This is a genomic window from Brucella anthropi (genome assembly GCF_046630315.1).
GTDB lineage: Bacteria > Pseudomonadota > Alphaproteobacteria > Rhizobiales > Rhizobiaceae > Brucella > Brucella anthropi_A.
Genome location: NZ_LQBD01000024.1, coordinates 55,239 through 110,481, shown reverse-complemented (window position 1 = coordinate 110,481; position 55,243 = coordinate 55,239). Strand labels below are relative to the sequence as shown.

The following is a 55,243-nucleotide window of genomic DNA, read 5'->3' as shown; positions in this document are numbered from 1 at the left end:
CCTTTCTTCGGCTTCCATCTCATCATCGCAATCGTGCTGGCCTATTTCCTTGCCGGCAATATCGCGGCCGCAGCGCTCGGCACCACGCTTGCCAACCCGCTGACGCTGCCTTTCATCTGGGGCAGCACGTTCGAGCTTGGCCGCTTCGTCATGAATGGCAGCATCGATGCCGCGCCGCCGGTCCATCTCGGGCGGGCATTGGAAACCATGCATTTCGATGAAATCTGGACGCCGCTCCTGAAGCCGATGCTGTTCGGCTCGACGATTCTGGGCGCCGCATTCGCGGTGGTGGTTTATTTCGTCACGCGCTTTGCCGTTTCGGCTTTCCGCCGCCGCCGTATCGACCGCCTTGCGGAAAAGCATCGCAAGCATCGCGAACAGGAGCCGCAGAAGGTATGATCGTCGGTATCGGTAGCGACCTCATCGATATCCGCCGCGTCGAAAACACGCTTGAGCGCCATGGCGACCGTTTCCGCAACCGGGTCTTCACCGAGGTCGAGCAGAAAAAATCCGAAGCCCGCAAGCAGCGGGCGGCATCCTATGCCAAGCGCTTCGCAGCCAAGGAAGCCTGCGCGAAGGCGCTTGGAACGGGCATTGCCGAGGGCGTTTTCTGGCGGGATATGGGCGTGGTCAATGCGCCTTCGGGAAAGCCGACCATGCATTTGACGGGGGGGGCTGCGAAACAGTTGCAGAAACTCTTGCCCGCCGGAACGCGCGCCGCCATACATCTGACAATTACCGATGATTTTCCTCTCGCGCAGGCCTTTGTCATCATCGAAGCCCTGCCGGAGACGGAATAATTGTGATTGTGGCAGGCAACTCCTGCTCATAATCATGCGATAAACCGGCGTTCTGCCGGCGGACTGATTGCGTCATGCATTCATAGTCGTTATTAGATCGCCTTATCGGAAGCGGAGATACAATGAGCGTGTCCAGCAAGAGTGAGACAAAAAAATCCGGCGGCCTTGGCGAAACCATCAGCGTTATCGTGCAGGCGCTGCTGCTGGCGCTGGTCATCCGCACCCTGCTTTTCCAGCCTTTCAGCATACCGTCGGGCTCCATGCGTCCGACGCTTCTGGAAGGCGATTATCTGTTCGTTTCGAAATATGCCTATGGCTATTCGCGCTATTCGCTGCCGTTCGGGCTGGACCTGTTTTCAGGCCGCATCTGGAGCGCCGAGCCGAAGCGCGGTGACGTGGTGGTGTTCAAGCTGCCGAGCGATCCTTCCGTCGATTACATCAAACGCGTGATCGGCCTGCCGGGCGACCGCGTGCAGATGCGCGGCGGCGTGCTCTATATCAACGATCAGGCGGTCAAGCGTGAGCGGGTCGGCACGATCGACAATCCCGATGTGACGGAAGTGAACCGTCCCGTCGAGGTCTATCGCGAAACCCTGCCGGATGGCGTGACCTATGACACGCTCGATCTCGCGCCGAATTCCATCGGTGACGACACGCGCGTCTTCGAGGTTCCGGCCGGCCATTACTTCATGATGGGCGACAATCGCGACAATTCGCTCGATAGCCGTTTCGGCGTCGGTTATGTGCCGTTTGAAAATCTGGTCGGTCGCGCGAACATCATCTTCTTCTCCATTGCCGATAAGGCAAGCCCGCTGGAAATATGGAAATGGCCGACCGACGTGCGCTTCAGCCGCCTGTTCACTTCCGTCAATGCCGCGCCGCATACAGCCGTCACCGGGAACTGAAATGGCTTCGGCAAATCAGGCAGCAGCAATTCTGGAAGAGCGCACCGGGCACCGTTTTCTCAATGTGAAACGGCTGGATCGTGCGCTCACCCACTCAAGTGTGCAGGCGCCCTCGCGCGCAAATTATGAACGTCTCGAATTTCTCGGCGATCGCGTTCTGGGACTGACCGTCGCGGAAATGCTGTTCGACGAGTTTCCGGATGCATCCGAAGGGGAACTGTCCGTTCGCCTCAATGCGCTGGTGAATGCCGAAACCTGTGCGGCGATTGCCGATGAGATCGGGCTTGCCGATCTCATTCACACCGGTTCCGATATCAAGTCGCTGAATGACAAGCGCCTCTTGAATGTGCGCGCCGATGTCGTCGAGGCGCTGATCGCCACGATCTATCTCGATGGCGGGCTGGAGGCCGTGCGCCCCTTCGTCAGGCGCTACTGGGAAAAGCGGTCCCTGCAAACGGGCGCCGCCCGCCGCGACGCCAAGACCGAATTGCAGGAATGGGCGCACCAGCAGGGCAATGTCCATCCATCCTATTCCATCATCAGCCGCACCGGCCCGGACCACGATCCGCTGTTCACGGTGGAGGTGACGGTCAAGGGCTTTGCCTCGGAAACGGGCGAGGGGCGTTCGAAACGGATAGCCGAACAGGACGCGGCCGAGGCGATGCTCTATCGTGAAGGCGTCTGGAAGCGTGACAATTCCGCTTGATGCAAGAATTGACGTTTTTCAATCGGGATCAGTTATAATCAGCTTTATACGATATGTCGGTTTCGTCATATCCGGAATGTCGCGCGCAGGGGGGAGGCGGCGTTCTGCAAGGAAATATCGTCTGGAAGGATAAGCAATGAATAATCGGACGACGCCGGCTGACGGCGAAAACGAGGCAGGCCAGACCCGTTCCGGCTTCGTGGCGCTGATCGGGGCGCCGAATGCGGGGAAATCCACGCTGGTCAACCAGCTTGTGGGAACGAAGGTTTCCATCGTCACGCACAAGGTGCAGACGACGCGCGCCCTTGTGCGCGGCATATTCATCGAAGGTCAGGCGCAGATCGTCCTGGTCGACACGCCCGGCATTTTCCGGCCGAAGCGCAGGCTGGACCGCGCCATGGTCACGACGGCCTGGGGCGGCGCGAAGGATGCCGACATCATTCTGGTTCTCCTCGATTCGCAAGGCGGGCTGAACGAGAATGCCGAGGCGCTGCTGGCAAGCATGAAGGATGTGCGCCAGAAGAAGGTTCTGGTGCTCAACAAGGTCGACCGTGTCGATCCGCCTGTCCTGCTGGATCTCGCCCGCAAGGCCAATGAGCTGGTCGCATTCGACCAGACTTTCATGATTTCGGCGCTGAACGGCTCGGGCTGCAAGGATCTCGCGAAATATCTGGCCGAAAACGTGCCGAACGGTCCGTGGTATTATCCGGAAGACCAGATTTCCGACATGCCGATGCGCCAGCTTGCAGCGGAAATCACCCGCGAGAAGCTTTATCTGCGCCTGCATGAGGAACTGCCTTATTCGTCCACGGTCGAAACCGAGCGCTGGGAAGAGCGCAAGGATGGCTCGGTGCGCATCGAACAGGTGATCTATGTCGAGCGTGAAAGCCAGAAGAAGATCGTGCTCGGCCACAAGGGCGAGACGATCAAGGCAATCGGCCAATCCGCGCGCAAGGAAATCTCCGAGATACTGGAACAGACCGTTCATCTCTTCCTTTTCGTGAAGGTGCGCGAGAACTGGGGCAACGACCCGGAACGCTACCGCGAAATGGGCCTTGATTTTCCAACCTAGAGCGCGTTTCGATCTGATGAAATCAGATCGGCGCTCTAACTTTGTACTGGCGCGCATCTTGTCCGAAAACCGTTTCACACTTTTCGGGATGCGCTAATTCATAAAGCTGGCGGCCATGGAATGGCGCGATGAAGGCATAATTCTCGGGACACGACGCCATGGCGAGACAAGCGCCATCGTGGAAGTGATGACCCGTGAGCATGGCCGCCATATGGGTATGGTGCGCGGCGGGCGTTCCCGCCGCATGCAGCCTTTGCTCCAGCCCGGCAATCATGTGGATGTGACATGGTGGGCGCGGCTGGATGAGCATATGGGCAGCTTTACCATCGAACCGCTGGAATTTGCCGCCGCCCGCCTTATCGAAACGCCGGTGGCCTTATACGGCATCCAGCTGGCGGCTTCGCATCTGCGCCTGTTGCCGGAACGCGACCCGCATCGCGGTCTTTATGAGACCTTGCGGCTCATCATCGAGCATTTTGACGATCCGCTGGCCTCCGGCGAACTGTTGCTGCGCTTTGAAGTCATGATGCTGGAAGAACTGGGCTTCGGTCTCGATCTCAAGGAATGCGCGGCAACGGGCGTCAGGGAAGATCTGATCTATGTCTCGCCGAAATCCGGTCGCGCGGTTTGCCGGGATGCGGGCGCGCCCTGGGCCGACAAGCTTCTGCCGCTGCCGGGCTTCGTCAACGATACGGCTGTTCGCGCTGCATCCTATGACGATATCGATCATGCCTTCACGATGACAGGTTATTTCCTGATGCGGCATGTGTGGGAACCGCGTGCCGTCACCCCGCCCGACGCACGCGGCGGGTTTCTGAACGCCCTCGGGCGGGCAATCAGCCCATAGATGCATTTAGGCCTGTCATCAAAGGCAAGCTGAAAACCTCGCCCTCAAAGGCATCCGCTCCGCGCCCGATTGCGCGTATGGCGGCAACCATCCGTCCGTTTCGCCCCAGAATCCCGTCTGCGAGCGTGACAAGCCGGATATTCGGCGTGGCGGATGGCGAGAGGCTGCGAACAAGCCCGGCAAGTTCGCTTGCATCGAGCGTGGGGTTCAAGGCGGATGCGATGATGTAAGCCGCAGCCGTGGAACGGGAAATGCCGGCATAACAGTGGATGAGCAAAGGCGCATCCATGGACCAGCCCTCCGCGAAGTCCAGAAGCGCCCGCACGTGGCCTTCATCGGGCGCAACCAATCCGGCGCGCGGTTCAACGATATCGTGGAATGTGAGCGCCAGACGGACGGCATCAAAGCCGTCGGGCAGCGCTGCCGGATCCTCGCTTCCAAGCGTCACGACATGGCTTGGCCGGTGCAATGCAAGTTGTGTTGCCAGTCGCGACAGGGGCGTCACGACGATCCGGCTCATCGGTTCTGCCGCGCTTTTTCCAGGGCTGCAAAGCGCGCGAGAAAATCCGCCTGCACGTCTTGCGTGGGGCGCGGGGTGATATCCAGTCCTGCCGGATCGAAACCACGCGGACGCCCGAAATATTTGACGGCCTCGGCCTCGGTGAAACCGGCAAGCCGCGTGGCTTCAAAGAAAGCGGCCACCTGATCGGCGCGCTTGATGAGCGTCTTGAGCTTGGCGGGCACGGCGACCGGCAATGAAAAACGCAGGTGGATGGCGTTTTCCAGCCGCGTTTCGATCATCTTGTAACTGCCGCCCATCACCGCCTTGAAGGGCGAGATCATGTCGCCGATCACATATTCCGGCGCATCGTGCAGCAGCGACAATAGCTGCCATTCAATGCTGGCATCGGGCACCAGACGGATGAATATCTGGTCCACCAGCAGCGAATGCTGCGCGACGGAAAATGCGTGTTCGCCCACCGTCTGTCCGTTCCACCGCGCCACACGGGCAAGGCCATGGGCAATGTCCTCGATTTCAACATCGAGCGGCGAGGGGTCGAGCAGGTCGAGACGGCGTCCCGACAACATGCGTTGCCAGGCGCGCGTCTTGCCGGAAGATCGGTCAGCGCTCGCCATCAGGCGTTACCCGCTTCGGGTTCCGGAAATCCGAACCGCACATGCGGCGGCAGGGAAAGGGTTACCGGCGTCTCGCCCGCCAGAATGATGTGCCCGGCATCCATCGCATCCTTGACGCGATCGATGCGTACAAGCGCAATGCCCACCACATCGGCAGAGCTTCCCATCGTGCCGATCTCACGCCCATCGACGGTAATGGATGTGCCCATGGGGGGAAGGCTTTCCCCGGAGCGGGCCACCAGAACGCGCCGTCGTGCCGTGCCGCGATGCTGCATGCGCGACACCACTTCCTGCCCGATGAAGCAGCCTTTCGGGAAAGACACACCGCCGGTCTGGTCGAAATTGACGTCATGCGGAAAGACATCATTATAAGCGAAATCGGCTTCGCCTTCGGCCACGCCATAGTCCGCCCTGAGCTTCGTCCACGCGCTTTCACCGGCTGTGGCTTCCGCTTGCCCATAAATGCGCCGGACATTCAGTTCCGCCGGAAAGCGGCTGTCCCGCTTGATTGAATCATTCTGTGAAGAATGTGATTCCGTTTGCCAGGAAACGCTGACAAGCGATTCTGGCTCTTGCGTTATTTCGGCTTTGGCGCGCAGCCTGTAGAGGGTGATGCGCTTGCAGAAATCGGCGGCGATGCTTGCCGGAAGATCGAAACGCAGGCCGCCATCAATGCGCGAAACGAGAAAGTCGAACAGGATCTTGCCTTGCGGGGCCAGCAATGCTCCCGGTTTCAGGTCGTCCGGTCCAAGCTTGTCGAGATCGGTCGTAATCACGGCTTGCAAAAATTTTTCCGCCTCTTCGCCCGTGATATGAACCAATGCCCTGTTGGAAAGATTTACCGTTTCAGCTGCCGTCGTCATCGCTTCGTCCTTGCCTTTCGCGCCCTCGTTACGTAAGCCCCAATGGAAAGGCTCGCAAGTCCTATCAATCTGGCAGGAGACCACTATGGCCGAAACATTCGATACGATTTTGAAGGGTGCAACCATCGTCAATCACGACGGTACAGGCCAGCGCGACATCGGTATTCGCAATGGCCGCATCGCTGCCATCGGTTCTCTTTCCACCCATGCGGCGGGTGAGGTGATCGACTGCACCGGCCTGCACATCCTGCCCGGCGTGGTGGATAGCCAGGTCCATTTCCGCGAGCCGGGGCTGGAACACAAGGAAGATCTCGAAACCGGCTCGCTTGCCGCCGTGCTGGGCGGCGTGACCTCGGTTTTCGAAATGCCCAACACCAAGCCGCTCACCACATCCGCCGAGACGCTGGAAGACAAGGTGAGACGTGGCCGTCATCGCATGCATTGCGATTTCGCTTTCTGGGTTGGCGGCACGCGCGACAATGCGAAAGATGTTGCCGAACTGGAACGCCTGCCGGGCGCTGCCGGCATCAAGGTTTTCATGGGATCGTCCACCGGCGACCTGCTGGTTGAGGACGATGACGGCGTGCGCTCGATCCTCAAGAACACGCGCCGCCGTGCCGCCTTCCATTCGGAAGACGAGTTCCGGCTGGAGGAGCGCAAGGGCCTGCGCGTAGAGGGCGATCCGTCGAGCCACCCGGTCTGGCGCGATGAAATCGCGGCACTGCAATGCACCGAACGGCTCGTGCGCATCGCGCGCGATACGGGCGCGCGCATTCATGTGCTGCATATTTCCACTGCCGAGGAAATCGATTTCCTGAAAGATCACAAGGATGTCGCGACCTGCGAGGCGACGCCGCATCACCTCACCTTGTCGGCAGACGATTACAAGACGCTCGGCAATCTCATCCAGATGAACCCGCCTGTGCGCGACAAGCGACACCGCGACGGTGTGTGGAAAGGGATCGATCAGGGTATTGTCGACGTGCTCGGTTCCGACCATGCCCCGCACACGCTGGAAGAAAAGCAAAAGCCCTATCCGGCTTCCCCGTCCGGCATGACGGGCGTGCAGACGCTGGTGCCGATCATGCTCGATCACATCAATGCGGGCAGGCTTTCGCTGGAACGCTTTGTCGATCTTTCCAGCCATGGCCCGAACCGCATTTTCGGCATGGCCCGCAAGGGGCGCATCGCAGTCGGCTATGATGCAGACCTCACCATCGTGGATATGAAGCGCCGCGAAACGATCACCCATGAGCAGGCCGGTTCGAAAGCCGGCTGGACGCCCTATCACCGCAAGAGCGTGACCGGATGGCCGATCGGCACTTTTGTGCGCGGCATCAAGGTGATGTGGGAAGCGCAAATCGTGAACGCCCACAAGGGCGAGCCGGTGGAGTTCCTCGAAGCATTGCCGCGCCGCTAGGCAATTTGGCGTAATCTGTCCGCTTCTTGTCCGTAAGATGGCTTTCTGTCCCGGTTGCACGGCGTATTTTCTCCCTATAGTCTTTTGATAGGGAGAACAAAAATGTCCGCTCACGATACGGCTCTGCTGGTAATCGACGCTCAGGAATCATTCCGCCACCGGACTTATTACCGGGATGAAGAGGTTGGCGCCTATATCGAGCGCCAGCAGGCGCTGATCGATGGCGCCAGGCGCGCCGCTATTCCGGTGGTGCAGATTTTTCATGTCGAGAATGAAGGGCCGTTCTCGGAAGCGTCGGGCCTGGTGAAGGCAATCTCGCCGCTGTCGATTGAACCGGATGCGGTGTTCCGCAAGCGCCGCCACAGCGCGCTGATCGGAAGCGGGCTTGATGTGTGGCTGGTCGCCAACGGCATCCGCCGCGTGCTGGTTTCCGGCATTCGCACCGAACAATGCTGCGAAACGACAATACGCCATGCCTCGGATTTCGGATATGATGTCGATTTCGTCAGCGAGGCGACATTGACCTTTCCTATGACCGACGCAAGCGGGCGCGAGTGGAGTGCTGCCGAGATCAAGGCCCGCACGGAGCTTGTCCTGGCCAATCGCTTTGCCCGTATCGTAACCGTGGAACAGGCGCTGGCTGCGCCCCGAGAACGGAAGGCAGCATGAGTGACCATGCGGGCATTGTCCGGGTAGTTCCGGTCTATGTCGTCATCCCGCCGCGCGTGCTTCTGCTCGACGTGGCGGGACCGCTTGAGGTGTTGCGCAAGGCAAATCTCGAACAGGATCAGCTGCGCTTCGATGTTCATTACATCGGGCCTGCCCCAACCGCGCTCAGTTCCATCGGCCTGCCGGTGGCGGGGGTGGAGCCTTTGCCGGGGGCGTTGCCGGATGATGCGCTGGTCATTGTTTCAGGCGCCGCCGATATTCCGCTTGGAAATGCGGAGATAGACCGAACCGCTGATGCGGCGTTGGAAAAGGAGATCGTGCAATGGCTTCGCCGGGCGGTGCGCCCCGGCGTGCGGCTGGTGACGATCTGTTCCGGCGCGCTGCTCGCAGCGCGGGCAGGCCTGCTCGACGGCTATTCCTGCACCACCCATCACCTGACGATCGGTGAACTTCAACACTTGGCCCCCGCAGCGCGTGTCCATGAAAACAGGCTCTTCGTCGAGGATGGCGAGCGGCTGACGAGCGCGGGCATCACCGCAGGCATCGATCTGATGCTGCACATCGTTGCGGGGCTGACCGATCATGTCACGGCGCTGGCCGTCGCGCGCTATCTGGTGGTCTATCTGCGCCGCAGCGGCAACGACCCCCAGCTATCGCCCTGGCTTGAGGGGCGAAACCATATGAACCCGGTCGTGCATCGGGCACAGGATGCCATCGCGCATGATCCGGCGGCGGATTGGTCGGTGGAACGGCTGGCGGAGATCGGTGGGGCAAGCCCGCGCAATTTCTCGCGCCTGTTCAATGAATATGCCGGAATGACGGTGACGGACTATGTGAACCGGCTCAAGGTCGGCCTTGCGCGCGAAATGCTTCTCAATTCCGGGCTGGATATCGAAAATGTCGCGACACAGGCCGGTTTTGCTTCCGCCCGGCAGTTTCGCCGCGTCTGGCAGCGCATCTATAACGAGCCGCCGAGCCGGATGCGCGCTGGAATCTGACTATTCGCCAGCCGTGAAAAAGCGCCAGCTTCCGTCCGGCCCGATGCCGATACTGTAGAAAACATAGCCGCCTGCCTTCTTCATGTCCTCGAAGTCACCGGCGGTGACGATCTGGAAAAGCTCCACGATCTGGGGCGGCGTCAGCCTGTCGAGAGGCATGGCGTAGAAATAGGGCCAGACATAGACTTCGTCATCCTTGCCCGCATTCAGATGCACATAGCCGGTATCCAGAAGATCGATGATGATCGCCAGCACTTCCCGGCCTGCCTCATCGCCCGAGAGCGACTTGAGAAAGTCGATGACATCTTCCTCGTGGTCTTCCAGCGAGAGCTGGGTGGCCCTGTCCTCGACGCCAAGGAGCGGGCGCAGTTTTTCGATGTCGCCGGAGCGCGCCGCTTCCAGCATGCGTTCACGCGTCACCCGCACAGGTTCGGGCAGCTTGTCGAAATCCCGATGGATTTCCGGCATGGGTTTGGATGCCGAAGCCGGGGCATTGTCCGGCGATACATGCGGCACCGCGCGCGGAAGCGCGCCGGGCAGGGGAATGGGGGAAGATCTGCCGCCTTCATCGGCACCCGTGCGGGCGCCGGGGCGCGGCAGGAAATCCGACTGATCGGCCAGCGCGACGTCAAAGGAGTTTGCGGCGGCGGGCAAGGCGATGCCGCAGGCAAGGATGATCCCTGCCAATAAGGTTCGGGGTGAGGCGGAATTCCGGATCGGGAAAGACATCTGGCGCTGGAAGGGGGACGCCGGGGAGGGAACTTCAGCGCCGGTCTGGTCCCGCGACCGGCGCTCTCTTGCTGTTACTGAAGGAGGCGCTGCGGCAGGAAGGTTCCGGCGATGATCTGTTCGCGCATTTTCTCGATCAGGTCCAGCGCGCAGTCGTCGCCCGCTTCGCGGATCAGTTCTGTAAGCGCGGTCGTGAAGGCTGCTTCAGCAAGGATTTCCGGTTCGATACCTTCGGAGATACCGTCTGCCCAGGCCTCGTTATGATATTCGATGGCGACGAGCTTCTTCTCGCGCGCAATCATTTCGTCCAGATCGGCCGGTGCATGTTCCATAGACTTCATCCTGGCTTTCGCCTTTCTGTTGCGCTGTCGGTGTCTCACCGTCTGGCGGGAGCTCAACCACCTTTGCAACGTGACTGCCTTCTTAAGACAGTGTTAACAGATTATCACGGATTTGAACGAACTAATCCTGTCAATCCGCACAAGAGTGAATGATTGGTTAATTTCCATAGCGCGAGACGATCTCGTTCGACAAGCCTTCGCCCTCCTTCATGTAGCGATCTATCGCCGCAAGCGCCGAAGGGGTACAGCGGGTGTAATTGTCGCTGAACACGCGATAGCCATGGTTGAAGCTCGAAATGAGCCGCACCCGTTCGGCTTCGGAAGGCTTTTCCGCGGTCACGATCGCATCCATCCGGTCGCGCCATTCGCTGCCGGCCTCGCCGCACAGATTGCGCAGATAATGCAGCGAGCCCAGAATCTCGGCGAGCCGCAACATCTTGCCTTCATAGGGCGCGTCCTCAGCGACAGCCGGACATGCCGCCCCGACCCATAAAGCGATCGATAAGCAGACAGCCGGTCGAAAAAACGGAATGTTTTTCAATCGAAAACCTCTCACCTGACAATGAGCTATGGCCAAGAATAGGGGCCGCTTCAAGGCAGACCGCTAAACAGGATTAATATCCGAATGTCCGTCTTCCGTCCTCGCCACCATGCGGGCGACATCGAGCGTGCTGTCCGTCACCTTTGCCGATGCCATGTCCTCAATCGTCAGCCAGTGAATGGCTGCGGCATCGTCTCCGGCGATTTCCCGGCCTGAAACTTCGATGGCCCGGAATACGGACAGGTAATAGCTCCTGTCATATGCCTTGCCCTCAAGCGCCAGATCGACGGTGATGACATGCGACAATGCCCGCGCATCGAGCGCCGTTTCTTCCTTCAGTTCGCGGATTGCGGCCTGTTCGGGTGTTTCGCCCGCTTCGATGCTGCCGCCCGGAAAGGCAAGCCAGCCTTTCCACGGTTCCTTTCCGCGCTCGACCAGAAGAAACCGTCCTTCGCGTCGGCAGATCAGCGAAACACCATGAACCTTGGCTGGAATCGGAAAGACGGGAACTGTTTTCATGATGCTAGAACTACACCGGTTGGCAATGGAAAAGCCCCCCTTGACCGCTCGGCAAAAAACTTAAACATGCTCACCATGTGTGGACGTTTTTCATTGACTGCAAGCCGGGAAGAGCTGGAAGCTTTCGTGGCCGCATTGATCGCGGAGGATTTTCCGCCACGATATAATATCGCGCCGACGCAGCCCATTCTGACCATTATCGGCGGGGAAACGCCACCGCCGGGCAGCAACAGGCCGGATCGCGTCGGGTTGCTCGTGCGCTGGGGGTTCGTTCCGTCCTGGGTGAAAGACCCCAACGACTGGCCGCTGATGTTCAACATCCGCTCGGAGACTGCGGCGGAGAAGAATTCGTTTCGCGCAGCGCTCAATCACCGGCGTGCCTTGATCCCGGCATCGGGGTTCTATGAGTGGCGTCGCGAGGGCAAGAACAAGGCGCAGGCCTATTGGGTGCGCCCCCGTAAGGGCGGGATCGTGGCTTTTGGCGGCCTGATCGAGACATGGAGCAGCGCCGACGGATCGCAGATCGACACCGCAGGCATATTGACGACAAGCGCCAACGGCCTGTTGCGACCGATCCATGAGCGGATGCCGGTTGTCGTGCAGCCGGAAGATTTTGCCCGCTGGCTGGACTGCAAGCGTTTTCTGCCGCGCGAAGTGGCGGATATCATGCGCCCGGCGCAGGATGATTTCTTTGAAGCCATCCCCGTGTCGGACAAGGTCAACAAGGTGGCCAACACGACGCCCGACTTGCAGGATCGTGTCGAGGAACAGGCGCCTTCCGGGAAGGCGGGGGCGAAGCGAAAGACCGGGCCCGGATCCGATGACGGAAATGACGGGCAGCTTTCGATGTTCTGACGAGGATCGCCAGTCTTTCCGGACTGGCGCTATTTGTTACGCTTTCACCGACTCCGGGCGCTGAACCGGATAAGCTTTCTCAGCCAGGCTTCTTGACGGCGAGAATGGAACGCCGGCGGTTGTCGTTGCGACCGTCGCTGGTGCGTTGCGTTGCGTTCAGCAATGCTGCAACAAGCACGGCAGGCCCGATTTCGCGGTATTTATCAACCAGTCGGTCTTGGCGGGGTTGCAGTTCACTCTTAGACATTGTTCATTCCTTTCGATAATGCCTGTTCACCATTTTGTGATTGATTGAGACCGAATGAAGGCTGTTTGGAGCCGGTTTTGCGGTTTTCCGGTTGAGGCGGGAAAGGGTGTCTGCCGGTTGCAAAAATACAACATCGGCGGCGATCTCGTTAAACGATCAATCTCTTGGCGAAAGTTCTTGACGGAGACGGTGCTGCCGGGGATAAGTGCAGCCATGAAAATGCCGACCACGATCATTTGTATTTGTGCGATTATTATTGGCTAGCAGCTTGCTGGCCCGGCCGTTTTCGTCTCCCTTTCATAAAAATTGGATGATAACGCCCCGGCCAGTCGGCTGCGGTCAGGTGCGCACTGATTTCAAAGGTCTTTTTGGGGAATAATGACAATGGCTTATGCGCCGCGCTTGCGTCTGTACAACACGCTGACCCGCACGAAGGAGGAGTTTTCTCCCCTCGATGCCGACAATGTGCGCATGTATGTCTGCGGACCGACGGTTTATGACTTCGCGCATATCGGCAATGCCCGTCCGGTGATCGTTTTCGACGTGCTGTTCCGCTTGCTGCGCCATGTCTATGGCGCGGCGCATGTCACTTATGCGCGCAACATCACGGACGTTGATGACAAGATCAACGCCCGCGCCGCCCGCGATTACCCCGACCTGCCGTTCAATGAAGCCATCCGCCGGGTGACGGAAAGCACCAATGCGCAGTTTCAGGCTGACGTGACGGCGCTGGGCAATCTGGCGCCCAACGTTCAGCCGCGAGCGACCGAGCATATGGACGAGATGCGCGCCATGATCGATCGTCTGGTCAGGCTTGGCGTGGCCTATGTGGCCGAGAATCACGTCCTTTTTTCGCCGTCCGCCATGAACGAACGCAAGGGACCGCGCTATGGCGCGCTGGCCCGCCGCTCGCTGGACGAGATGCTGGCGGGCGCCCGCGTGGACGTTGCCTCCTACAAGCGCGACGAAATGGATTTCGTCCTGTGGAAACCGTCGAAGGAGGGGGAGCCCGGCTGGGCCTCGCCTGCGGGGATCGCGGTATTGGGCCGTCCGGGCTGGCATATCGAATGCTCGGCCATGTCGATGGCCAAGCTGCTTGAGCCGTTTGGCGGTGGCCTGAAATGCGACGATCCGCTGAAGAACCAGTTCGACATTCATGGCGGCGGGATCGATCTCGTCTTCCCGCATCACGAGAACGAAATCGCGCAATCATGCTGCGCGTTCGGCACCGAGCGGATGGCCAGCATCTGGATGCATAACGGCTTCCTGCAGGTCGAAGGGCAGAAGATGTCGAAATCGCTCGGCAATTTCATCACCATCCGCGATGTGCTGAACGAGGGCCTGCCGCAACTGGGTGTGTGGGATGACGTCGATGCGCGCGACCGCTGGGTCGGCCTGGCGGCGCGCCTGTCGATGTTGCAGACCCATTATCGCGAGCCGATCAACTGGACGGCGCAGCGTCTGGCGGAATCCGCCGAGGAGCTGCACCGCTGGTATGGCCTGCTGCGCGACAGAAATTTCACCGTGCCGCAAACGCTGACCGCCGTGGGCGAGGTGGTGGATGCCCTGTCCGACGATTTGAACAGCTGGACGGCGATCACGGCTTTGCGCAAGGCTTTCAAGGCGCGCGATGTTGCCGGATTGGGCGAGGGCATGGCGCTGCTCGGCCTGTTCGATCCGCATTTCGTTTCGGCTGGCGACATTCCGGTCTTTGCCAAGGCCGAGGTGGATGGCAATGCCGTCGAAGCCCGGATTGCGGAGCGTCTGCGCTTCATCGCCGAGAAGAACTGGGCCGAGGCCGATCGCATTCGCGATGAGCTGCTTGGTGAGGGCGTTCAGCTGAAAGATGGCAAGGACCCGGCCACCGGCGAGCGCATCACGACCTGGGATGTGGTAGGTTAACAGGCTTGTGGAACCGGGAGGATGACATGACGCTTGATAACAAACCGATCTATACCGGCGGCTGCCAGTGCGGCGCGGTGCGCTTTCGCGTCGATGGCGCGATGGGTTCCGCATCGATCTGTCATTGCCGCATGTGCCAGAAGGCATTCGGCAATTTCTATGCGCCGCTGGTGTCGGTGAGAGAGGCGAAGCTGGAATGGACGCGCAATGAGCCGAAGCGCTTCCGCTCGTCCAACCATGTGCAGCGGGGCTTTTGTCCTCAATGCGGCACGCCGCTGACCTATGAAGCGCCCGACGGGATCGCTCTTGCCATCGGCGCTTTCGATGCGCCGGAGGAGATAGAGCCGACCATCCAATGGGGGATCGAGAAGCAATTGCCTTATGTGGCCGGTCTTGCAAATCTTCCCGGCTATGCAACGGAGCGCGATCCGGCGAGCATCGAATTTGTCAGGACGATGATTTCCTACCAGCATCCCGATTACGACACTGAAAGCTGGCCGCAACAGCAAGGTTGACGGCACCGCATACCCACCGACAGGCAGGCAAGAATGGCACGCGAGCGCATCTACATCTACGACACCACCCTGCGGGATGGGCAGCAAACTCCCGGCATTGACTTCTCTGTGGAAGACAAGAAGTCGATTGTCACGCTGCTGGAAGAACTGGGCGTGGACTATGTGGAAGGCGGCTATCCGGGTGCCAATCCGACCGATACTGCCTTCTTCAAGCAGCGCCAGACCGCGCGCGCAAAGTTTGCGGCTTTCGGCATGACGAAGCGCGCGGGCGTTTCGGCATCCAACGATCCCGGCCTTTCCAGCCTGCTGCAGGCTTCCGCCGATGCTGTCTGCTTCGTTGCCAAAAGCTGGGACTATCATGTCCGTCTGGCGCTTGGCTGCACCAATGAGGAAAATCTGGAATCGATCACGGCTTCCGTCACCGCCGCCCGCATGGCAGGCCGGGAAGCGCTGGTCGATTGCGAACATTTCTTCGATGGCTACAAGGCCAATCCCGAATATGCGCTTGCCTGTGCCAGGGCGGCCTATTCCGCAGGGGCGCGCTGGGTTGTGCTGTGCGACACGAACGGCGGCACGCAGCCCTCGGAAGTGGCCGGGATCATTGCTGCCGTAACGTCTGTGGTTCCGGGCGAGAGCCTTGGCATCCACGCCCATAACGACACCGAGCAGGCGGTTGCCGTCTCGCTTGCCGCCATCGATGCGGGCGTTCGCCATGTGCAGGGAACGCTCAACGGCATCGGCGAGCGCTGCGGCAATGCCAATCTTGTTTCGTTGATCCCGACGCTGGCGCTGAAACCCTATTGGGCAGAACGTTTCGAATTGGCGATCAAGCCTGCGGCGCTGAAGGGGATCACGCGGATTTCGCGCGCTTTCGACGATATCTTGAACCGTCCGCCGACGGAGCAGGCGCCCTATACCGGCACGTCCGCTTTTGCGACCAAGGCCGGCATTCATGCGTCGGCGCTGCTCAAGGAACCGCAGACCTATGAGCATATTCCGCCGGAATCGGTCGGCAACAGCCGCCGTGTCATGGTGTCGGATCAGGGCGGAAAATCCAATTTCATCGCCGAGCTGGAGCGTCGCGGCATCCGCGTTGCAAAGGACGATGTGCGTCTGGATACGCTGATCGCGCTGGTCAAGGAGCGTGAGGCGGAAGGCTATGCCTATGAAGGCGCGGATGCGAGTTTCGAGCTTCTGGCGCGCAACATGCTGACGCCGCAGCCGGAATTCTTCAAGGTCGAATCCTTCCGCTGCCTCGTCGAGCGGCGCTTCGATGCCAATGGCATGTTGAAGACCGTTTCGGAAGCCGTGGTCAAGGTCGAGGTCGATGGCGAGGTGCGCATGTCCGTCGCCGAAGGACACGGCCCGGTCAACGCGCTCGATATCGCATTGCGCAAGGATCTGGGGCGCTTTCAGGCCGAGATCGAGGATCTGGAACTGGTCGATTTCAAGGTGCGTATCCTCAATGGCGGCACGGCGGCAATCACGCGCGTCCTGATCGAATCCGGCGATGCGACCGGTGCCCGCTGGCGCACGGTCGGCGTGTCGGACAATATCATTGATGCGTCCTTCCAGGCGCTGATGGATTCGGTCAATTACAAGCTGATGAAAAACCGTTCGATGGCCGGACGGGCTGCCGCCGAATAAATCCGGTCCATTCACTGAAATTGATGCTTCGATCAGTTTAATTGAATGGATTTTATGGATTGTTGGGCGCATAGCGGTTCCATGCTGATCCGCCCGCAACGGGGGCGGGCGAACCGTTTTTGCCGAGGAGAGAGGCATGACCGACCAGACCATCACCGATACGCGCCTGTCTGACGGGTCGCGCGGGTTTTTGATGGCAATCGGAGCCTATGGGCTCTGGGGTGCCCTGCCATTCTATCTCAAGGCGCTTGGCCACATCCCGGCCATGGAAGTCGTGTCGCATCGCGTGATCTGGTCGGTTCCGGTCGCGCTGCTGCTCCTGCTGGTGCTGGGGCAGTTCAAGGATATTCTCAACGCCGTGCGCCAGCCGCGCATGCTGGCCATGGCTGGCCTGACCGCCGGGCTGATTACCGTCAACTGGTCGATCTATGTCTGGGCCGTTGCCCATGACCAGGTGATGGGCGCCGCACTTGGCTATTACATCAATCCGCTGTTCAATGTCGTCCTTGGCGGTCTGTTCCTTGGGGAAAGGCTGACCAGGGTTCAATATGTCGCCGTCGGATTTGCCTTCGCCGCCGTGCTGCTGCTGACCGTCAATGCGGGCGGTCTGCCATGGGTGTCGCTGGCGCTGCCGTTGACGTTCGGCCTCTATGGCTTCTTCCGCAAGTCACTGCCGATGCCGCCGCTTCAGGGCTTCACGCTCGAAGTGCTGATCCTGTGCATTCCCGCGCTCGGCTACGTTCTGTGGCTGGCGGCAACCGGCCAGGACCATTTCTCGACCGGACCGGCCTTCAACGTGTCGATGCTGCTGCTGGCAGGCCCGTTCACGGCCATTCCGCTGATCCTTTATGCCGGCGGCGCGAAGCTGCTGCGCTACACGACGCTGGGCCTCATGCAATACATGACGCCGACGATGTTGTTCTTCTTTGCGATTTTCATCTTCCACGAGCCGTTCTCCGCTGCACAGCTTGGCGCTTTCGCGCTGATCTGGGCCGGGCTTGCGCTCTATACATGGTCGATGCTGGTCGAACATCGCCGGGGCCGGGCGAAAGCCTGACAGTCACAATTCACGCAATGTGATTCTCTTCCGGTGGATATCCCGTCGGGGGCCTTATTTTGGCCGCTGTCTTTGCCACTCTTCCGTCGGTAATCCAGCGGTGGAGAATGTTCGGTATGGTCTTCTGGTCAGCGCATGCAAACGACAGACAGGTTGCTGCGATGGCGGAACGGGATTTTGCGGCCTTCGGATCGGCCTTGCGAAGCGAGCCGCTTTCCTCTCACAGCCTGAATCCGTTTCGGCTGGCCCGCTTTTCCCGGCACACGCATTTGCGGTTTTTCCTGGCTTTGCTGGTGGCGGCCCTTATCGCTGGAAGCGGGTTTCTATTTGCCACCGGCCGGCTGGTGCGGCATGGGCGCGTGGCGCAGCCCATGATGGTCAATCCCGCCACGCTCGCCCGCCATCGCGCGGCGCTGAAAGAGGCAAGGCTGGTGCCGGACGTGCATGTCGATCCGGCGGGCCGGGTATCGCGGCGCATCGATATTGCCGAGGGCGTCGAAGACGGCGATGCGCGTCTCTACACCTATCAGCATGTTGTTCTCGACCTCACAAGTTCCGGCGGGGCTGCGATGGGTGATATGCTGCGCGGCGGCATATCCCCGCTGAAATCGCAACAGAAACAGCCCGAGGATGCACTTGAGCGCGGCGTTCCGATCAATGTCAGCCTTGCCAGGCCCGCTGTCGGCGCTGGCGCAAAGGTGCATGAGATCATCGTCGCGCCGCAATCCCGCGAGCGGCTGGGCGCATTGCTGCAAGCGGCGGGCATCGCCACCGAGGACAGCCGGCGTCTGGAAGAAGCGCTGGCGCGGACAGAACTGGTGCCGGGCGACAATCTTGAATTGCTGGTCGACAAATCCAGACGGAACCCCGACGGGGCGCAGCATATTGCGCTTGCCCGCTTCGAACATGGCGATATCGACAAGGCCGTCTACGGGCGCGCCGATGACGGCGTTTTCCGCGCCACCGGCAATGAACGGCTTTTTGCGCGCCTGTCACGCGATGCGATGCTGACGGCCTACCACCCGCAGAATGTGGTCGGCAATAGCGGGTCCATCCCGTCGCGGCTGCAACAGGCGGGCGCGCCGGGTGCGATTGTCGACGAGGTTGAGAAGCTTGCCGCGCAGAACGGCATTTCGCTGAAGGGCTCAAAAACGCCGGGCCGGATCGATCTTCTGTTCCGCAAGAGCGCCGATACGAAGCCGGAACTGGTTTTTGTCGAGTTTACCACGGCTGGCAAAAGCCGTCGGCTCTATCGCCACGAAGGCAATAACGGGGCTGATTATTTCAACGAGGACGGCTCCTCCATGACGAAATATCTCATGCAGAAGCCGCTGCCGAATGGCCGTCTCAATGACGGTTTCGGCTGGCGCATCCATCCTGTTCTGCATGTCCGCAAGCACCATAATGGCGTTGATTACGATGCGCCGATCGGCTCGCCCATCGTGGCCGCCGGCGATGGTGTGGTGGAACTGATCTCGTATCAGAAGGGATATGGCAAATATGTCCGCATTCGCCATCAGGGCGGCTACAGCACGACCTATGCGCATCTTTCATCGGCCAGGAAGGGCCTGAAGGTCGGCGAACATGTCAAGCAGGGAGAGGTGATCGCCTATGTCGGTTCGACGGGCTATTCGACCGGCCCGCACCTCTATTACGAACTCAAGGTCGGCGATCAATATGTCGATCCGCTGAAGGCCCGCCTCAACGCCGGCGAAAAGCTGACCGGCTCATCGCTCAGCAGTTTCCGTGAGGAAATCGACCATGTGGGCCAGATCGTCAACGAAATGAAACTGCCCGTCATGCCCACCACACCCGAAACCGGAAAAGTGGCTTCCGGAAAAGACAGCCGGCACTGACTATTTTCCTGGACGATAGGCATTGGCCAGCGCGACGAATTCTTCGACGCTGAGCGTCTCTGCGCGGCGTGTTCCGTCGATGCCGGTTTTTTCCAGAAGTTCGGCTCCGCCCACCGGCTTCAGGCTCTGGCGCAACATCTTGCGGCGCTGCCCGAATGCGGCCTGCGTGATCTGGCCAAGCGCATGCGCATCGCAGGGCAGCGGGTTTTCACGCGGGATGATATGCACGACCGACGACATGACCTTCGGCGGCGGCGTAAATGCCTGCGGCGGCACATCGAAGCTGATTTTCGAAACCGTCCTCCATCCGGCAAGCACACCGAGGCGTCCGTAATGATCGCTGTCGGGCGTGGCCACGATACGTTCGGCGACTTCCCGCTGGAACATCAATGTCATGGACGAATAGAAGGGCGGCCAGGGTTCGACCAGCAACCAGTTGAGCAGAAGCTGCGTGCCGACATTGTAGGGCAGATTGGCAATGATGCGCGGCTTTTGCCCGTCCGCAAACAGCACCGAAAAATCCTGCTCGAGCGCATCGCCGGAGATGATGCGCAGACGCCCCGGATAATGCGCCTCGATTTCGGCGAGCGCGGCCAGGCATCGTTCGTCACGCTCGATTGCCGTGACATAAGCGCCTTGCGCCAGAAGCGCGCGGGTCAGGCCGCCGGGCCCCGGCCCGACTTCAATGACGGGCTGGTCGTGCAAAGTGCCTGCCTGGCGGGCGATTTTCGACGTCAGATTGAGATCGAACAGAAAGTTCTGGCCGAGCGATTTCTTCGGCATCAGGTCGTGCCGTTCGATCACATCGCGCAGGGGAGGAAGTTTATCGATGCTCATGCGCTTGCGTTCGCTGCATTGTCGGCCAGTTCCCGCGCAAGACGAATGGCCGCGACAAGGCTGTCCGGGCGCGCAATCCCCTTGCCTGCAATATCGAAGGCCGTGCCATGGTCCGGCGATGTGCGAATGAAGGGCAGCCCAAGCGTCACATTCACCGTTTCATCGAAAGCAAGCGCCTTGGCGGGAATAAGCGCCTGATCATGATACATGCAGATCGCGGCATCGTAGGTCGCGCGGGCCGAAGGATGAAACATCGTATCGGCGGGAAGGGGGCCGCGCGCATCGATGCCCGCGCTTTGCAGCGCCTCGATTGCGGGGAGGATGATGGTATCATCCTCCTTGCCCATGGCTCCGCCTTCGCCCGCATGCGGGTTCAACCCGGATATGGCAAGACGCGGTGCACGGATGCCGAACCGTTCCCGCAATTCGGTGGCGGTGATCTGCGCAACCTCGATAATGTCGGCTGTGGTGAGACGAACAGGCACTTGCGAAAGCGGAATATGGATCGTGACCGGAACGGCGCGAAGCTGCGGCCCTGCCAGCATCATGACCGGCGTGACAGGCTTGCCCCGGTGATGGCTTGCCAGTTCGGCCAGAAATTCGGTGTGGCCGGGATGCTTAAACCCTGCCTCATAGAGCGGCTTCTTTGAAATCGGGCAGGTGACAACGGCCGAAGCCTCGCCCTTGAGGGTCAGGTCCACCGCGCGCTCAATGGCTTCGATGACGCCCGCGGCATTTTCCGGCAAGGCTTTGCCGACGCTTTCCGTCAATTTGTTCTTGAGCGGAAGCACCGGCAGGGCATGCGCAAACGCATGGTTTGCCGCAGAAATCGCGGAAACAACCTCGATTGCGATATCAAGCCCGAGATGCCGCGCACGGGCGGCAAGCTGTTCCGGGTCGGCCAGCAAGGCAAAAGGCGGCAGCGACAAGGCATTGCGCTGGAGCCAGGCCACAAGCGCAATATCGGGGCCGATGCCGGAGGGATCGCCAATGCTGACGGCGAGAGGAGGAAGGGGCGCTGCCGTCATGGCGTCAATGTTCCAGTGAATGCAGATGAATCCATCAGGTCGGTCTAAAGCGGTTCCTGTTTTAACGGAAGCCTCGGAACCGCTCTAACTATTTGTTTTGTCGCATTTGCCTCACGCATCGAAGCGGGATCGGAAATCAGTCCATTGGACTGATTTCCCTGCATAGGCGCTTCGCACTTTTGGCTCGAAATGCTCTAGCGATTAACGATGGTCGCCTTGTCGCGCAGTTCCTTCAGATATTTTTCGCTAAGCTGTTCAGCCTTCTTCTCCTGGCCTCCAGGAGAATCCGCGCCTTCCATGGAGAAGACGAGCTGGGCCACGCGATCATCCGATACCTGCCGGGTGGAACAGACGGCCAGAAATTCCACGCCCTTTTCGGTTTCCTGCGGCGCGGTCGTGCGACCGACCGGGGTTGCCTTGACGGCCTTTGCCCATTCGCCCGGCAATTGCTGTTCAATGATGCGGCCGAGATCGCGCACGGTCACATCGAGAATGCCCTTGGCCTGCTGGCGGGTGGCATCACAATTCTGGAAACGGGAGCGGAACGCATTCGCTTCCTGCTTGCGCTTGGAAAGCAGGGCTGGAGACCGCTTGGAGGCGGGCACCACGAAAATGACCTGCTGGAGGCGATATTCGGTTGCGACAGGCTTCTTGCCGCCGTCCTTCAGCATGCGCTGCACGGCTTCCTGTTCGCTGACCATGCCGGTTGCGCGGAAGCGGGCGCTGACAAGGCGGCCCCATCCCATCTGAACCATGATGTATTTCTTGAAATGATCCGGCGTCACGCCCGACTGGTTCATCACCTGATTAAGTTGGGCCAGGGTCATCTTGTTGCGGGAGGCAAATCCGGCATAAGCCTCATCAACCTGCTGGTCGGAAATGTTGATGCCGCGCGATTTCATCTCGATGCGCTTCAGCATTTCGTCGGTCAGTTCCTGCCTGGCAATCTGGTTGAGATTGCCGCCCTTGCGCTGCAGCTTCAAAAAAGCCACGCGATGCTGGACATCGCTGTTCGTGATCGCATTGCCGGAAACGATGACCTTGACCTCGGATCCCGCACCGGCGGCAAATGCTGGAACCGCAACCGTTCCAAGCGTCGTCAGGCAGACTGCGGCGCTCAGCATTGAGGCGAAGAGAGGTCTTGCAATCATCATCTTTCTTTCCCGATTCCTTCCGGTCGATGACCGACAATCCTTACCGGACGTATTCCCTTATGGACATTGCCGACGCTCCGCCGATGTGTGCTCATATCAGCGGCTAATCATAAGCTGCCTGTATAGATGAGCCAGTGCGGCGAAACAATGACCCAAAAGCTATTTTGCGGAGCCTGTATCGTCCGAATACTGCTGAAAGAATGCCAAATCAGGCCGCGACGCGCAAATTTCCTTGTCTATTTCAATGAAAAGACCGGAAGCATTGTCAACGCTTCCGGTCCCTCAAGATTAGAAAGTTTGCGATCCGGTGCCTATGTCGCCCAGCGTGCGCAGCGAAATGTTGAAGTTGATACTATGTGACGGCTTGTCATCCGCTCCGTAGCGGGCGGGGTTGCGCGTTTGCACATATGCCATTGAATAGATGAAGCATTCATCGTCATAGGCAAGCCCGGCGGAAGCCCGAACCAGTGTCTCGGACACCAGGTCGTAGGTGCCGGAGCCGAAGACGCTCCAATTGGTGTTGACGCGCGCCGTGGCCGAGCCGGTCACTTCCTGGCGAAGATCGGAATATCCGTAAGCCGGTTGCGGCGCGATATAGGCATATTGTGCCGAAACCGTCAGCTTCTGCCAGCTTTGCTGTGCTTCCACTTCGCCGCGCTTGACGTCGAAGCTTTTCTTGTCGAAGCGGCCGCGGGCAGCAAGGGCCAGGCCGGTCGAGTTGGAGGTTCCGATCATGGCGACATAGTCGGACCGTGCATCCTGCAAGCCGGAATCCGCGCCGACATTCACAAAATCGCTGGTGCCGTAAGAATTGACGCCGCCAAGCTGGAAGGACTGGCCCGCAAGACCGTAGAGCGCCCAGTCGCTATTGTTGAAATTGCCCGAATAACGCAGGCCCAGATTGGCGCGCGTGCCGCCTTCCACCCGGTCATAGCCGGAGAACTTGTCGCGCGAGAAGAGGTTGGTTGCATCGAAGACGAAGCTCTGTGCATCTTCATTCGGCAACTCGCCCGCATAGCGCTCGTTGTTGCGGACGAAAATCTGCGCGACCGGTTCCAGAATATGGGTCGAACTGGTGCTCGAGAACAGGATCGGCCAGCGCAGTTCAAGCCCGGCCGTCGCCATGGCGCGAAGCGCTTCCGAGCGCACAACAGCATCCGTATAGCCGGCATCTGCCGGATTGAAGTTCGTATTCACGCCGATCGCATCGCCGCGCAAGGCCAGCAACGGCGTGATGACCAGCCCGGCCGGGGTGATGAAGGTGCGTCTCCATTCCGCTTCCGTGGTCAGGCGGACATTCGTGCCGCTGAAGCCTGGAATGCGGGGATATGGATTAGGTTTCTGGACCCATTCACCATTCTCCAGAACGCTGACAGTCGGATTGGTATAGTCCGCATTCTGTCGATACAACGCCTGCAGATTGGTGGTGAAATTCAGTTCACCGCCATAGACCGGCTCCGGCATCGTGTAGGAATAATCGAGACTGGGCAAAACCCAGGGCTGCTTCGAATGCATCTCGTTGGGATCACCCGGCAGAAGGGATTCCTGCACATTGAAGCGATAGAAATTGAGGTCGAAGTAATTGCGGTTGTTGATGCCCGTCAGATATATCTTCGAAACCTGGGTTCCGGCATTATAGCCTTCGATATCATAGGTGCGGCTGAAATTCCGGTCGCTCTGCGCCATCACATCCCAGCCGAAACGCCAGCGCGAATTGAGGTCGAAATCGCCTTTCGAGGCCACCATGCCGCGATTTTCGACGTCGCGGTCGATCGTGTTGGCGTCGAATTCCTCCGGCTTGTTCTGGTGAATGCCGGCGATGCGAAGATTATAGGTGCCGTTTTCAAGGCGATGACGCCATTCGGCTTCGGTCAGGAAGCCCTGCTTGGTGTAGGCGGTCGTGGACAGCGTCACGTCATAATTCGGCGCAAGCGCCCAGAAATATGAGTTCTTGATGCCGAAACCGAGGTCATCCTTGTACGAGAAACCCGGAAACAGGAAGCCGCTTTTGCGCTTCACCGTCGGATCGGCCATTTCGAATGCCGGGAACCAGGCAAGCGGCATGCCGAGGAACTCAAAGCGGCCCTGTTCGAAACGGACTGTCTTGGTCGTGCTGTTCCAGATGATCTTGCGCGCCTTGATCTGCCACAGGACCGGCTTGTCCGGATTCTTGGCGCAAGGCTCGCAGGCCGTATAGACGCCGTTGTTGAACGTCGTGATCTCGCCGTTGCTGCGTTCCGCACTTTCGGCGGCAAAGCGGGTGTTGTCCGTCGTCTCGACGCGCAGGCCGTTGACAAAGCCGTCGCGGAAACTGTCGGTGACATCCATATGGTCGGAATAGATCTTGTTGCCGTCGCGCTCGACGATTTCAACATTGCCCGTCGCAGTCATGCGCCGTGTCTGCTGATTATACGTCACCTTGTCCGCAACGAGGCGATTGCCGTCATATTCGATGCGCACCTTGCCTTGCGCGGTGACGGTATTCACATCGCGATCATAGACGAGTTCGTCGGCTTGCAGGAGCATGCGGGCATTCGGATCGCTCTGGTAATTGGCACCAATAGCGTCCTGTGCCGATGCGGGCAGGGCTGCGACAGAAACGAAAGGCAAAGCAAGGACGCACGCCAGGGCAGTCCCGCGCGCAAGACGCGAGAGCGAATGGGGCAATACCATGCGGGCGTTACTCAAACCCACTAACCATCCTCCTTATGCAACAAAAAGGAGACACCAAAGAATGTCGCGATAACAACCGGAACCCAGGCAGCCACGAATGGCGGGACGAATCCCGCATTCCCGAATGCCTTCACCAGCACCGAAACGACATAAAGCATGAAGCCTGCGATAACGCCACCCAGAATCATCGCTCCCGACTGACCAAAGCGCACAAATTTCAACGACACTGTTGCAGCAATGAGGGTCATCGCCATCAGCAATGCCGGCAATGCCAGAAGTGACTGGTATTGCATGTCAAATGCGTTCGCCGAATAGCCGAAGGAACGCGCGACCTCGATCTTGTGGCGCAGCTCGGTGAAGGGAATCGTATCCGGCGTGGCGAGCTTCTCTTCCACATATTCGGGGCGAAGCTGCGTCTCGATCTGGAAGCTCGCCATTTTCCGGGGCTCTTCGCCGCGCGCGAATCGCGTCACGTCGGTAAGCTCCCAGTAACCGTCCGCGAGCTTGGCGGTCCGGGCGTCGTAGCGTTCCTTGATATTCTTCTTGTCATCGAACTGGATGAATGTCGCGTCGGCCAGCGTCGCGCCCTGATCCAGAATGCTTTTCGCGCCGATGATGGTTTCGCCCTCATCGGTCTTCTGGCGCAGCCACGGATCGCGCAGGGCGGAAACATCCGTCACCTTGCCGTTTTTCCATGTCGATGCGATTTCATCGGCCTTGGCAAAGCCGTAGGCGGCGAACGGATTGAGGATGAAGATGGTGGCAAGGCCGAACAGGAAAGCGCCGAAACAGGCGGGCAGAAGAAACTGCCAGGCCGACACGCCGACGGAGCGCGCGACGACAAGCTCATATTTGCGGTTGAGCGAGATCAGCGTCGCCATTGCGGAGAACAAAGCGACGAAGGGGATCATCTGCTGCATGATGAAGGGCACGCGCATGGCGGAAAGGCCAAGTGCTGCCCAAACCGAATAATCCGGCAGATTGGAAAGTTTGCTGGCATTCTCGGTAAAGTCGAGAAGCAGCGACAGCGCAAAGATGCCGAGCAGAAAATAGAATGTGATCTGCACGTAGCGGATGAAGAAATAGCGCCCAAGCGTCCAGCCGATCATGCCTTTCCTCCGGCATTGTTGCGGGGACGCCCGGTGAAACGGGCATAGAGTTCCGAAGTGCGCTTTCTCAACGTGTCGAAACCGTCGAGAATGCGGTCGTTCCATTTGTCGGGCAGGCCGATGCGCCGCCCGGTGGCGAGCGCAAAGCCCGTCACGAGGATGACGGCAAGCGGGACGAGATACATCACGACGATATAGCCCGCATCCTTGTCGGCGCGGTCAGAGGCGAAATAGCCGGCCCAATAGACGAGAAGGGCGGTGCTGATTGCCGAGAAGGACGCGGAGACGCGCGCCTCGCGATGCGAACGGGAATCGCCTGCAAAAGCCAGTGCAATCATCGCAAAGACAACCGGATAGAGCCATTGTGTCAGGCGTCGGTGCAATTCGGCCTTGTAGCGCAGCGGTCGGGTTTGCAGGATCGGATCGTTCGGGTCGGGGTTCAGCAGATAGGACAGCGGACGATCCTTCGCATAGATGACGAAATCATCGCCAGCCGAGGCGAACTGGCTGAGATCGAATGCATAGGAATTGAACTTGATGATCGAAACCGTGCCATCGGACACGTCGCGGCGCTGCACTTCGCCATTCTGCATCAACAGCATGTCGCCGGTGGGCGTCGAGGCAATCGCGCCGTCAGCCGCATAATAGATGAGGTCGAGCGATGGATCGCGGGAATCGGCGATGAAAAGCCCGCCAATGCTGCCATCGGCGCGCCGCTCCGCGACCTGAATATAGAGATTGTCCGCCAGCTTGCGGAAATTGCCTTCCTGAACGATGACATTCATGAGGTCCGCGCTGGCATTGGCGATCATGGCGCGCATGTTCATGCGCGCATAGGGGTCGACATAATTGGCGACGAGAAACGAGACGACGGAAATAACGGCGGCGAGAATCAGGATGGGCCGCATGACGGCGCTGCGCGGCGCGCCCGATGCATTGATGACGACGAGCTCGGAATCCTGGTTCATGGTGGAAAGTGTCTGCGTGATGGCAATAATCAGCGCAAACGGCATCACGAGCGGAATGGCCGAGGGTATCAACAGCGAGCTGAACTGAACGATGGTCTGGAATGTCTGGCCGCTTGTGGTCAGGAAGTCGATGCGCTGGAGCACCTGCACGGTCCAGGTAATGCCGACGGCCGCGCCCAATACTGCGAGGAACATGACCGCCACCCGGCGCAAGATGTACAACTCGATCAATCGCATAGGTGGAGTTTACATCCCGGTTCCGTTGAATGGCGCGCATCCGAAAATGGCCGCAGCGCTTGTTATAATCACTAAACTTAATGACGTTTGGCTAAGATTGGCCCAATAAACGCGGTTAACAGATTACTAAAAGCATTGTGAAGATGCCAGTTCTGTCATTTCCGTTCATGGACCCTGTTAATGAGCGATGCGCGGGCTCAAGGCAACCGGTTTTTGCAGGGCGCGGATGCGACGGGTTTGCAATTGTGTCTTGCACGGTTTTCCTCGGGCTAAAACTGGAACAATCTCGGTTCCGCTCTTGCTGTTTCGCCATATTCGTCTCACATGAGTAGGGAAAAGTCGCGACACAATCGTGTCATTCTCAAATCGACACCAAGTTTGGAGTTGTCATGTCTAAACGTCCTTCGATCTCTTTCAGCGATTTTGCAGCACCGGAAAAAGGCGTGTCCATCGTCCTCGTCGCCAAGGGCGGCGGTTTTGCGGACGAGGCGGCCGAGGCCGTCGGCGGTGCGGAAAAGATCAGGCGCATTGCTGAAATTTCCGGCTTTACCGGCGCCTTGGGCAAGACGGCGGAAGCGATCGAGACGGCTTCCAGCGGGATCGACAAGATCGTGCTGGTTGGCGTGGGCGAACCCGGCAAGCTTGGCAATGACGACTGGCTGAAGATCGGCGGGGCAGCATTTTCCCGAATCGGCAAGGCCGAACGCGCAACCGTGACGCTCGCCTTGCCGGAGACCACCATCGCCGGTGACGAGGCGGCCGATCTGGCGCTTGGCATGATCCTGCGCTCCTACAAGTTCGAACGCTACAAGACGCGCAAGAACAAGGAGGACAATGGCGGCGATCCGAAACATGCAGCCAAGATCAGCATCTGCGTCGCGGACCAGCATACGGCAAAGCGCGCTTTTGAGGTCGCCGAAGCGGTCGCGGACGGTGTGATCCAGGCGCGCAATCTCGTCAATGAGCCTGCGAATATTCTGGGGCCGGTCGAGTTTGCGCAGGAGGCCGAAAAGCTCGGAAAACTGGGCGTGAAGGTCGAGGTGCTGGGCGAGAAGGAAATGAAGAAGCTCGGCATGGGCGCGCTTCTGGGCGTGGCGCAGGGCTCGGTTCGTCCGCCGCGGCTGGTCGTCATGGAATGGCAGGGCGCGAAGAGCAAGGAAAAGCCGGTTGCCTTCGTCGGCAAGGGCGTGGTGTTCGATACGGGCGGCATCTCCATCAAGCCTGCCGCCGGCATGGAAGACATGAAGGGCGACATGGGCGGCGCGGCAGCCGTCACCGGCCTGATGCGCGCGCTGGCCGGGCGCAAGGCAAAGGTCAATGCCATCGGCGTGATCGGCCTTGTCGAAAACATGCCCGATGGCAATGCGCAGCGTCCGGGCGACATCGTAACATCCATGTCCGGCCAGACGATCGAAGTCATCAACACCGATGCCGAGGGCCGTCTCGTCCTCGCCGATGCGCTGCACTATACGAATGACCGTTTCAAGCCGCGCTTCATCATCAATCTGGCCACGCTCACGGGCGCGGTCATGGTCGCGCTTGGCCAGTATCATGCGGGCCTGTTCTCCAATGACGACGAGCTTGCGGACCAGCTTTACGATGCGGGCCAGTCGACCGGCGAAAAGCTGTGGCGCCTGCCGCTCGGCACCGAATATGACAAGATGATCGATTCGAAGTTTGCCGATATGAAGAACAGCGCCGGCCGCTATGGCGGATCGATCACGGCGGCGCAGTTCCTCAAGCGCTTTGTCGGCGAGACGCCGTGGGCACATCTCGATGTGGCCGGTACGGCCATGGGGTCGCCTGCCAGCGAATATAGCCAGACATGGGCTTCCGGCTATGGCGTGCGCCTGCTGGATCGCCTTGTCCGGGATCATTTCGAAAGCTAAAACAACAGGATGGGTGGAGAAGCGGAATCAGTTTCTCCACCTGTTCGCAAAACGGATAGCGCATGGCGGAAATTCTCTTCTACCATCTGACGGAATCGACCCTCGACGAGGCCTTGCCCGGCCTGGTCGAACGCTCGCTCGGGCGCGGCTGGCGCGTGACGATCCAGACCGTCAGCGAGGAAAGACGCGATGCGCTGGACGGCTTGCTCTGGACCTTCTCCGACACCTCTTTCGTGGCGCATGGCACCGACAAGGAGCCTCACCCCGAACACCAGCCGGTCCTGCTCACCACCAGTGAAGCCAATCCGAATGGCGCGACGGTGCGCTTTCTGGTCGAGGGGGCAGGGCTGGAACAGGCGGATGCCTATGAGCGGCTTGTCGTCATGTTCGACGGGCATGATCAGGAACAGCTTGATATTGCCCGGACACAATGGAAGAGCTTCAAGGCAGGGAGCCACGATTTGACCTATTGGCAGCAAACGCCGGATCGCCGCTGGGAGCGCAAAGCGTGATGCGGGCGCTATTCATTGTGATGATCGTCGCCGGTTTTGGCCTTGGCATCGGCTATCCATGGTATATGCGCCATTTCACGGGCAGCGAAATCGGTCGCTGGACCATGCTCGAAAACCGCCAGAGCAGCTTCAAGATACAGGAAGTCAGGCTGTCGGCGGATGATGGGCCGGTGCGCGTGTTCATCGATGCGACGCCCTTGCCGGGCTATGTCCCAGCCGAACGGCGTTCGGCGGTGACGCTTGCCGTCAGCCGCGACGGGATGCCGGTTCTCTCGCAGGGGCTTGATTTTGCCTCGACCAGCGGTTCCATCAATACGGACCGCCCGCAGGACGGCAGCGTTCTGCGCCAGAGCGCGGGCGACATCGATCCCGTCATTCCGGGGCTTTATGCGTTTCGTCTGGTGCAGGGAAACACGGACGGGCTGCAACTTTCAAAAGCCGATCTGGTGCTGCGCCGGGGCGCGGAAACACCCGATGAGGTCTATACGACGATCGGTCTGATCCTCGGTGCAACCGGCCTTTATGCCTTGATGCGCACGCGCCTGCGTCCCCAGAGCTGATTGATAACGATGTTTGGCCGGATTTCCGATAGATTGCTGCTGTTGCTGCTTTCGGCTCTGGCCGCGCTTCTCGTGCTGATACCGTTCGAAAGGTTGGGCCTCTTCGGCTCATCCTTTGAAGGGCAAAGTGGTTACGCCGCCCTTTATTTCGGTTTTCCCGTTCTTACCGTCTTTCTCGCGCTTCTGGCGGTGCGGTTCATGCCGCGTCCGCTGCCGGTTGCGATGCGCATCATCGGCTGGGCCGTGCTCGCAATCGTGGCCTTGTTGATACTTGCCTGAAGCATTTCCAGACAGAATAGCCCTCAATCACGCCACTTTGGTCGACGGCGTCATCACCATGTCAACGTGGATATTGCCAAACGGGCAATAAAGCGCGCCGCGCTCATCTTTTTCTATCAGGCCCAATTCGACCAGGGCTGCGGCGTCTTCGTGGACGCGCTTGACGTCGCGGCCCAATCGGCGGGCAAGTTCCCGCACACCCACCGTGCCGCTTCCCAAAAGCTCATTGAGCAAGAGCCAACGCCGTTCGGTAAGGTGGGAAAAGAACGCGCCCGGCGTTTCGAAATTCAGCGTTTCGCCCTGATATTCACCAGACGTCAGGCCAGCCTTGGCCCGTTGTCCGGCCGCGCGCAATGCCGATTTCCAGTTCGGATTCGTCGTGATCGTCAATGTTCTCATGACCGCCTCCGTTTTTCCACTTCGACTAAAAAGTCCTCGATAAGTTGTTCCAGGGTCGTGAACGGATACGGATATTCTTTCCCGTCCAGATGCTTATGGTCACCTTTTCCACGTTCATTATCGAAGCCGACGACACGTTCTCCGTTTTGGATGTAGACCATCCGATATTTGAATCCGTGGGACGCAGGCGGCACCGGCGTCGGAACCTGCCAGACAACGAACTGGATAATGCTTCCGTCCGTCTCGACGCTTTTGTACTCGGTGAGCTTCCGCGCTTTCATGTTGTCAATTATGCCAACAGATGATGGTGTTGTCAAGTTTGACAACACGCTGGCGGGACCGTGGGCTTTTGCGCAAGGAATGTTTGCCCCGGCGCCCTTGATCGTCACTCCGCCATCGCGTCTTCATATTCGGTGGAAAGTTCCAGCCATCTGTCTTCCGCTTCCGCAAGGGCAGAGCGGGCATCGCTCATGTCCTTGTTGATCCGGATCGCCTTCTGCGGTTCCTTCTCGTAAAGGGCAGGGTCTTCAAGCTGCGCGGTGAAGCCTTGAATCTGTTTCTGCAATTTTTGAATCAAGGCTTCGGTTTCCTTGATCTTTTTCTGCAAGGGGGCCATGGCCTCGCGCTTCTGGGCGGCAAGTTTTCGCTGTTCTGCCTTGTTGACCCTGGCGCCGTCGTCGCGGTCGGCAGCCGGTTCTCCCTTGGCGTCGGCCAGAACGATCTGCCGATATTCGTCGAGATCGCCTTCAAATGCCTTCACGCCGCCCTCGCGCACCAGCCAGAGCCGTTCCATCGTGGCTTCGATCAGATGGCGGTCATGGGCAATCAGGATCACCGCGCCGTTGAAAGCGTTGAGCGCGTGGACCAGCTCTTCGCGGCTGTCGATGTCCAGATGGTTGGTCGGTTCGTCGAGGATCAGCACGTTCGGCCCATGGAAGGTCGCAAGCCCCATCAAAAGGCGCGCCTTTTCACCGCCCGATAAATCCCTGGCCGGGGTCAGCATCTTTTCCGTCGAAAGTCCCATCTGCGCAACGCGGGCGCGCACCTTCGCCTCCGGCTCCGTCGGCATCAGCTTGCGCACATGCTCGATGGCGTTGTCTTCCGGTATGAGGTCATCCAGCTGATGCTGCGCGAAGAAGGCAACCTTCAGGTTGGGCGAAACCGTCAGCGTGCCTTTTTCAGGCGTCAGGCGACCGGCAATCAGCTTGGCCAGTGTCGATTTGCCGTTGCCGTTCGAGCCGAGGAGGGCGATGCGGTCGTCATTGTCGATGCGCAGCGTCACATTGCGCAGCACCGGCTTGCCCGGCACATAGCCCACATCCGCGCCGTCAAGCGCGATGATGGGGGAGGCTGCCTTCTTCTCCGCATCCGGAAAACGGAAGGGCTGCACATGGCTTTCGACATAAAGCTCGATGGGTTTGAGCTTTTGCAGTGCCTTCAGGCGAGATTGCGCCTGCCGCGCCTTGGTGGCCTTGGCGCGGAACCGCTCCACGAAGCTTTCCATATGTTTGCGGTGGGCTTCCTGCTTGGCATGGGCCTTTTGCTGCAATTCCAGCATTTCGTGTCGCTGCCGCTCGAACTGGTCGTAATTGCCGCGCCAGAAGCTGATCTTCTTCTGGTCGAGATGCATGATCGATGATGTGGCCGAGTTCAGGAGATCGCGGTCGTGGCTGATGATGATGACCGTGTGCGGATAGCGCTTCACATAGTCGACCAGCCACAGCACACCTTCAAGGTCGAGATAGTTGGTCGGTTCGTCGAGCAGCAGCAGGTCTGGTTCGGCGAAGAGAACGGCGGCGAGCGCGACGCGCATGCGCCAGCCGCCGGAAAAGGCGGAAGCGGGCTGGCGTTGCGCTTCGGCGCTGAAACCGAGGCCGGAAAGGATGGCGCCCGCACGGGCTTCCGCCGAATGCGCGTCGATATCGGCAAGGCGGGTATGGATTTCCGCGATGCGATGCGGGTCGGTGGCGGTCGCAGCTTCCTCCAGAAGGGCGGCGCGTTCCTTGTCCGCCTTCATGACGATGTCGATCAGCGGCTCTTCGGTGCCCGGCGCTTCCTGCGCGACCTGGCCGATGCGCGTGTTCTTCGGAAGCGAGATGCTGCCGGTTTCCGGCGCAAGATCGCCCGTAATGACGCGAAACAGGGTCGATTTGCCGGTGCCGTTGCGGCCCACGAAACCCGTCTTCGATCCCGCAGGCAGCGTCACGCTGGCGTGGTCGATCAGGAGGCGTCCGGCGATGCGTACGGAAATGTCGTCAAGGATAAGCATGGTGAAAGCGCTTTTGCACGGCTTGAAGCGTTTCCGCAAGTATCAACAACAATCAGGCGAAGCGCCGCCCGCCTTCTGTCCGCAGGAATTGAAAGAGATCGAGCGAGGGCGCTTCTATCCCCAGCCTTGTGAAGGCGGCGTGGATCTGCCCGCGATGATGCGTCTGATGATTGAACATATGAGCAAGCGAGGGCGCGAGCCGCTGGCTTATCGTGCGCATTTCGCGCATCGGCGTATAGGTATAACGCCCGCCGAGCTTTTGCGCATCGAGGCTGTCGACAAAGCGGCAAATGCGGGCGTCTTCCGCCTGGCGCAGATCGCGCAGCATGATGAAATTATCGGAAAGGATGGCGTCAAGCGCGTTGGGATGATCGCCTTCCGTGGTGAAGCGTTTCATCCAGATACGGTCGGCAACCAGCAAATGGTTGAGCGTGCGGTGGATGGAGCCGAAGAACAGGCCGAGGTCGAGCCTGTATTCCTCGTCGCTCAGTTCGGCAGCCGCGGCATAGACCAGTTCGTTCGCCCATCGGTTGTAATAGGCGAACATCTGAAAATACTGTTCCATGAAAGCCCCCTGCTGCTGCCGCTCCCCGCGCGGTTGAATCGGCACGGCACTATCTATGCAATCAATTTTCTGCCGTCTCAAGGCGCAAATCGGTTCGCCTCTTGGCATTTTAGCTCATCGACGGTATAGAGCCTCACTTTTCTCCTTTCATCAAACAAGGTGTCATAATGGCAATCGAACGTACCTTCTCCATGATCAAGCCCGATGCGACCCGCCGCAACCTGACCGGCGCCATCACCGCCAAGCTCGAAGCGGCTGGCCTGCGCGTCGTCGCTTCGAAGCGCGTCTGGATGAGCCTGCGCGAAGCGGAAGGCTTCTATGCTGTTCACAAGGATCGTCCGTTCTTCGGCGAACTGACCGAATTCATGTCTTCCGGCCCGACGATCGTTCAGGTTCTGGAAGGTGAAAACGCCATCGCCAGGAACCGCGAAGTCATGGGCGCAACCAACCCGGCCAATGCGGAAGAAGGCACCATCCGCAAGGAATTCGCCCTGTCGATCGGCGAAAACTCCGTCCACGGTTCGGACGCGCCTGAAACCGCTGCGGAAGAAATCGCATACTGGTTCTCGGGCACCGAAATCGTCGGCTGATCCCATTGAATATGCAAAGAAAAAGCCCGGTTCGACCGGGCTTTTTTGTTGCTTGGGCGATATGCGGAAACAGGTTTCAAAGGCTCTGTGCGAGCCTTGCCATTTCCTTCCCCTCGTTGTCGAAGAGAACGAGCTTGCCCATGTCGATCTTGTAGGACCTCGTTTTGCCGAGCACGTCGAGGAACTTGCGCTCCTGGTTCATGAGGGCGGGCGGGCACTGCACATAGGTCGATCCGATCTCGGCGAAGGCGATGTTTTCGCCGGTGACGGTCGCCTTGCTGAAATAGCGGTTGCAGCCGCCCGAACCGCTGACGGCGCCGTCGGTGGAAACCGTCAGGGTGGTCTGCGCATTGTCGATCACGCCGCCGCCCTGAATATCTTCGGCCAGCCAGTCCTTGCCCTCTATGCCGATGGCGGCGCCTGGGTCGCCGTTCTTGCGAACCATCACGACCTTGATTTCGGCGGGTTCGCCGGGATTTTCCGGATCGATGGCATAGCGCTCGTCATTGACGAACCACAGCGTATCGCCGGCGGAAATCCGCGCCTGCAAGGCGTAGGTGTGGCCGGGCTGGATCTGGCCCGTATCGAAATTGAGCGCGAAGGGGATCGGCGAGCCCTGGACGGATTCGATCCGCGTTTCGCCGATGATCCTGGAGGGGGCATCGGCTAGCGAGACGTCGGAAAGCTGAACGGTGAGGCTCGCTTCCGGCGGCAGCGCGATGCGCTCGCGATACATGACCTTGCCGCTGACCGTTTTTTCCGCCGCCATGCTGCTTGTCGGCATGGATGTGGTCAGGAACAGGGCAGCGCCGCCAAGCGCGCCAACACCGACCACAAGTGCCGCAGCGATTGAAAGGGTTGTCGCCAGTCCATTTCGCATCGTCAAAGCCCGAAACTTCCGTACCCGTACGCGTTGTTGGTTGCAAGACAGATGGCGCTGATGGGGTTTCCAGTCTGTCTGTCATCATCGCCTGTCGGCGGCTGATTCATGATGCCGACCATAGCGAAATATTCATGTGAAAATTGTGGCGGCGCAAGAATGCACCGATCAAATGCGCCAATATTTTAGGGGGTTAAATAGTTAATTCGCGATTAAAATGAAAAACGGCTTCGCGCGGACGGTCCATAATCGCAGGATTATACGTGCTGCCAGCGTTCGCGAATCTTTTCGTCTTCCTCCCTGGACGATACCCAGCCGCCGACCGAACCGTCCGCCAGATGCTCCCGCTTCCAGAATGGCGCGTCGGTTTTCATGTAATCCATCAGGAATGACGCGGCCTCGAAAGCGGCATGGCGATGCGAGGAAGCGGCGGCGACCAGAACGATGTTTTCACCCGGTTTGATGAGCCCGTAACGGTGAATGACCGTCAGTGCGGTTATCGGCCAGCGCGCGATGGCCTGCCGGGCGATGCGGGTGATTTCCGCCTCGGCCATGCCCGGATAATGTTCCAGTTCCAGCGCGGACAGCGTGCCGCTTTCATCGCGGCAAAGGCCGGTAAAGGTGACGATGGCGCCGATATCGGTGCGCCCATGCTCCAGCCTGCGCAGCTCCGCAGCCGTGTCGAAATCGTCGCTTCTTATGCCGACAAAAAGAGGGCATGTGGTTTGCCCGCTCATCTCATCCTCCCGTCATGGGCGGAAAGAGCGCAACCTCATCGCCGTCATGCACGGCTTCGTCATGGTCGGCATGTTCCTGATTGATTGCGGCGCGGATGACCTGTTCATGCTCGAAGGCGGCTTCATATTCATCGCCCCGCGATTTCAGGTGGCTGATGAGATCGCCGACCGTCGTTTCGGGCGAGGGGAGTTCGATGATTTCTTCGCCCTTGCCGATTTTCTCGCGCACCCATGCAAAATAGACGAGTTTTACCGTCACTGAATCAATCCATCACGTGTTTGAGGCCCGCCTTGAAATAATCCCAGCCTGTGTAAAGCGTCAGCAGCGCGGATATCCAAAGCAGGACGATGCCTGTCTCCGTTACATAGGGCATGATTTTGTCACCGGCAGGGCCTGCGAGCAGAAATGCGAGCGCAATCATCTGCGCGGTCGTCTTCCACTTGGCGAGGCGGGAAACCGGAACGCTGACTTTCAGCTCGGCAAGATATTCGCGCAGGCCCGAAACCAGGATTTCGCGGCACAGGATGATGATGGCGGCCCACAGCGTCCAGCCGGCAATGGTGCCGTCGGCGGCCAGCAGCAGCAGGATGGCGGATACCAGAAGCTTGTCGGCGATCGGGTCGAGCATGCGGCCGATGGTCGATGTCTGCTTCCATATGCGGGCGAGATAGCCGTCGAGAAAGTCGGTGATGCTGGCAACGACGAACAATCCCAGCGCGGTCCACCGGGCGAAATCGCTCGATTCCAGTTTTCCCTCGATAAAGAAGCACAATACCACAAGGGGAACGGCAATGATCCGGCCGTAAGTGAGGATATTGGGTAGGGAGAGGGTATGATTCTTCTGCATTGTTCCGCCGCATCGTTCGTTTGCGCACATCATCAGGGATGACACATAAAATCAACACCTGCGAATATGTTCTGCCGGGACGTAATGCCGCTTACACCCCCATCCAGAACAAAATTACGTCATCTGTCGCGAAAATGGTCGTGAATCGTGCGGGCCATGGCTTCGGAAATGCCGTCGATCTGCATGAGGTCCTCCACGGCAGCGCGTGAAACGGCCTTCGCGGTCCCGAAATGGTGCAGAAGCGCGCGCTTGCGCGAGGGGCCGATTCCCGCAATTTCGTCGAGCGGATTCTTGACCATTTCCTTCTTGCGCCGGGCGCGGTGCGTGCCGATGGCAAACCGGTGCGCTTCGTCGCGCAGGCGCTGGATGAAATAGAGCACGGGGTCGCGCGGCGGCAGCGTGAAGGGCTGTCTGCCCTCCACGAAAAAGCGTTCGCGCCCCGCTTCGCGATCGACGCCCTTGGCAATGCCGATGGCATTGACCAGATGGCTGATGCCAAGCTCGCCCAGTATCTGCCTGACGGCGCCGACCTGCCCCTGTCCGCCATCGATCAAAATGACATCGGGCCATGCGGGAAATGCATCGGTTGCTTCCGCGTCGGCTGGTTCTTCCGGCGTGCCATGTTCCTTGACCAGCCGTGAGAAACGCCGCTCGATCACCTCGCGCATCATGCCGAAATCGTCGCCCGGCGTAATGTCGGTCGAGCGGATGTTGAACTTGCGGTACTGGTTTTTGACAAAGCCTTCCGGCCCGGCGACGATCATGCCGCCGACGGCATTGGTGCCCATGATGTGGGAATTGTCGTAGACCTCGATCCGGCGCGGCGGCTGGGCAAGGCCGAAAGTCTCGGCCATGCCCTGCAACAGGCGCGCCTGCGACGAGGTTTCGGCAAGCCGCCGCCCCAGCGCCTCGCGGGCATTGGTGAGCGCGTGGTCGACAAGGTCCTTCTTCTCGCCGCGCTGGGGAACGTTGACCTGCACCTTGTGCCCCGCGCGCGTCGAGAGTGCTTCGGCGATCAGCGCCTGTTCCTCGACCGGCTCGGACAAGAGCACCAGCCGCGGACAAGGCTTGTCGTCGTAGAACTGGGACAGGAAGGCGCCCAGAACCTCCGCAGGCCCAAGCGAACTGTCGGCTTTGGGGAAATAGGCGCGATTGCCCCAGTTCTGGCCGGTGCGGAAGAAGAAGACCTGAATGCAGGTCATGCCGCCTTCCTGATGAATGGCGAAAACATCCGCCTCTTCGACGGTTTGCGGGTTGATGCCCTGATGCGACTGGACATGCGAAAGCGCGGCCAGGCGGTCGCGGTAAACGGCGGCATGTTCAAAGTCGAGATCAGCCGATGCCGCCTGCATCGCCGCCGCCAGATGGTCTTTCACCGACTGGCTCTTGCCGGACAGAAACGCCTTGGCCTCGCTGACCAGTTCGGCATAGTCCGCATCGCTGATTTCATGGGTGCAGGGGCCGGAACAGCGCTTGATCTGATAGAGAAGGCAGGGGCGCGTCCGCGTTTCGAAAACCGAATCGGTGCAGGTTCGCAACAGGAAGGCGCGCTGGAGCGCGTTGATCGTGCGCCCGACAGCCCCGGCAGAGGCAAAGGGGCCGAAATAGTCGCCCTTGCGGGATCGCGCGCCGCGATGCTTGAAGATGCCGGGCGCCCGATGGTCGCCGGTCAGGAGAATGTAGGGAAACGACTTGTCGTCGCGCATCAGCACGTTGAAGCGCGGGCGCAAGCGCTTGATGAGATTGGCTTCGAGCAGCAGGGCTTCGGTTTCCGTGCGCGTGACGACGAATTCCATCATCGCCGTCTCGCGGATCATGCGCACGATGCGATTCGAATGGGCTATGCCGCGCGCATAATTGGCGACGCGCTTCTTCAGATTGCGCGCCTTGCCGACATAAAGCACGTCGCCATCGCTGTTGAACATGCGATAGACGCCCGGATTGTTGGGCAGGCGCTTTACGAAGGCATTGATGATATCCTGACCGCTCAAGCCTTCGATATCCGGCAGGCCATCGGACGAATCCCACTGGATGGAATCGGCAGCCGATGGCGATGCGGGCGCTTCAACACTGTCGTCGCCGTCGTCATCCTCTTCGGTTTCCGCGTCGCCAATGATGATGCCGGCCACATCCTGCTCGTCATCCGACGGCAGGTTCGCGACGGTATCCTCATGGTTCTTGCGGTTTCCGGTCATTCAGTAATTCCTGCAATATCCGGGGTTTCCCATGCCAGATGCTGCCCGCCGTCAAGCGCGATCATCTGGCCGGTGACGGAGCGGCTTTCCCAGAAATAGCGCACGGTACGCCCGAATTCCGACAATTCCGGCGCGCGCTGCAAAAGAAGTTTCCCGACCTGCTGGTCAAAATCGCCGGGCTTCTGCCGCTCGCTCGGCAATGTCGGGCCGGGAGCGATGGCGTTGACCCGGATTTGCGGCGCAAGCGCCTGCGCCATCGTGCGGGTGGCGTTCCACAGCGCCGTTTTTGAAAGCGTATAGGAAAAGAAATTCGGATTGAGCTTCCAGACACGCTGGTCGATCACATTCACCACCAGCCCCTCTTCACCGCCGGGCAGGGCTTTTGCCATTTCCTCCGCCAGCAGGACAGGCGCCTTCAGGTGGATGGCAAAGTGCTTGTCCCACAACGCCATGTCCAGCCGGCCCATGCGGTCATCCTCGAAAAGCGAGGCATTGTTGACCAGAAGCCGGATCGGTCCGATCTGGCGCGACGCATCCTCCACAAGATTGCGAACATCGGATTCGCACGAAAGGTCGGCACGCACCACTGAGGCTTTCCCGCCGCGTTCGTTTATGGCCGCGGCAAGGGCCGCGCCTTCCTCGATGGAGTGGTTGCAATGTATGGCGACCGGGAAACCATGGGCGGCAAGGTCTTCGACAATTGCCTTTCCGATGCGCCGCGCGCCGCCGGTTATCAGGGCCGGACATTTGGCAAGCAGGCAAGGCGCGTGATCGTTCAACACGGTAAACACTTTCTTATCGGGATTCTTTGATCTTTTTCATGCCACTTCGCCGGAAAAATTGCAGCTAAAAACCGAGCGGACAGTGCTGATAACTGACAAATTTGTAGGGATTTCAGCAACTTCGTTTCGCCCTGCCGGGGTTTTCCGTCCCTGTTGTCGGCCTTTATCTGTCATATAGGCAGGCAAAGCCGCCGTTGCGATAATGCAACATCGCATTTTTGCCATGTTCTCGACAGGTTCTCTTCACAAAAGCGGGCATTTCGTGCCGCAATTACCGTCGATATGTCGGTCCTGTCAGCGCGGCATGGACAATTGCTCCCAACATCGTCCGCCCGATAAGGGACCGCGCTAAAGGTAATTTGTGTAAGGAGAATGCTATGCGCACTCTTAAGTCTCTCGTAATCGCCTCGGCTGCGCTGCTGCCGTTCTCTGCGACTGCTTTCGCTGCCGACGCCATTCAGGAACAGCCTCCTGTTCCGGCTCCGGTTGAAATGGCTCCCCAGTACAGCTGGGCTGGCGGCTATACCGGTCTGTATCTCGGCTATGGCTGGAACAAGGCCAAGAACGACACCGTCGGCACCATCAAGCCGAACGACTGGAAGACGGGCGCCTATGCCGGCTGGAACTTCCAGCAGGATCAGTTCGTATACGGTGTTGAAGGCGATGCCGGTTACTCCTGGGCCAAGAAGTCCAAGGACGGTCTGGAAGTCAAGCAGGGCTTCGAAGGCTCGCTGCGTGGCCGTCTCGGCTATGACCTGAACCCGGTCATGCCGTACATCACCGCTGGTATTGCCGGTTCGCAGATCAAGGTCAGCAACGCCATCGACGACGAAAGCAAGTTCCGCGTTGGTTGGACGGCTGGTGCCGGTCTCGAAGCCAAGCTCACGGACAACATCCTGGGCCGCGTCGAATACCGTTACACCCAGTTCGGCAACAAGACCTACGATCTGGACGGCGGTTCGGTTCGCAACAAGCTGGACACGCAGGATATCCGCGTCGGTATCGGCTACAAGTTCTAATCATCGCATGATTGAACACGGAAAACCGGGCAGGCAACTGTCCGGTTTTTTGTTGTCATCTTATGGCTGGAGCTTCGCCGTCTCGATCAGCCAGTCGCGAAACGCCGCCATTGCCTGCGTTTCCGGGCGCGACTGCAGCCTTGTCAGCCAGTAGCTGCCCATCTTCACCGTCGTCCCGAACGGCTGCACGATCGCTTCGGCCAGCAATTGCCGGGAGAACATCAGCGGCGGCGCAAGCGCAACGCCCGCCCCCTGCATGGCCGCCTCCATCATCGCAAGTGACGAATCGAACATGATGCTGCGTGGCAGCGGCATGTCGCCGGTGACGCCTGCGGCCGCAAACCACCGCGTCCATTCATCGGCGCGATAGGAGCGCAGCAGCGTATGCCTCGCAAGATCGGCCGGTGCGCGCAATTCGCGCGCCAGTTCCGGAATGCACAGCGGGGCGAGCGGCGCCTCCAGCAGTCGGATTGCATCGATGTCATGCCAGGCGCCGTTGCCGAAGCGGATGGCGTAATCGAGGCCTTCGGCCGCGATATCCACGCGGTTGTTGTTGGTCGAAAGCCGCAGGTCGATGAACGGATAGCTTTTCTGGAAATCGCGTAGGCGCGGCAAAAGCCAGCCCACCGCCAGGGTTCCGACCGCGCCGACCCGCAATATTTCCTGGTAATGCCCGGCCTCGAAACGCTCAAGCGTTCCCGCAATCCGGTCAAATGCGTCCTTCAATGTGGGAAGCAGCGTTTCGCCTTCGCTCGTCAGCATTAGTCCGCGCGGCAGGCGCTCGAACAGTGTCACGTTCAGCCGGGTTTCAAGGCTCTTCACCTGATGGCTGACGGCTGCCTGCGTGACGCACAGCTCGATGGCGGCCTTCGTGAAGCTCAGGTGACGCGCCGAAGCCTCGAAGGCGCGCAGGGAATTGAGGGGGAGATGCGGTCGGACCATGTTGACCCCAATTTTTCTAATGCCAAATGCTAGATAACGTCGTTTGTCGCCTCCGCGCAAGCGTCGTATATGGGCGGGGCCTTGAAGGCGTATATCCCGTAGAAAACGGGCTTCAATATAACGGACTGCGCAATGCCGCCTATATCTTGAAAAAGATGTAGCGGAACGCATAATCATGAGGTTTATTTGTCTGTCATGAGAAAATATACGACATTGTGGATCGGTTTCCTGGCGACAGCCGCGATAATGCCGAACAGCGGCGCGCTGGCTGCGGGCAATGGCGATCTGCGCCATATCGTCGATGAAACCGTGCGCCCGCTCATGGCCGAGCAGAATATCCCCGGCATGGCCGTCGCCATCACCATTGACGGCAAGAGCCATTTCTTCGGCTATGGCGTGGCGTCGAGGGAAAGCGGCCAGAAGGTCGATGAAGATACGCTTTTCGAGATCGGCTCGGTGAGCAAGGCCTTCACCGCGACGCTTGGCGGCTATGGCCTTGTGACGGGTACATTCTCCTTGTCCGACAAGGCGACAAAATGGGCTCCCGCGCTGGCGGGCAGCAGCTTCGACAAGATCACCATGCTCGACCTTGCGACCTACACGGCGGGCGGGTTGCCGCTGCAATTTCCCGATTCTGTCGCCGACGACAGTTCGATGATTGACTATTTCAGGAACTGGAAGCCGGATTATCCGGCGGGCACGCAGCGCCGGTATTCCAACCCCAGCATCGGCCTGTTCGGCTATCTGGCCGCGCAAAGCATGGGCAAGCCGTTCGATGTCCTGATGGAGCAAAAACTGCTGCCTGCGTTTGGCCTCAAGCACACTTTCCTCAATGTGCCGGAAAGCCAGATGAAGAACTATGCTTACGGTTATTCGAAGGCCGAAAAGCCGGTCCGCGTGTCGCGCGGCGCGCTGGACGCGCAGGCCTATGGCATCAAGACGACGGCGCTCGATCTCATCCGCTTTGTCGAGCTGCATATGGACAGTTCGCCGCTGGACCCCGATTTCCGGAAGGCGGTGGCGACGACACATGAGGGCCATTACCGTGTCGGCGCGACCAATCAGGGGCTTGGCTGGGAGTTCTACAGCTATCCGACGTCGCTCGAAACGCTTCTTGCGGGCAATTCGTCCGACATGGCGCTGGAATCGCATAAGATCGAGAAATTCGATCAGCCCCTGCAACCCTCAGCGGATACGTTCTTCAACAAGACGGGCTCATCCAACGGGTTTGGCGCTTATGCTGCCTTTGTGCCCGCGAAGAAGACCGGGATCGTTCTGCTTGCCAACCGGAATTATCCGATCGATGAGCGTGTGAAGGCGGCCTACCGGATATTGCAGGCGCTCGAAAAGAAGCAGTAAACCGCAAGGAAGCCTGGGAAAACCCGGAGTAATCCGGGTTTCCCGCATTCAAACCGGGTCAGCCGCGCGGCATCAGTTCGGCCAGTTCCGGGTGCAGTTCCTGAAAACGCTTCATCCAGCGCTTGAGCTTGGAGCGGTTGCGCTCCCACTTGCCTTCAAAGCGCAGCGCCAGATAGCCGAGTGCCGCGGCGACGGCGATATGACCGGCATGCAGCTTGCCGGCCAGACGCGGCGGCGCTTCGTTCAGAAGGTCGAGCGCGCGTTCGGCCTTGCGCCATTGCAGGTCGAGCCAGGGCTGGTGGATTTTTTCTTCCGGGCGCATGCGGCGTTCATAGACATGCACCAGAAGCACGTCGCAAAGACCATCGGCAATGGCTTCATAGCGCTCCGCATCGGTGCGCTTTTCGGCATTGCGCGGGAAGAGCTTGTTGCCCGAAACCCGGTTCAGATACTGCGTGATGGCGCGGCTGTCGAAAACGGCTTTGCCGTCATCGGTCACAAGCGTCGGAATTTTTCCGAGCGGATTGGCGTGGATGAGGTTTTCCGGTTCGGCAGCGGTGTTGACGACGACGCTTTCAAACGGAACACCGGCATAGTGCGCGGCCATGCGGACCTTCGCGCTATAGGGCGAAGCGGGTGAATAGAGAATCTGCGTCATCGTAATTTCCTGTTAAATCCGAGATAAATCATTGTGTTGCGGGCATCAAGACGGAGCGGCTTCGACAGGCATTGTCATCGAGCTGGCCGCAGGCGCGGTAGCGCAGGTCCTTTGTCATGCAGATGCGAACTTCCTGAAGATAGTTCCGCTTGCAGCTGATGGAGATGCCGTCGGGCTTCATGCCGGGATTGGCTGCGATAAAGGCTTTTTCGACGAGAAGCGGGTCCACGCGCCGTCCGGTTGCCAGATTGCGCAGGCTGGGCGGAATATTGACCTGATCGAAGGCGTTGCGCAGGGTGGAGAAATAGTCGTCCTGCGACAGGCCCGAGCAACTGCCATGCTTGCGCCATTGATAGGCGACAAGACTGCCGGAGGGCATGATGTCCGACAGGCTGGAGATAATCTGGCGGGGCACATAATTGCCCCGGCTGCGGACATTATCGGGCTGGCAGTTGGCTGGATAACCCCATTCGTTCTGCGGCCACAGACCATGCACGACGAAACCGAAGGGACGGTTGGTCCCACATTGCTGCCTGTTGGCGCGTGGTCCTTCCGATGCGCAATAGCTGGGCGACCAGGAAAGCGCGAGGACATAGAAGTCGAACGCGCCTGGAATATCGTCAGCCCTGCTCGGCGCAACCGCTGAAACGCTCATGACTGCCGCTGCAAGCAATGTCACCGCGCCAAACTTCCGCAGCATATGTCCTCCACTTGATGGTTGCGGCGAGGCTTCAGTGTCTGAATCAAAAAGCGGCAGGCCGTGGCGAAAATGGTGATTTCGAGAACCGGAGCGCAATGTACTTCCAAGCATAGTCCCGAAAAGTTGCAGACTTTTCGGATAAGACTATGCGTCTGACAAAGCTACATGAGCCTAGGTAAGCGCAGAAATTGCCATTTGCAGACCGGCATGACGACTTTTGGAACAGACACACTAAAGCGTGTCGCGTTTTATCGTAGTTATACGACACGCTTTAAGTTTTTGTTTTCATGCATGTCTTTATCCCAAAACCGGTTCCCACTTTTGGGAGACATGCATTAGCGAAGAACGCGGCAGCTCCCGTCATACACATACCAGCGGTCGAAACCGTCGACGCAGAATTCGACATTGCGGCCCATGGAAGCAAAGCCCTGGCCTTCCTCAACCATGTACCAGACGGAACGATACTGGCCATCGGTCAGAACGGCGGTCGCCTTGCAATAGGTGCGCTCGATCTGGGCCGGATTGGTCTTGGGTTCATAGCGGGTCAGCTGAACATCGCTCATGGCCGAAATGCCGACCTGCGGCAGGTTGGGAACATGGCGCACCTGATAGCCGAAATCGGAAACCACCGAGCGCAGAACGCTCTGCTGGCTGCACGCGCCCGCATCGGCAATGCCTGCCGGGGCAGGGGCGAGATAGTCGGCGGCACTGGCCGGAAGGGAGGCGAGCGTCAGGGGAAGGACGGCTGCGGCGAAAGCGGCGGCGCGTGAATAGTGTCCGATGCGTTCCAGGGTTCGTTGCATATTTCTAGTCCTGTCCCAAATTGCGGGCTGGCACCCGTTCAAATCCATGATAGCCGAAGCATTGAGCGCAGTTTCTGTCAGCAATTCACGCGGGTCAAGTGCGATCCGTCTCGCCGCGCACCCACCGGATGCTGAAATTGCTCCCCTTTTCCTCGGCCAGAACTTTGGTAAGGCAGGGAAGCAGGGTTTGCATCTCACTTTCGAGTGTATAGGGCGGGTTGACGACAATCATGCCGGTGCCGTCGAGGCGCGGTTCGGTGGAGGACGCGCGAATCGCAAGCTCGATCTGCATGATCTTGGGAATGCCGGTCTCGCGTAAATGTCGGGCGAAGCGTTCCGTCTCCTTGCGGTCTTTCACCGGATACCACAGCGCATAAATGCCGCCGCCGAAACGCTTGTGCGCCTTGGCCAGCCCTTCGACAAGGCGATCGAACTCGCCTTCCTTTTCAAAAGGCGGATCGACCAGCACCATGCCGCGCTTTTCCTTGGGCGGAAGATGGGCGCCCAGCGCAAGCCAGCCGTCCAGCTCGGTCACGCGAACCTGATAATCCCCGTCGAAGAGTTTTGCCAGCCTGACTGCATCCTGCGGGTGCAGTTCCAGCGCGGACAGGCGGTCCTGCTTGCGCAGCAGATGCCGCACCAGAAGGGGCGAACCCGGATAATGGCGCAGCTTGTCGCCTTCATTGACCGCGCGAACGGCGGCAAGATAGGGTTCCAGCAATTCCAGCGCAGGCTGCTCGATCCGGCCTTTCCGGACGGCGTCCACGATGCGGTCGATGCCGCCCGTCCATTCGCCGGTCTTGCCGGCTTCCACGCCTTTCAGATCGTAAAGCCCGATGCCTGCATGGGTGTCGATGACGCGAAAGGCCTGCTCCTTGCGTTTCAGATATTCGACAAGGCGGGTCAGGATGACGTGCTTGACGACATCCGCAAAATTTCCGGCGTGATAGGCGTGACGATAATTCATGGCTGCGCTTGTTTCACGTCGGCCTGTTTTCGGCAATAGGCAAAGGCATGAAGACCCCGTATCCCTGCTGTCACAAATATGACATACAACGTGGAGCATCCGCTCCTTTTCCTTTTGAGTCGAGTCCCGAAATGTCTGGTGGCGTCCTTCTGATCGTCCTCTTCGGCGCGTTCCTGCACGCAAGCTGGAATGCAATCGTCAAGGGGAGCGGAGACAAGTTCTTCGGTGCGGCCAGCGTCACGGGCGCTGCCGGGCTGATTGCCCTGTTCATCCTGCCTTTTCTGCCGCTGCCCAACCCGGCAAGCTGGGTTTACATGCTCTTGTCCACGGTCACGCAGACTTTCTATATGTCGCTCGTGGCCGCCGCCTATAAGTCCGGCGATATGAGCGAAGCCTATCCGATCATGCGCGGCACGCCGCCCTTGATCGTGGCGCTGGTAAGCGCGCCGCTGGTCGGCGAGGTGATGGGCTGGCAAAGCTGGCTCGGCATCGTGCTGATCTGTTCCGGCGTCCTTGCAATGGCGCTCGATGCGCGGCGCAGAAATCGCGGTGCGTCCAGCCGCACGGCCTTGCTGGCGCTCGCCAATGCCGGCTTCATCGCCAGCTATACGATTATTGACGGCCTCGGTGTGCGTGTCTCCGGCGAGCCATTGTCCTATACGCTGTGGCTATTCCTGATGAATGCCGTGCCGCTTGCCGGTTGGGCATTATACCGCGAGCCGGATCGGTTCATCCACTATCTGCGCAATCGCTGGCGTCCGGCATTGATCGGCGGGGTCGGGACGCTCGGCTCCTATGGTCTGGCGCTATGGGCAATGACCATGGCGCCGATCGCCGTGGTGGCGGCATTGCGGGAAACGGCGATCCTGTTTGGCGTCCTCATTTCCGCATTGGTCCTGAAGGAAAAGGTGGGGCTGCCGCGTTTCATCGCTGCCGGGCTGATCGTCCTGGGGGCGATTTCGCTCCGCCTGTCGTGAAAATTTATTTCGTCACAGTGACAATCTTCCGGCAGAATTTCGTTTCTGCGCGCAGTGGCTTGGGATAAAAAGGCGATATGAACCAGCACGCTCTCCTCTCGAACGTCAAGACAGGCCATTCGGCCTGCCCGCACGATTGCCCGTCAACCTGCGCGCTCGATGTCGAAATTCTCGACGCGCGCACCATCGGGCGCGTGCGTGGCGCGAAGGACAACAGCTACACCGCCGGCGTCATCTGCGCCAAGGTTGCGCGCTATGCCGAGCGCGTCCACCATCCGGACCGCCTGAAGCACCCGCTGGTGCGCACCGGCGCAAAGGGCGAGGGGCAGTGGAAACAGGCGTCTTGGGATGCGGCCCTCGACCTCATCGCCGAGCGTTTCCTGAAAGCTGAACAGGACCATGGCAGCGAAAGCGTCTGGCCTTATTACTATGCGGGCACAATGGGGCTGGTGCAGCGGGATTCGATCAATCGCCTGCGTTTTGCCAAGCGCTATTCCAACCAGTTCGACAGTTTTTGCACCAATATGGCCTGGACCGGCTATTTTGCCGGAACGGGAAGCCTGACCGGTCCCGATCCGCGCGAAATGGCAAAAGCCGATGTGGTGGTGATCTGGGGCACCAATGCCGCCGCCACGCAGGTCAATGTCATGACCCACGCGGTCCGCGCGCGCAAGGAGCGCGGCGCGAAGATCGTCGTCATCGACGTTTATGCCAATGCGACCGTCCGCCAGGCGGATATGGGCATCGTGCTGAAACCGGGCACCGATGGCGCCTTTGCCTGTGCGGTCATGCATGTGCTTTTCCGCGACGGTTTGGCCGACCGGGATTATCTGGAGCGCTATACCGACGATCCGAAGGGGCTGGAGGCGCATCTTCAGACCCGCACGCCGCAATGGGCCGCCGCAATCACCGGCCTGACTGTGGAAGAGATCGAGGCCTTCGCCCATCTCGTCGGCAAGACCAGACGCACCTATTTTCGCCTCGGCTATGGTTTCACCCGTCAGCGCAACGGCGCGGTCAACATGCATGCCGCCGCCTCGATTGCCTGCGTCACCGGCGCTTTCCGCTATGAAGGCGGCGGGGCGTTCCATTCCAATTCCGGCATTTTCAGGATGGACAAGCGCGAGATCGAGGGCCGCGCCATGCAGGATGTCGGTCTGCGCTTTCTCGACCAGTCGAAGATCGGCCGCATCCTGACCGGCGACCGGCAAGCGCTTTATGGCGGACCGCCCGTCATGGCCATGCTGATCCAGAACACCAATCCGATGAATGTGACGCCGGAGCAGCGGCTGGTGCGCAAGGGTTTTGCGCGCGAGGATCTGTTCGTCGCCGTGCACGAGCAGTTCATGACCGATACGGCGAAGATGGCCGATGTCGTCCTGCCCGCCACGACATTCCTCGAGCATGACGATATCTATCGCGGCGGCGGACAGCAGCATGTGGTTCTGGGACCGAAGCTGATCGAGCCTTTGGCAGAGGCGCGTCCCAACATCTTCGTCATCAACGAGCTTGCCAAACGTCTCGGTGTCGGCCATCTGCCCGGCTTCGATCTGGATGAGCGCAGGCTGATCGACAATATGAACGCCAATAGCGACCTGCCGCCATTCGACGAATTGAAGGAAAGGCGCTTTGTCGATCTCCAGCCGCCGTTTGAAGAGGCGCATTATATCAACGGCTTCAAATGGCCGGATGGGAAGTTCCGCTTCCGACCCGACTGGACGGGAAGCCCGTCGCCGAACAGGCCGCCGGAAGTCATGGGGCTTCAGGGAGCCTACCGGTCGATACCGGAATTTCCGGACCATTGGGACGTGATCGAAACGGCGGATGCGGAGCATCCCTTCCGCATGACCACCTCACCGGCGCATAATTTCCTGAATTCCACCTTTGCCGAAACGCCAACCTCGCTTGCCAGGGAAATCCGGCCCGAACTGCTGATCCATCCCGACGATGCGGCGGAGCTTGGCATCGAGGATGGCGAGCGGATCGAGATCGGCAATCATCGTGGCGAACTGGTGCTTCATGCAGTTCTGCGCGCCGGGCAAAAACGCGGGGTCGTCGTATCGGAAGGCATTTTCCCGAACACAGCATTCGAGCGCGGCGAGGGGATCAACATCCTGATCGGCGCCGAACCCGCCGCCCCCTATGGCGGGCTTGCCGTGCACGATACCAAGATCTGGATTCGCAAGATAAACGCATAAATATTTATCCAACAACGCCGCGGCGCATATATAGAATATATATGCGCCGCGGCGTTGTTAATTCGCGCTGCTTGTCAGCCGGCGTAACGCAGTCTGAGCCCCGAAATACCCACAGCAGCATTAAGGCCGCGCTGGCCCTGAAGCGAAATCGGCTGGAGCGAAATCGTCTTCCATGAACCGCCGGTCAGGATGTTGGTGCCGAAGCCGACGCCGATGGCTGCATTGGCGGACGCGCCGACATAGCCGCCTTGAAGGGCACCCTCGGGGCGAACGGTCGGAGCCCATACGGCCCAGACAAGGCGGCCGCCCTTGATGAAGCCGACATCGACCCCAAGCTTGGTAATCGTCCCGGTGTAATGTTCAAGCGGGCCACGGCCATGGGTGGGTTTGAAGATGCAGTCCATCTCCTGCTGGCTGCCGATGATGACGCCGATGGCAGGAGAAATATCGCAGGACAGCATACCGACTTCCGAACGCGGCTGGGTGCGACCCGAAGCGGGAGGAGCTACGAAGTCGGCCGCAATGGCTGGAGCCGTGACCGCAATGCCGGAAATCACGGCCATTGCCGAAAGGAAGGAAGTCGAAAAACGGAGAGACATGTTCTTGTCCTCTTCTGAAACACATATTGAAAGAAACGCTTACACGTCTCCTAACGAGATTTGCCGAAGCAAGTTCCGTTACGAATGGGAATTAGAGCTTTTTGCGGGAAATTAAAGTTTTATTAACAAAAAACTTCGGCTGTGATGAATTGGCCGCAGATGGAACGGTCAGGCGCTGACGACCATGCCGTCAGCCGGTTCTGTCTGTTGACCGGCAAATTTGCGAAGGGCGAGCGCATAGAGTTTATGTTCGGCTTTCAGAACGCGGGCCGCAAGTGTTTGCGCATCATCGCCATCATGCACCGGCACCGCCGCCTGCGCCAGGATCGGGCCTTCATCCATGCCTTCCGTCACCAGATGAACGGTGCAGCCAGCGACTTTCATGCCGGCATCGAGTGCCCGCTGATGGGTATGCAGTCCGGGGAACAGCGGCAGCAGGGAAGGGTGAATATTGAGAATGCGGCCCTCATAGGGGGCAATGAAGCGGCCCGACAGAAGGCGCATGTAACCGGCAAGGCAGATGATATCCGGCTTCAAGGCGGCGAGCGCCTCCAGAATGGCATCTTCATGCGCATCCTTCGAGGCGTAATCCTTGCGCCTGAAAACCTGCGTGGCAATGCCTGCGCCTTGCGCCCTGGCAAGGCCTCCGGCTTCCGCCTTGTCGGAAAAGACCGCCACCACTTCCGCCGGAAAATCGGCGGCTTCAGCGGCGCGGATCAGCGCCTCCATATTGGAGCCGCCGCCCGAAATGAAGATGACGACCCTTTTGCGGCTCATAGCGAAAGCGTGCCCGTGTAGACGACGCCGTCCTTCTCGCGCTTCACCATTCGGCCAAGCGTCACGACCGTTTCGCCTTCGGCGGCAAGGGCGGCCACGACTTCCTCGACCTTTTCAGGCTTGACGACGGCAATCATGCCGATGCCGCAATTGAAGGTGCGCAGCATTTCGTTCGGCTCGACGCCGCCCGTTTTGGCAAGCCAGGAGAAGACCGGCGGAACGGAAATGGACGCAAGGTCGATCTCGGCGGCAAGACCTTCCGGCAGGACGCGCGGAATATTGTCCGGGAAACCGCCGCCGGTGATATGCGCCAGCGCCTTGATGCCGTCCGAAGCGCGGATCGCGGCCAGAAGCGGCTTCACATAAATGCGCGTCGGGGTGAGCAGCGCTTCACCGAGCGTCGCGCCCGGCTGGAACGGTGCATCGGATTTCCAGCCGAGGCCGGAAACTTCGACGATGCGGCGCACCAGCGAAAATCCGTTGGAATGAACACCGGACGAGGCAAGTCCCAGAATGACATCGCCTTCGGCCACATCGCCGCGCGGCAGCAGGCGGTCGCGCTCAGCCGCGCCAACCGCGAAACCGGCAAGATCATAATCGCCGTCGCGGTACATGCCGGGCATTTCAGCGGTTTCGCCGCCGATCAGCGCGCAACCGGCCTGCCTGCATCCTTCGGCAATGCCCGCAACGATATCGACGCCCTGATCCGGCGAAAGCTTTCCGGTGGCGAAATAATCGAGGAAGAAGAGCGGTTCGGCACCCTGCACCACGAGATCGTTGACGCACATGGCAACGAGATCGATGCCCACCGTGTCGTGCTTGTCGGCATCGATGGCGATCTTCAGCTTGGTGCCGACGCCATCATTGGCGGCAACGAGCACCGGGTCCCTGAAGCCTGCGGCCTTGAGATCGAACAGGCCGCCGAAGCCGCCGATTTCGCCATCCGCGCCGGGGCGGCGGGTGGAGCGCACGAGCGGCTTGATCTTTTCAACCATCAGGTTGCCGGCATCGATGTCGACGCCGGCCTGCGCATAGGTCAGGCCATTTTGGGCGATGGGCTTTTCGGCGGGCTTGTTTTCCATGGTCATGGCCTGCTCCTGTGCTTGTCCACGCAGCTGTTTAATACATTTTCGGCAAAAGCGTTATAACGGTTTTGCTTGGGAAAATGCGATAAACAGAGAATGTGCGCGCAATGACACGAGACGGCGCCGCCTGCAAGGGCAGAAAGCCCGAAAAGAGCGAAACCGGACAGGATTCGGCCTGGAATCATGATGGATCGATTGTCTTGCGATAGAAGGTTGCATGCCCGTTTGCTTTTCGCACGGACATTGCAATCCGCGCCGGGCGTTCTAGTTTGTAGTGACGAATGAACTTGTTCCGGACCGCAATAAGACATCTGTAACGCCATCTTGCTATCAGGGCCTGCTATCAGGGCCTGCTAACAGGGCTGGCTCCAACCAACAGGTCTCCGGGTGCGGCGAATCCGAAATTCGCCGCACTCTGGAGCGAGCTTTGTTTACGAATTTCGGATTCAAATCCACCACACCAGAAAACGGATGCCCATGGCCAGGAAACCGACACCCACGCGCACCGCCGCCAGCCGAACGATCCATCCATCGGAGGGGGCGGTTCACAAGGGCGACATTCAGGTCAATGTGGAAGTCGCCGCGCTGACCGGCTCTGCGGTGCGTCGCCAGGCCATGTTCTGGCTGGGAACGGTTGCGGTCTTCATCCTGTTTCTCATTGTCTTCAGTTCGGTCCTGCTGCCCTTCGTCGCCGGCATGGCGCTGGCCTATTTTCTCGATCCTGTCGCCGACAGGCTGGAACGCTTTGGCCTGTCGCGGTTTGCCGCCACGGTCGTCATCCTGCTCATCTTCCTGATGGCGCTGATTCTCGGCCTGATGATCGTGGTGCCGGTCCTCGCAACGCAGCTTGCGGATTTCATCGCCAAGATCCCCGAATATATCACCCAGCTGCAATCGCTGCTGGCGAACAAGGATTCGCAATGGCTGAAGAAATATATCGGCATTGACAATGCCGTCATCCAGCAGAACCTGAGTTCCCTGCTGCAGCAGGGCGCCGGTTTTCTCTCGACACTGCTCCAGTCCCTGTGGAATTCGGGGAAATCGCTGATCGATATTGCGGGTCTTTTCGTCGTTACGCCGGTGGTTGCGTTCTACATGCTGCTGGACTGGGACCGCATGGTTTCCAGCATCGATTCATGGGTGCCGCGCCACCAACTCCATACCGTGCGCCGCATCGCGCGCGAGATGAATGCCGCCGTCGCCGGTTTCATTCGCGGGCAGGGCACGCTCTGCCTCATTCTGGGAACCTATTATGCCATCGGCCTCACCCTGACGGGGCTCAATTTCGGCCTGCTGATCGGCTTTTTCGCCGGTCTCATCAGCTTTATTCCCTATATCGGCTCCTTTGTCGGCCTGGCGCTCGCCCTTGGCGTGGCGCTGGTCCAGTTCTGGCCGGACTGGATCATGATCTGCACTGTCGCGGGTGTGTTTTTCCTTGGCCAGTTCGTGGAGGGAAACATCCTCCAGCCGAAGCTCGTCGGCTCATCCGTGGGGCTGCATCCGGTCTGGCTCATGTTTGCCCTTTTTGCCTTCGGCTCGCTTTTCGGCTTCACCGGAATGCTGGTGGCCGTGCCTGCCGCAGCCGCGGTCGGGGTGCTTGTGCGCTTCGCATTGAATAGCTATCTCCATTCACCGATGTATGATCCTGCCTTCCGTCAGTCCAACCCCGATGCCGGGCCGCTGATCGAGGCAGGCGAGAATGCGGGCACAGAGAAATGAGATTGGGTCGTAACCGGGCAAGATTTGCAGGAGGCCGCGATGCGTGAGGCACCGCGCCAGATTCCGTTGAATCTTGAGCATCAGCCCGGTTATCATCGGGAAGACCTGATCGTGACGGATTCCAACCGGGCCGCCGTCGATCTCATCGATCGCTGGCCGAACTGGCTGTCGCCGGTCACGATCCTGGCCGGGCCGACCGGATCGGGCAAGACGCATCTGGCGGAAATCTGGCGCGCCGGGACGGGCGCGCTTCTGGTCGACCCTGCGAATATCAGCGAGGAAGCCGTCAACGCCGCCGCCGAATATCCGGTGCTGATCGACGATATCGGCGCCGCGCCCTTCGATGAAACCGGGCTTTTCCATCTCATCAACTCTGTCCGGCAGAATGCGGCGCAGGGGCTGGGGCCGTCTCTGCTCATGACCTCCCGCCTGTGGCCCGCCAACTGGAACGTGAAGCTTCCCGATCTTGCCTCGCGCCTCAAGGCCGCGACCGTGGTGGAAATTGCCGAACCGGACGACCGGCTGCTCTCCGGCGTCATCCACAAGCTGTTCGCGGACCGGCAGGTGAGCGTCGAGCCGCATGTCGTCGCCTATCTGGTAAGCCGGATCGAACGCTCGCTTCTGTCCGCGATCCAGATCGTCGACAAGCTCGACCGGGCGGCGCTCGAACAGAAAAGCCGCATCACACGCACGCTTGCCGCGCAGGTTCTGGCGGGCGGCGACCAGCCGGAACGCTGAGCATGAAGATCGCCGTCACCGGGGCGGGTGGCTTTGTCGGCAGCGCCCTCACGACAATGCTGGCCGGGGAGGGGCATGAGGTTCTGCCCCTGTCGCGCAATGAACTGTCCGATCCGGATTTTTCCGGCGTGGAAACGCTTGTCCATTGTGCGGCCCTTGCCCATCGCACCGGCGCGGAACGGCCCGATGCGGCGACATTCGATGCCGTCAACCATCGGCTGGCGGTGGAGCTTGCCGTCAGGGCAAAGGCTGCCGGTGTCAGGCGCTTCGTTTTCGTCTCCACGATCTACACGATTGCCGGCAATCCATCGCCGTTGACCCCGGACATGCCGCTGAAGCCGCGCGACGATTATGGGCGCGCCAAGGCAAGGGCGGAAACTGATCTGCGGGAATTAAGCGGGATCGAGATCGTCATCGCCCGCCCGGTTCTGGTCTATGGTCCCGGAGCGCGGGCGAACCTCAAAGCCTTGATAAAGCTTTGCGACAGCGGATTGCCGCTGCCTTTCGGCCTGGCGCATAACCGGCGCAGTTTCGTGTCGCTGGAAAATGTCGCCCGTGCGCTGGC

General features: G+C 59.6%; 60 protein-coding genes (2 of these 60 only partly in view). 28 read left to right on the top strand and 32 right to left on the bottom strand.

The window, feature by feature from the left end; all coding sequences use genetic code 11:
* The 6 genes from bspA to recO form a co-directional block, all read left to right on the top strand.
* Positions 1-399: the 3' portion of a type IV secretion system effector BspA gene (bspA, locus tag AVM02_RS12950; RefSeq protein ID WP_411507345.1), read on the top strand. The gene continues 177 nt to the left of window position 1, outside the view; 399 of the gene's 576 nt are visible here — the last part of the coding sequence; its start codon lies off the left edge, out of view; its stop codon occupies positions 397-399.
* Positions 396-800, top strand: a complete 405-nt coding sequence (gene acpS, locus AVM02_RS12945) for a holo-ACP synthase (protein ID WP_411507344.1) — start codon at positions 396-398, stop codon at positions 798-800. The genes bspA and acpS overlap by 4 nt, the downstream gene beginning before the upstream one ends.
* 122 nt (positions 801-922) lie before the next feature.
* On the top strand, positions 923-1,705 hold the full coding sequence (lepB, locus tag AVM02_RS12940; protein WP_211693336.1) for a signal peptidase I: 783 nt from the start codon (positions 923-925) through the stop codon (positions 1,703-1,705).
* A gap of 1 nt (position 1,706) precedes the next feature.
* A complete protein-coding gene (gene rnc / locus AVM02_RS12935) occupies positions 1,707-2,411 on the top strand; it encodes a ribonuclease III (protein ID WP_411507343.1) in 705 nt (234 codons plus the stop codon).
* A gap of 136 nt (positions 2,412-2,547) precedes the next feature.
* Positions 2,548-3,483: a GTPase Era gene (gene era / locus AVM02_RS12930; protein ID WP_411507342.1), complete on the top strand. Its 936-nt coding sequence runs from the start codon at positions 2,548-2,550 to the stop codon at positions 3,481-3,483.
* A 115-nt stretch (positions 3,484-3,598) separates the two neighbouring features.
* Positions 3,599-4,330: a DNA repair protein RecO gene (recO, locus tag AVM02_RS12925; protein ID WP_411507341.1), complete on the top strand. Its 732-nt coding sequence runs from the start codon at positions 3,599-3,601 to the stop codon at positions 4,328-4,330.
* Here recO and AVM02_RS12920 read toward each other — a convergent pair.
* From AVM02_RS12920 to AVM02_RS12910, 3 genes are read right to left on the bottom strand one after another with little or no spacing between them, the layout of a single operon-like run.
* Positions 4,320-4,850, bottom strand: a complete 531-nt coding sequence (locus AVM02_RS12920) for a tyrosine phosphatase family protein (RefSeq protein ID WP_411507340.1) — start codon at positions 4,848-4,850, stop codon at positions 4,320-4,322. The genes recO and AVM02_RS12920 overlap by 11 nt on opposite strands.
* Positions 4,847-5,467 (bottom strand): YfbR-like 5'-deoxynucleotidase, encoded by a 621-nt coding sequence (locus tag AVM02_RS12915; protein ID WP_411507339.1) that lies wholly within the window; start codon positions 5,465-5,467, stop codon positions 4,847-4,849. Before AVM02_RS12915 ends, AVM02_RS12920 begins: the two co-directional genes overlap by 4 nt.
* Positions 5,467-6,330, bottom strand: a complete 864-nt coding sequence (locus AVM02_RS12910; RefSeq protein WP_411507338.1) for a YgfZ/GcvT domain-containing protein — start codon at positions 6,328-6,330, stop codon at positions 5,467-5,469. Before AVM02_RS12910 ends, AVM02_RS12915 begins: the two co-directional genes overlap by 1 nt.
* A gap of 85 nt (positions 6,331-6,415) precedes the next feature.
* Between AVM02_RS12910 and AVM02_RS12905 the strand changes: the two genes are divergently transcribed.
* The 3 genes from AVM02_RS12905 to AVM02_RS12895 all read left to right on the top strand — a co-directional run bounded on the left by AVM02_RS12905 (position 6,416) and on the right by AVM02_RS12895 (position 9,417).
* The gene (locus AVM02_RS12905) at positions 6,416-7,750 is read left to right on the top strand and encodes a dihydroorotase (protein WP_411507337.1); all 1,335 of its coding nucleotides are present in this window, start codon (positions 6,416-6,418) and stop codon (positions 7,748-7,750) included.
* A gap of 102 nt (positions 7,751-7,852) precedes the next feature.
* Positions 7,853-8,419, top strand: coding sequence for an isochorismatase family protein (locus AVM02_RS12900; protein ID WP_411507336.1), 567 nt, complete (start codon positions 7,853-7,855; stop codon positions 8,417-8,419).
* On the top strand, positions 8,416-9,417 hold the full coding sequence (locus AVM02_RS12895) for a GlxA family transcriptional regulator (protein ID WP_411507335.1): 1,002 nt from the start codon (positions 8,416-8,418) through the stop codon (positions 9,415-9,417). Before AVM02_RS12900 ends, AVM02_RS12895 begins: the two co-directional genes overlap by 4 nt.
* On the opposite strand, the gene AVM02_RS12890 is transcribed toward AVM02_RS12895, so the two are convergent.
* From AVM02_RS12890 to AVM02_RS12875, 4 genes are all read right to left on the bottom strand, one after another.
* Complete coding sequence (locus tag AVM02_RS12890) at positions 9,418-10,146, bottom strand: hypothetical protein (RefSeq protein WP_411507334.1); 729 nt, start codon at positions 10,144-10,146, stop codon at positions 9,418-9,420.
* A 74-nt stretch (positions 10,147-10,220) separates the two neighbouring features.
* Positions 10,221-10,478 (bottom strand): hypothetical protein, encoded by a 258-nt coding sequence (locus tag AVM02_RS12885; RefSeq protein WP_411507333.1) that lies wholly within the window; start codon positions 10,476-10,478, stop codon positions 10,221-10,223.
* Between the two features lie 166 nt (positions 10,479-10,644).
* Entirely contained in the window at positions 10,645-11,028 is a 384-nt protein-coding gene (locus AVM02_RS12880) for a TIGR02301 family protein (RefSeq protein WP_411507332.1), read from the bottom strand.
* Between the two features lie 63 nt (positions 11,029-11,091).
* Positions 11,092-11,547, bottom strand: a complete 456-nt coding sequence (locus AVM02_RS12875) for an NUDIX hydrolase (protein WP_411507331.1) — start codon at positions 11,545-11,547, stop codon at positions 11,092-11,094.
* A 75-nt stretch (positions 11,548-11,622) separates the two neighbouring features.
* Here AVM02_RS12875 and AVM02_RS12870 point away from each other — a divergent pair, with 75 nt between their 5' ends.
* A complete protein-coding gene (locus tag AVM02_RS12870; RefSeq protein ID WP_411507463.1) occupies positions 11,623-12,402 on the top strand; it encodes an SOS response-associated peptidase in 780 nt (259 codons plus the stop codon).
* A gap of 79 nt (positions 12,403-12,481) precedes the next feature.
* Here the strand turns inward: AVM02_RS12870 and AVM02_RS12865 are convergent, their stop codons facing one another.
* On the bottom strand, positions 12,482-12,649 hold the full coding sequence (locus AVM02_RS12865; RefSeq protein WP_411507330.1) for a hydrolase: 168 nt from the start codon (positions 12,647-12,649) through the stop codon (positions 12,482-12,484).
* A 54-nt stretch (positions 12,650-12,703) separates the two neighbouring features.
* Between AVM02_RS12865 and AVM02_RS12860 the strand changes: the two genes are divergently transcribed.
* The 6 genes from AVM02_RS12860 (at position 12,704) to AVM02_RS12835 (ending at position 19,626) form a co-directional block, all read left to right on the top strand.
* On the top strand, positions 12,704-12,913 hold the full coding sequence (locus tag AVM02_RS12860) for a hypothetical protein (protein WP_411507329.1): 210 nt from the start codon (positions 12,704-12,706) through the stop codon (positions 12,911-12,913).
* Positions 12,914-13,033: 120 nt separating this feature from the next.
* The gene (gene cysS / locus AVM02_RS12855; protein WP_411507328.1) at positions 13,034-14,551 is read left to right on the top strand and encodes a cysteine--tRNA ligase; all 1,518 of its coding nucleotides are present in this window, start codon (positions 13,034-13,036) and stop codon (positions 14,549-14,551) included.
* 26 nt (positions 14,552-14,577) lie between these two features.
* On the top strand, positions 14,578-15,066 hold the full coding sequence (locus AVM02_RS12850) for a GFA family protein (protein ID WP_411507327.1): 489 nt from the start codon (positions 14,578-14,580) through the stop codon (positions 15,064-15,066).
* A 33-nt stretch (positions 15,067-15,099) separates the two neighbouring features.
* A complete protein-coding gene (gene cimA / locus AVM02_RS12845; protein ID WP_411507326.1) occupies positions 15,100-16,713 on the top strand; it encodes a citramalate synthase in 1,614 nt (537 codons plus the stop codon).
* Between the two features lie 136 nt (positions 16,714-16,849).
* Entirely contained in the window at positions 16,850-17,770 is a 921-nt protein-coding gene (rarD, locus tag AVM02_RS12840) for an EamA family transporter RarD (RefSeq protein WP_411507325.1), read from the top strand.
* Positions 17,771-17,886: 116 nt separating this feature from the next.
* A complete protein-coding gene (locus AVM02_RS12835) occupies positions 17,887-19,626 on the top strand; it encodes a M23 family metallopeptidase (RefSeq protein WP_411507324.1) in 1,740 nt (579 codons plus the stop codon).
* On the opposite strand, the gene rsmA is transcribed toward AVM02_RS12835, so the two are convergent.
* From rsmA to lptF, 6 genes are all read right to left on the bottom strand, one after another.
* Positions 19,627-20,463, bottom strand: coding sequence for a 16S rRNA (adenine(1518)-N(6)/adenine(1519)-N(6))-dimethyltransferase RsmA (gene rsmA, locus AVM02_RS12830; RefSeq protein WP_411507323.1), 837 nt, complete (start codon positions 20,461-20,463; stop codon positions 19,627-19,629). It lies immediately after the preceding gene.
* Positions 20,460-21,491 carry a 4-hydroxythreonine-4-phosphate dehydrogenase PdxA gene (gene pdxA, locus AVM02_RS12825; protein ID WP_411507322.1) on the bottom strand — a complete coding sequence of 344 codons (1,032 nt, stop codon included), beginning with the start codon at positions 21,489-21,491 and terminating at the stop codon, positions 20,460-20,462. The genes rsmA and pdxA overlap by 4 nt, the downstream gene beginning before the upstream one ends.
* A 194-nt stretch (positions 21,492-21,685) precedes the next feature.
* Positions 21,686-22,645: a peptidylprolyl isomerase gene (locus AVM02_RS12820; RefSeq protein ID WP_411507321.1), complete on the bottom strand. Its 960-nt coding sequence runs from the start codon at positions 22,643-22,645 to the stop codon at positions 21,686-21,688.
* Positions 22,646-22,933: 288 nt separating this feature from the next.
* Complete coding sequence (locus tag AVM02_RS12815) at positions 22,934-25,318, bottom strand: LPS-assembly protein LptD (protein WP_411507462.1); 2,385 nt, start codon at positions 25,316-25,318, stop codon at positions 22,934-22,936.
* A 20-nt stretch (positions 25,319-25,338) separates the two neighbouring features.
* The gene (gene lptG, locus AVM02_RS12810) at positions 25,339-26,427 is read right to left on the bottom strand and encodes an LPS export ABC transporter permease LptG (protein WP_411507320.1); all 1,089 of its coding nucleotides are present in this window, start codon (positions 26,425-26,427) and stop codon (positions 25,339-25,341) included.
* Positions 26,424-27,632, bottom strand: a complete 1,209-nt coding sequence (lptF, locus tag AVM02_RS12805) for an LPS export ABC transporter permease LptF (RefSeq protein WP_411507319.1) — start codon at positions 27,630-27,632, stop codon at positions 26,424-26,426. Before lptF ends, lptG begins: the two co-directional genes overlap by 4 nt.
* Before the next feature lie 389 nt (positions 27,633-28,021).
* Here lptF and AVM02_RS12800 point away from each other — a divergent pair, with 389 nt between their 5' ends.
* The 4 genes from AVM02_RS12800 to AVM02_RS12785 all read left to right on the top strand — a co-directional run bounded on the left by AVM02_RS12800 (position 28,022) and on the right by AVM02_RS12785 (position 30,872).
* Positions 28,022-29,521 carry a leucyl aminopeptidase gene (locus AVM02_RS12800; RefSeq protein WP_411507318.1) on the top strand — a complete coding sequence of 500 codons (1,500 nt, stop codon included), beginning with the start codon at positions 28,022-28,024 and terminating at the stop codon, positions 29,519-29,521.
* 62 nt (positions 29,522-29,583) lie between these two features.
* Positions 29,584-30,033: a DNA polymerase III subunit chi gene (locus AVM02_RS12795; RefSeq protein WP_411507317.1), complete on the top strand. Its 450-nt coding sequence runs from the start codon at positions 29,584-29,586 to the stop codon at positions 30,031-30,033.
* Positions 30,033-30,593 carry a type IV secretion system effector BspB gene (bspB, locus tag AVM02_RS12790; RefSeq protein ID WP_411507316.1) on the top strand — a complete coding sequence of 187 codons (561 nt, stop codon included), beginning with the start codon at positions 30,033-30,035 and terminating at the stop codon, positions 30,591-30,593. The genes AVM02_RS12795 and bspB overlap by 1 nt, the downstream gene beginning before the upstream one ends.
* A 33-nt stretch (positions 30,594-30,626) precedes the next feature.
* On the top strand, positions 30,627-30,872 hold the full coding sequence (locus AVM02_RS12785; protein ID WP_411507315.1) for a hypothetical protein: 246 nt from the start codon (positions 30,627-30,629) through the stop codon (positions 30,870-30,872).
* A 27-nt stretch (positions 30,873-30,899) separates the two neighbouring features.
* Here the strand turns inward: AVM02_RS12785 and AVM02_RS12780 are convergent, their stop codons facing one another.
* From AVM02_RS12780 to AVM02_RS12765, 4 genes are read right to left on the bottom strand one after another with little or no spacing between them, the layout of a single operon-like run.
* Positions 30,900-31,271, bottom strand: a complete 372-nt coding sequence (locus AVM02_RS12780) for a hypothetical protein (RefSeq protein ID WP_340583752.1) — start codon at positions 31,269-31,271, stop codon at positions 30,900-30,902.
* The gene (locus tag AVM02_RS12775) at positions 31,268-31,660 is read right to left on the bottom strand and encodes a DUF6516 family protein (protein WP_411507314.1); all 393 of its coding nucleotides are present in this window, start codon (positions 31,658-31,660) and stop codon (positions 31,268-31,270) included. The genes AVM02_RS12780 and AVM02_RS12775 overlap by 4 nt, the downstream gene beginning before the upstream one ends.
* The gene (locus AVM02_RS12770; RefSeq protein ID WP_411507313.1) at positions 31,657-33,540 is read right to left on the bottom strand and encodes an ABC-F family ATP-binding cassette domain-containing protein; all 1,884 of its coding nucleotides are present in this window, start codon (positions 33,538-33,540) and stop codon (positions 31,657-31,659) included. Before AVM02_RS12770 ends, AVM02_RS12775 begins: the two co-directional genes overlap by 4 nt.
* 52 nt (positions 33,541-33,592) lie before the next feature.
* Positions 33,593-34,105, bottom strand: a complete 513-nt coding sequence (locus tag AVM02_RS12765; RefSeq protein ID WP_411507312.1) for a DinB family protein — start codon at positions 34,103-34,105, stop codon at positions 33,593-33,595.
* A gap of 167 nt (positions 34,106-34,272) precedes the next feature.
* On the opposite strand from AVM02_RS12765, the gene ndk reads away from it, so the two are divergent.
* On the top strand, positions 34,273-34,695 hold the full coding sequence (gene ndk, locus AVM02_RS12760; protein ID WP_411507311.1) for a nucleoside-diphosphate kinase: 423 nt from the start codon (positions 34,273-34,275) through the stop codon (positions 34,693-34,695).
* 76 nt (positions 34,696-34,771) lie between these two features.
* Here ndk and AVM02_RS12755 read toward each other — a convergent pair whose 3' ends face one another.
* From AVM02_RS12755 to AVM02_RS12730, 6 genes are all read right to left on the bottom strand, one after another.
* Entirely contained in the window at positions 34,772-35,575 is an 804-nt protein-coding gene (locus tag AVM02_RS12755) for a YbaY family lipoprotein (RefSeq protein ID WP_411507461.1), read from the bottom strand.
* 257 nt (positions 35,576-35,832) lie between these two features.
* Positions 35,833-36,312 carry a molybdenum cofactor biosynthesis protein MoaE gene (locus AVM02_RS12750; RefSeq protein WP_411507310.1) on the bottom strand — a complete coding sequence of 160 codons (480 nt, stop codon included), beginning with the start codon at positions 36,310-36,312 and terminating at the stop codon, positions 35,833-35,835.
* 1 nt (position 36,313) lies between these two features.
* Positions 36,314-36,571 carry a molybdopterin converting factor subunit 1 gene (gene moaD, locus AVM02_RS12745; RefSeq protein WP_411507309.1) on the bottom strand — a complete coding sequence of 86 codons (258 nt, stop codon included), beginning with the start codon at positions 36,569-36,571 and terminating at the stop codon, positions 36,314-36,316.
* 4 nt (positions 36,572-36,575) lie between these two features.
* A complete protein-coding gene (gene pgsA / locus AVM02_RS12740) occupies positions 36,576-37,160 on the bottom strand; it encodes a CDP-diacylglycerol--glycerol-3-phosphate 3-phosphatidyltransferase (protein ID WP_411507308.1) in 585 nt (194 codons plus the stop codon).
* 119 nt (positions 37,161-37,279) lie between these two features.
* On the bottom strand, positions 37,280-39,355 hold the full coding sequence (gene uvrC / locus AVM02_RS12735; RefSeq protein ID WP_411507307.1) for an excinuclease ABC subunit UvrC: 2,076 nt from the start codon (positions 39,353-39,355) through the stop codon (positions 37,280-37,282).
* On the bottom strand, positions 39,352-40,113 hold the full coding sequence (locus tag AVM02_RS12730; RefSeq protein WP_411507460.1) for an SDR family oxidoreductase: 762 nt from the start codon (positions 40,111-40,113) through the stop codon (positions 39,352-39,354). Before AVM02_RS12730 ends, uvrC begins: the two co-directional genes overlap by 4 nt.
* A gap of 401 nt (positions 40,114-40,514) precedes the next feature.
* On the opposite strand from AVM02_RS12730, the gene omp25 reads away from it, so the two are divergent.
* Positions 40,515-41,156, top strand: a complete 642-nt coding sequence (gene omp25 / locus AVM02_RS12725) for an outer membrane protein Omp25 (protein ID WP_411507306.1) — start codon at positions 40,515-40,517, stop codon at positions 41,154-41,156.
* A 60-nt stretch (positions 41,157-41,216) separates the two neighbouring features.
* Here the strand turns inward: omp25 and AVM02_RS12720 are convergent, their stop codons facing one another.
* Positions 41,217-42,098: a LysR substrate-binding domain-containing protein gene (locus AVM02_RS12720; protein WP_411507305.1), complete on the bottom strand. Its 882-nt coding sequence runs from the start codon at positions 42,096-42,098 to the stop codon at positions 41,217-41,219.
* A 195-nt stretch (positions 42,099-42,293) separates the two neighbouring features.
* On the opposite strand from AVM02_RS12720, the gene ampC reads away from it, so the two are divergent.
* A complete protein-coding gene (ampC, locus tag AVM02_RS12715) occupies positions 42,294-43,457 on the top strand; it encodes a class C beta-lactamase (protein ID WP_411507304.1) in 1,164 nt (387 codons plus the stop codon).
* A gap of 58 nt (positions 43,458-43,515) precedes the next feature.
* Here ampC and AVM02_RS12710 read toward each other — a convergent pair whose 3' ends face one another.
* The 4 genes from AVM02_RS12710 to AVM02_RS12695 all read right to left on the bottom strand — a co-directional run bounded on the left by AVM02_RS12710 (position 43,516) and on the right by AVM02_RS12695 (position 46,585).
* Entirely contained in the window at positions 43,516-44,115 is a 600-nt protein-coding gene (locus tag AVM02_RS12710; RefSeq protein ID WP_411507303.1) for a glutathione S-transferase, read from the bottom strand.
* 28 nt (positions 44,116-44,143) lie between these two features.
* Positions 44,144-44,815, bottom strand: a complete 672-nt coding sequence (locus AVM02_RS12705) for a ribonuclease T2 family protein (protein ID WP_411507302.1) — start codon at positions 44,813-44,815, stop codon at positions 44,144-44,146.
* A gap of 335 nt (positions 44,816-45,150) precedes the next feature.
* Positions 45,151-45,618, bottom strand: coding sequence for a phage portal protein (locus AVM02_RS12700; protein WP_411507301.1), 468 nt, complete (start codon positions 45,616-45,618; stop codon positions 45,151-45,153).
* A gap of 94 nt (positions 45,619-45,712) precedes the next feature.
* A complete protein-coding gene (locus AVM02_RS12695; protein ID WP_411507300.1) occupies positions 45,713-46,585 on the bottom strand; it encodes a 23S rRNA (adenine(2030)-N(6))-methyltransferase RlmJ in 873 nt (290 codons plus the stop codon).
* 131 nt (positions 46,586-46,716) lie between these two features.
* Between AVM02_RS12695 and AVM02_RS12690 the strand changes: the two genes are divergently transcribed.
* Together AVM02_RS12690 and AVM02_RS12685 are read left to right on the top strand one after the other, a co-directional pair.
* Positions 46,717-47,562, top strand: a complete 846-nt coding sequence (locus AVM02_RS12690; protein WP_411507299.1) for a DMT family transporter — start codon at positions 46,717-46,719, stop codon at positions 47,560-47,562.
* 77 nt (positions 47,563-47,639) lie between these two features.
* Positions 47,640-49,760: a molybdopterin oxidoreductase family protein gene (locus AVM02_RS12685; protein WP_411507298.1), complete on the top strand. Its 2,121-nt coding sequence runs from the start codon at positions 47,640-47,642 to the stop codon at positions 49,758-49,760.
* Between the two features lie 74 nt (positions 49,761-49,834).
* Here AVM02_RS12685 and AVM02_RS12680 read toward each other — a convergent pair whose 3' ends face one another.
* From AVM02_RS12680 to purM, 3 genes are all read right to left on the bottom strand, one after another.
* Positions 49,835-50,359, bottom strand: coding sequence for a DUF992 domain-containing protein (locus tag AVM02_RS12680; RefSeq protein WP_411507297.1), 525 nt, complete (start codon positions 50,357-50,359; stop codon positions 49,835-49,837).
* Positions 50,360-50,527: 168 nt separating this feature from the next.
* Complete coding sequence (gene purN, locus AVM02_RS12675; protein ID WP_411507296.1) at positions 50,528-51,136, bottom strand: phosphoribosylglycinamide formyltransferase; 609 nt, start codon at positions 51,134-51,136, stop codon at positions 50,528-50,530.
* Positions 51,133-52,224 (bottom strand): phosphoribosylformylglycinamidine cyclo-ligase, encoded by a 1,092-nt coding sequence (gene purM / locus AVM02_RS12670; protein ID WP_411507295.1) that lies wholly within the window; start codon positions 52,222-52,224, stop codon positions 51,133-51,135. The genes purN and purM overlap by 4 nt, the downstream gene beginning before the upstream one ends.
* Before the next feature lie 474 nt (positions 52,225-52,698).
* Between purM and AVM02_RS12665 the strand changes: the two genes are divergently transcribed.
* The 3 genes in view from AVM02_RS12665 to AVM02_RS12655 are tightly spaced (at most 39 nt apart) and all read left to right on the top strand, a layout consistent with a single transcriptional unit that may run on beyond the window.
* A complete protein-coding gene (locus tag AVM02_RS12665) occupies positions 52,699-53,940 on the top strand; it encodes an AI-2E family transporter (protein ID WP_411507294.1) in 1,242 nt (413 codons plus the stop codon).
* A gap of 39 nt (positions 53,941-53,979) precedes the next feature.
* On the top strand, positions 53,980-54,678 hold the full coding sequence (gene hdaA / locus AVM02_RS12660) for a DnaA regulatory inactivator HdaA (RefSeq protein ID WP_411507293.1): 699 nt from the start codon (positions 53,980-53,982) through the stop codon (positions 54,676-54,678).
* 2 nt (positions 54,679-54,680) lie between these two features.
* A protein-coding gene (locus AVM02_RS12655) for an NAD-dependent epimerase/dehydratase family protein (RefSeq protein WP_411507292.1) crosses the window boundary here: on the top strand, positions 54,681-55,243 show its 5' portion. Its footprint extends 301 nt past the window's final position; 563 of the gene's 864 nt are visible here — the first part of the coding sequence; its start codon is at positions 54,681-54,683; its stop codon lies off the right edge, out of view.

Bases quoted from the DNA above. Each gene is read 5' to 3' on its own strand.
- acpS (WP_411507344.1), top strand. From the start codon at position 396: ATGATCGTCGGTATCGGTAGCGACCTCATCGATATCCGCCGCGTCGAA.
- lepB (WP_211693336.1), top strand. From the start codon at position 923: ATGAGCGTGTCCAGCAAGAGTGAGACAAAAAAATCCGGCGGCCTTGGC.
- rnc (WP_411507343.1), top strand. From the start codon at position 1,707: ATGGCTTCGGCAAATCAGGCAGCAGCAATTCTGGAAGAGCGCACCGGG.
- era (WP_411507342.1), top strand. From the start codon at position 2,548: ATGAATAATCGGACGACGCCGGCTGACGGCGAAAACGAGGCAGGCCAG.
- recO (WP_411507341.1), top strand. From the start codon at position 3,599: ATGGAATGGCGCGATGAAGGCATAATTCTCGGGACACGACGCCATGGC.
- AVM02_RS12920 (WP_411507340.1), bottom strand. From the start codon at position 4,850: ATGAGCCGGATCGTCGTGACGCCCCTGTCGCGACTGGCAACACAACTT.
- AVM02_RS12915 (WP_411507339.1), bottom strand. From the start codon at position 5,467: ATGGCGAGCGCTGACCGATCTTCCGGCAAGACGCGCGCCTGGCAACGC.
- AVM02_RS12910 (WP_411507338.1), bottom strand. From the start codon at position 6,330: ATGACGACGGCAGCTGAAACGGTAAATCTTTCCAACAGGGCATTGGTT.
- AVM02_RS12905 (WP_411507337.1), top strand. From the start codon at position 6,416: ATGGCCGAAACATTCGATACGATTTTGAAGGGTGCAACCATCGTCAAT.
- AVM02_RS12900 (WP_411507336.1), top strand. From the start codon at position 7,853: ATGTCCGCTCACGATACGGCTCTGCTGGTAATCGACGCTCAGGAATCA.
- AVM02_RS12895 (WP_411507335.1), top strand. From the start codon at position 8,416: ATGAGTGACCATGCGGGCATTGTCCGGGTAGTTCCGGTCTATGTCGTC.
- AVM02_RS12890 (WP_411507334.1), bottom strand. From the start codon at position 10,146: ATGTCTTTCCCGATCCGGAATTCCGCCTCACCCCGAACCTTATTGGCA.
- AVM02_RS12885 (WP_411507333.1), bottom strand. From the start codon at position 10,478: ATGGAACATGCACCGGCCGATCTGGACGAAATGATTGCGCGCGAGAAG.
- AVM02_RS12875 (WP_411507331.1), bottom strand. From the start codon at position 11,547: ATGAAAACAGTTCCCGTCTTTCCGATTCCAGCCAAGGTTCATGGTGTT.
- AVM02_RS12870 (WP_411507463.1), top strand. From the start codon at position 11,623: ATGTGTGGACGTTTTTCATTGACTGCAAGCCGGGAAGAGCTGGAAGCT.
- AVM02_RS12865 (WP_411507330.1), bottom strand. From the start codon at position 12,649: ATGTCTAAGAGTGAACTGCAACCCCGCCAAGACCGACTGGTTGATAAA.
- AVM02_RS12860 (WP_411507329.1), top strand. From the start codon at position 12,704: ATGAAGGCTGTTTGGAGCCGGTTTTGCGGTTTTCCGGTTGAGGCGGGA.
- cysS (WP_411507328.1), top strand. From the start codon at position 13,034: ATGGCTTATGCGCCGCGCTTGCGTCTGTACAACACGCTGACCCGCACG.
- AVM02_RS12850 (WP_411507327.1), top strand. From the start codon at position 14,578: ATGACGCTTGATAACAAACCGATCTATACCGGCGGCTGCCAGTGCGGC.
- cimA (WP_411507326.1), top strand. From the start codon at position 15,100: ATGGCACGCGAGCGCATCTACATCTACGACACCACCCTGCGGGATGGG.
- rarD (WP_411507325.1), top strand. From the start codon at position 16,850: ATGACCGACCAGACCATCACCGATACGCGCCTGTCTGACGGGTCGCGC.
- AVM02_RS12835 (WP_411507324.1), top strand. From the start codon at position 17,887: ATGGTCTTCTGGTCAGCGCATGCAAACGACAGACAGGTTGCTGCGATG.
- rsmA (WP_411507323.1), bottom strand. From the start codon at position 20,463: ATGAGCATCGATAAACTTCCTCCCCTGCGCGATGTGATCGAACGGCAC.
- pdxA (WP_411507322.1), bottom strand. From the start codon at position 21,491: ATGACGGCAGCGCCCCTTCCTCCTCTCGCCGTCAGCATTGGCGATCCC.
- AVM02_RS12820 (WP_411507321.1), bottom strand. From the start codon at position 22,645: ATGATGATTGCAAGACCTCTCTTCGCCTCAATGCTGAGCGCCGCAGTC.
- AVM02_RS12815 (WP_411507462.1), bottom strand. From the start codon at position 25,318: ATGGTATTGCCCCATTCGCTCTCGCGTCTTGCGCGCGGGACTGCCCTG.
- lptG (WP_411507320.1), bottom strand. From the start codon at position 26,427: ATGATCGGCTGGACGCTTGGGCGCTATTTCTTCATCCGCTACGTGCAG.
- lptF (WP_411507319.1), bottom strand. From the start codon at position 27,632: ATGCGATTGATCGAGTTGTACATCTTGCGCCGGGTGGCGGTCATGTTC.
- AVM02_RS12800 (WP_411507318.1), top strand. From the start codon at position 28,022: ATGTCTAAACGTCCTTCGATCTCTTTCAGCGATTTTGCAGCACCGGAA.
- AVM02_RS12795 (WP_411507317.1), top strand. From the start codon at position 29,584: ATGGCGGAAATTCTCTTCTACCATCTGACGGAATCGACCCTCGACGAG.
- bspB (WP_411507316.1), top strand. From the start codon at position 30,033: ATGCGGGCGCTATTCATTGTGATGATCGTCGCCGGTTTTGGCCTTGGC.
- AVM02_RS12780 (WP_340583752.1), bottom strand. From the start codon at position 31,271: ATGAGAACATTGACGATCACGACGAATCCGAACTGGAAATCGGCATTG.
- AVM02_RS12770 (WP_411507313.1), bottom strand. From the start codon at position 33,540: ATGCTTATCCTTGACGACATTTCCGTACGCATCGCCGGACGCCTCCTG.
- AVM02_RS12765 (WP_411507312.1), bottom strand. From the start codon at position 34,105: ATGGAACAGTATTTTCAGATGTTCGCCTATTACAACCGATGGGCGAAC.
- ndk (WP_411507311.1), top strand. From the start codon at position 34,273: ATGGCAATCGAACGTACCTTCTCCATGATCAAGCCCGATGCGACCCGC.
- AVM02_RS12755 (WP_411507461.1), bottom strand. From the start codon at position 35,575: ATGCGAAATGGACTGGCGACAACCCTTTCAATCGCTGCGGCACTTGTG.
- AVM02_RS12750 (WP_411507310.1), bottom strand. From the start codon at position 36,312: ATGAGCGGGCAAACCACATGCCCTCTTTTTGTCGGCATAAGAAGCGAC.
- pgsA (WP_411507308.1), bottom strand. From the start codon at position 37,160: ATGCAGAAGAATCATACCCTCTCCCTACCCAATATCCTCACTTACGGC.
- uvrC (WP_411507307.1), bottom strand. From the start codon at position 39,355: ATGACCGGAAACCGCAAGAACCATGAGGATACCGTCGCGAACCTGCCG.
- omp25 (WP_411507306.1), top strand. From the start codon at position 40,515: ATGCGCACTCTTAAGTCTCTCGTAATCGCCTCGGCTGCGCTGCTGCCG.
- AVM02_RS12720 (WP_411507305.1), bottom strand. From the start codon at position 42,098: ATGGTCCGACCGCATCTCCCCCTCAATTCCCTGCGCGCCTTCGAGGCT.
- ampC (WP_411507304.1), top strand. From the start codon at position 42,294: ATGAGAAAATATACGACATTGTGGATCGGTTTCCTGGCGACAGCCGCG.
- AVM02_RS12710 (WP_411507303.1), bottom strand. From the start codon at position 44,115: ATGACGCAGATTCTCTATTCACCCGCTTCGCCCTATAGCGCGAAGGTC.
- AVM02_RS12705 (WP_411507302.1), bottom strand. From the start codon at position 44,815: ATGCTGCGGAAGTTTGGCGCGGTGACATTGCTTGCAGCGGCAGTCATG.
- AVM02_RS12700 (WP_411507301.1), bottom strand. From the start codon at position 45,618: ATGCAACGAACCCTGGAACGCATCGGACACTATTCACGCGCCGCCGCT.
- AVM02_RS12695 (WP_411507300.1), bottom strand. From the start codon at position 46,585: ATGAATTATCGTCACGCCTATCACGCCGGAAATTTTGCGGATGTCGTC.
- AVM02_RS12690 (WP_411507299.1), top strand. From the start codon at position 46,717: ATGTCTGGTGGCGTCCTTCTGATCGTCCTCTTCGGCGCGTTCCTGCAC.
- AVM02_RS12685 (WP_411507298.1), top strand. From the start codon at position 47,640: ATGAACCAGCACGCTCTCCTCTCGAACGTCAAGACAGGCCATTCGGCC.
- AVM02_RS12680 (WP_411507297.1), bottom strand. From the start codon at position 50,359: ATGTCTCTCCGTTTTTCGACTTCCTTCCTTTCGGCAATGGCCGTGATT.
- purN (WP_411507296.1), bottom strand. From the start codon at position 51,136: ATGAGCCGCAAAAGGGTCGTCATCTTCATTTCGGGCGGCGGCTCCAAT.
- purM (WP_411507295.1), bottom strand. From the start codon at position 52,224: ATGACCATGGAAAACAAGCCCGCCGAAAAGCCCATCGCCCAAAATGGC.
- AVM02_RS12665 (WP_411507294.1), top strand. From the start codon at position 52,699: ATGGCCAGGAAACCGACACCCACGCGCACCGCCGCCAGCCGAACGATC.
- hdaA (WP_411507293.1), top strand. From the start codon at position 53,980: ATGCGTGAGGCACCGCGCCAGATTCCGTTGAATCTTGAGCATCAGCCC.